This window comes from Rhodopseudomonas parapalustris, assembly GCF_053772255.1.
Genome location: NZ_JAMKBZ010000012.1, coordinates 110,963 through 156,847, shown reverse-complemented (window position 1 = coordinate 156,847; position 45,885 = coordinate 110,963). Strand labels below are relative to the sequence as shown.

General features: G+C 65.9%; 40 protein-coding genes. 21 read left to right on the top strand and 19 right to left on the bottom strand.

Annotation, left to right across the window (positions count from 1 at the left end; translation table 11 throughout):
* Positions 1-170 (top strand): aminotransferase class I/II-fold pyridoxal phosphate-dependent enzyme (locus M9H71_RS13065; protein WP_455405418.1); only part of this gene is annotated, 170 nt, incomplete at its 5' end.
* 343 nt (positions 171-513) lie between these two features.
* Here M9H71_RS13065 and M9H71_RS13060 read toward each other — a convergent pair.
* Positions 514-1,482, bottom strand: a complete 969-nt coding sequence (locus M9H71_RS13060; RefSeq protein WP_455405410.1) for a LysR family transcriptional regulator — start codon at positions 1,480-1,482, stop codon at positions 514-516.
* 422 nt (positions 1,483-1,904) lie between these two features.
* Here M9H71_RS13060 and M9H71_RS13055 point away from each other — a divergent pair, with 422 nt between their 5' ends.
* The 6 genes from M9H71_RS13055 to cbbX all read left to right on the top strand — a co-directional run bounded on the left by M9H71_RS13055 (position 1,905) and on the right by cbbX (position 10,078).
* Complete coding sequence (locus tag M9H71_RS13055) at positions 1,905-2,603, top strand: response regulator (RefSeq protein WP_455405409.1); 699 nt, start codon at positions 1,905-1,907, stop codon at positions 2,601-2,603.
* Between the two features lie 22 nt (positions 2,604-2,625).
* On the top strand, positions 2,626-3,483 hold the full coding sequence (locus M9H71_RS13050) for a response regulator (RefSeq protein ID WP_455405408.1): 858 nt from the start codon (positions 2,626-2,628) through the stop codon (positions 3,481-3,483).
* Positions 3,484-3,525: 42 nt separating this feature from the next.
* Positions 3,526-6,969, top strand: coding sequence for a PAS domain S-box protein (locus M9H71_RS13045; RefSeq protein WP_455405407.1), 3,444 nt, complete (start codon positions 3,526-3,528; stop codon positions 6,967-6,969).
* Between the two features lie 289 nt (positions 6,970-7,258).
* The gene (locus tag M9H71_RS13040) at positions 7,259-8,716 is read left to right on the top strand and encodes a form I ribulose bisphosphate carboxylase large subunit (RefSeq protein ID WP_455405406.1); all 1,458 of its coding nucleotides are present in this window, start codon (positions 7,259-7,261) and stop codon (positions 8,714-8,716) included.
* 13 nt (positions 8,717-8,729) lie between these two features.
* Positions 8,730-9,152, top strand: a complete 423-nt coding sequence (locus tag M9H71_RS13035) for a ribulose bisphosphate carboxylase small subunit (protein WP_455405405.1) — start codon at positions 8,730-8,732, stop codon at positions 9,150-9,152.
* Between the two features lie 2 nt (positions 9,153-9,154).
* Positions 9,155-10,078: a CbbX protein gene (gene cbbX, locus M9H71_RS13030; RefSeq protein WP_455405404.1), complete on the top strand. Its 924-nt coding sequence runs from the start codon at positions 9,155-9,157 to the stop codon at positions 10,076-10,078.
* Between the two features lie 387 nt (positions 10,079-10,465).
* Here the strand turns inward: cbbX and M9H71_RS13025 are convergent, their stop codons facing one another.
* From M9H71_RS13025 to M9H71_RS13015, 3 genes are all read right to left on the bottom strand, one after another.
* Entirely contained in the window at positions 10,466-11,248 is a 783-nt protein-coding gene (locus tag M9H71_RS13025) for an alpha/beta fold hydrolase (protein ID WP_455405403.1), read from the bottom strand.
* Between the two features lie 3 nt (positions 11,249-11,251).
* Positions 11,252-12,547, bottom strand: coding sequence for an O-acetylhomoserine aminocarboxypropyltransferase (locus M9H71_RS13020; protein WP_455405402.1), 1,296 nt, complete (start codon positions 12,545-12,547; stop codon positions 11,252-11,254).
* A 157-nt stretch (positions 12,548-12,704) separates the two neighbouring features.
* Positions 12,705-14,822: a S9 family peptidase gene (locus M9H71_RS13015; protein ID WP_455405401.1), complete on the bottom strand. Its 2,118-nt coding sequence runs from the start codon at positions 14,820-14,822 to the stop codon at positions 12,705-12,707.
* Positions 14,823-14,952: 130 nt separating this feature from the next.
* On the opposite strand from M9H71_RS13015, the gene M9H71_RS13010 reads away from it, so the two are divergent.
* The 7 genes from M9H71_RS13010 to M9H71_RS12980 all read left to right on the top strand — a co-directional run bounded on the left by M9H71_RS13010 (position 14,953) and on the right by M9H71_RS12980 (position 22,115).
* On the top strand, positions 14,953-15,828 hold the full coding sequence (locus tag M9H71_RS13010; RefSeq protein WP_455405400.1) for a dihydrodipicolinate synthase family protein: 876 nt from the start codon (positions 14,953-14,955) through the stop codon (positions 15,826-15,828).
* A 259-nt stretch (positions 15,829-16,087) separates the two neighbouring features.
* Positions 16,088-18,418, top strand: coding sequence for a xanthine dehydrogenase family protein molybdopterin-binding subunit (locus M9H71_RS13005; protein WP_455405399.1), 2,331 nt, complete (start codon positions 16,088-16,090; stop codon positions 18,416-18,418).
* Positions 18,419-18,625: 207 nt separating this feature from the next.
* On the top strand, positions 18,626-19,234 hold the full coding sequence (locus M9H71_RS13000; protein ID WP_455405398.1) for a LemA family protein: 609 nt from the start codon (positions 18,626-18,628) through the stop codon (positions 19,232-19,234).
* 4 nt (positions 19,235-19,238) lie between these two features.
* Positions 19,239-20,165, top strand: a complete 927-nt coding sequence (locus M9H71_RS12995; RefSeq protein ID WP_455405397.1) for a TPM domain-containing protein — start codon at positions 19,239-19,241, stop codon at positions 20,163-20,165.
* 13 nt (positions 20,166-20,178) lie between these two features.
* A complete protein-coding gene (locus M9H71_RS12990; protein ID WP_455405396.1) occupies positions 20,179-20,676 on the top strand; it encodes a TPM domain-containing protein in 498 nt (165 codons plus the stop codon).
* A gap of 97 nt (positions 20,677-20,773) precedes the next feature.
* The gene (locus M9H71_RS12985) at positions 20,774-21,214 is read left to right on the top strand and encodes an RrF2 family transcriptional regulator (RefSeq protein WP_455405395.1); all 441 of its coding nucleotides are present in this window, start codon (positions 20,774-20,776) and stop codon (positions 21,212-21,214) included.
* Positions 21,215-21,224: 10 nt separating this feature from the next.
* Positions 21,225-22,115, top strand: coding sequence for an NAD(P)/FAD-dependent oxidoreductase (locus M9H71_RS12980; protein ID WP_455405394.1), 891 nt, complete (start codon positions 21,225-21,227; stop codon positions 22,113-22,115).
* A gap of 33 nt (positions 22,116-22,148) precedes the next feature.
* Here the strand turns inward: M9H71_RS12980 and M9H71_RS12975 are convergent, their stop codons facing one another.
* Positions 22,149-22,760 (bottom strand): glutathione S-transferase family protein, encoded by a 612-nt coding sequence (locus M9H71_RS12975; protein ID WP_455405393.1) that lies wholly within the window; start codon positions 22,758-22,760, stop codon positions 22,149-22,151.
* Between the two features lie 209 nt (positions 22,761-22,969).
* Between M9H71_RS12975 and M9H71_RS12970 the strand changes: the two genes are divergently transcribed.
* Positions 22,970-23,935 (top strand): hypothetical protein, encoded by a 966-nt coding sequence (locus M9H71_RS12970; protein ID WP_455405392.1) that lies wholly within the window; start codon positions 22,970-22,972, stop codon positions 23,933-23,935.
* A gap of 154 nt (positions 23,936-24,089) precedes the next feature.
* Here M9H71_RS12970 and M9H71_RS12965 read toward each other — a convergent pair whose 3' ends face one another.
* From M9H71_RS12965 to putA, 3 genes are all read right to left on the bottom strand, one after another.
* On the bottom strand, positions 24,090-24,863 hold the full coding sequence (locus M9H71_RS12965; RefSeq protein ID WP_455405391.1) for a ferredoxin--NADP reductase: 774 nt from the start codon (positions 24,861-24,863) through the stop codon (positions 24,090-24,092).
* A gap of 315 nt (positions 24,864-25,178) precedes the next feature.
* The gene (locus M9H71_RS12960) at positions 25,179-26,387 is read right to left on the bottom strand and encodes a CaiB/BaiF CoA transferase family protein (RefSeq protein ID WP_455405390.1); all 1,209 of its coding nucleotides are present in this window, start codon (positions 26,385-26,387) and stop codon (positions 25,179-25,181) included.
* Between the two features lie 171 nt (positions 26,388-26,558).
* Positions 26,559-29,564 carry a bifunctional proline dehydrogenase/L-glutamate gamma-semialdehyde dehydrogenase PutA gene (gene putA, locus M9H71_RS12955; RefSeq protein WP_455405389.1) on the bottom strand — a complete coding sequence of 1,002 codons (3,006 nt, stop codon included), beginning with the start codon at positions 29,562-29,564 and terminating at the stop codon, positions 26,559-26,561.
* 145 nt (positions 29,565-29,709) lie between these two features.
* Here putA and M9H71_RS12950 point away from each other — a divergent pair, with 145 nt between their 5' ends.
* Positions 29,710-30,357 (top strand): hypothetical protein, encoded by a 648-nt coding sequence (locus tag M9H71_RS12950; protein ID WP_455405388.1) that lies wholly within the window; start codon positions 29,710-29,712, stop codon positions 30,355-30,357.
* 108 nt (positions 30,358-30,465) lie between these two features.
* Here the strand turns inward: M9H71_RS12950 and M9H71_RS12945 are convergent, their stop codons facing one another.
* The 4 genes from M9H71_RS12945 to M9H71_RS12930 all read right to left on the bottom strand — a co-directional run bounded on the left by M9H71_RS12945 (position 30,466) and on the right by M9H71_RS12930 (position 35,350).
* Positions 30,466-30,708, bottom strand: a complete 243-nt coding sequence (locus M9H71_RS12945) for a hypothetical protein (RefSeq protein ID WP_455405387.1) — start codon at positions 30,706-30,708, stop codon at positions 30,466-30,468.
* A 197-nt stretch (positions 30,709-30,905) separates the two neighbouring features.
* Positions 30,906-32,684 carry an adenylate/guanylate cyclase domain-containing protein gene (locus M9H71_RS12940; RefSeq protein ID WP_455405386.1) on the bottom strand — a complete coding sequence of 593 codons (1,779 nt, stop codon included), beginning with the start codon at positions 32,682-32,684 and terminating at the stop codon, positions 30,906-30,908.
* 93 nt (positions 32,685-32,777) lie between these two features.
* A complete protein-coding gene (locus M9H71_RS12935) occupies positions 32,778-33,884 on the bottom strand; it encodes a YcjF family protein (protein WP_455405385.1) in 1,107 nt (368 codons plus the stop codon).
* On the bottom strand, positions 33,881-35,350 hold the full coding sequence (locus M9H71_RS12930; RefSeq protein ID WP_455405417.1) for a YcjX family protein: 1,470 nt from the start codon (positions 35,348-35,350) through the stop codon (positions 33,881-33,883). The genes M9H71_RS12935 and M9H71_RS12930 overlap by 4 nt, the downstream gene beginning before the upstream one ends.
* A 244-nt stretch (positions 35,351-35,594) precedes the next feature.
* Here M9H71_RS12930 and trhA point away from each other — a divergent pair, with 244 nt between their 5' ends.
* The 3 genes from trhA (at position 35,595) to M9H71_RS12915 (ending at position 37,636) form a co-directional block, all read left to right on the top strand.
* Entirely contained in the window at positions 35,595-36,290 is a 696-nt protein-coding gene (gene trhA, locus M9H71_RS12925) for a PAQR family membrane homeostasis protein TrhA (RefSeq protein WP_107343587.1), read from the top strand.
* 59 nt (positions 36,291-36,349) lie between these two features.
* The gene (locus M9H71_RS12920; protein WP_455405384.1) at positions 36,350-37,150 is read left to right on the top strand and encodes an SDR family oxidoreductase; all 801 of its coding nucleotides are present in this window, start codon (positions 36,350-36,352) and stop codon (positions 37,148-37,150) included.
* 210 nt (positions 37,151-37,360) lie between these two features.
* Entirely contained in the window at positions 37,361-37,636 is a 276-nt protein-coding gene (locus tag M9H71_RS12915) for a hypothetical protein (RefSeq protein WP_455405383.1), read from the top strand.
* Positions 37,637-37,639: 3 nt separating this feature from the next.
* On the opposite strand, the gene M9H71_RS12910 is transcribed toward M9H71_RS12915, so the two are convergent.
* Together M9H71_RS12910 and M9H71_RS12905 are read right to left on the bottom strand one after the other, a co-directional pair.
* Complete coding sequence (locus tag M9H71_RS12910; RefSeq protein ID WP_455405416.1) at positions 37,640-38,707, bottom strand: threonine aldolase family protein; 1,068 nt, start codon at positions 38,705-38,707, stop codon at positions 37,640-37,642.
* Positions 38,708-38,813: 106 nt separating this feature from the next.
* On the bottom strand, positions 38,814-39,356 hold the full coding sequence (locus M9H71_RS12905) for a TetR/AcrR family transcriptional regulator (RefSeq protein ID WP_455405382.1): 543 nt from the start codon (positions 39,354-39,356) through the stop codon (positions 38,814-38,816).
* Between the two features lie 148 nt (positions 39,357-39,504).
* Between M9H71_RS12905 and M9H71_RS12900 the strand changes: the two genes are divergently transcribed.
* Complete coding sequence (locus M9H71_RS12900; protein WP_455405381.1) at positions 39,505-40,506, top strand: NAD(P)-dependent oxidoreductase; 1,002 nt, start codon at positions 39,505-39,507, stop codon at positions 40,504-40,506.
* Positions 40,507-40,587: 81 nt separating this feature from the next.
* Here the strand turns inward: M9H71_RS12900 and rpsD are convergent, their stop codons facing one another.
* From rpsD to M9H71_RS12875, 5 genes are all read right to left on the bottom strand, one after another.
* A complete protein-coding gene (gene rpsD / locus M9H71_RS12895) occupies positions 40,588-41,205 on the bottom strand; it encodes a 30S ribosomal protein S4 (protein ID WP_455405380.1) in 618 nt (205 codons plus the stop codon).
* A 190-nt stretch (positions 41,206-41,395) separates the two neighbouring features.
* Positions 41,396-42,178 carry an acyltransferase gene (locus M9H71_RS12890; protein ID WP_455405379.1) on the bottom strand — a complete coding sequence of 261 codons (783 nt, stop codon included), beginning with the start codon at positions 42,176-42,178 and terminating at the stop codon, positions 41,396-41,398.
* Entirely contained in the window at positions 42,179-42,568 is a 390-nt protein-coding gene (locus M9H71_RS12885) for a cupin domain-containing protein (protein ID WP_455405378.1), read from the bottom strand.
* Between the two features lie 58 nt (positions 42,569-42,626).
* Complete coding sequence (murI, locus tag M9H71_RS12880; RefSeq protein ID WP_455405377.1) at positions 42,627-43,421, bottom strand: glutamate racemase; 795 nt, start codon at positions 43,419-43,421, stop codon at positions 42,627-42,629.
* Positions 43,422-43,504: 83 nt separating this feature from the next.
* Positions 43,505-43,993, bottom strand: coding sequence for a PaaI family thioesterase (locus M9H71_RS12875; RefSeq protein ID WP_455405376.1), 489 nt, complete (start codon positions 43,991-43,993; stop codon positions 43,505-43,507).
* Between the two features lie 157 nt (positions 43,994-44,150).
* Between M9H71_RS12875 and M9H71_RS12870 the strand changes: the two genes are divergently transcribed.
* Positions 44,151-45,515, top strand: coding sequence for a TrpB-like pyridoxal phosphate-dependent enzyme (locus M9H71_RS12870; protein WP_455405375.1), 1,365 nt, complete (start codon positions 44,151-44,153; stop codon positions 45,513-45,515).
* Positions 45,516-45,885: the final 370 nt, after the last annotated feature.

Below are 45,885 nucleotides of genomic sequence, written 5' to 3'. Positions count from 1 at the left end.
CCAACCGCTCCGGCATCTATGTGCAGCCGATCAACTATCCGACCGGGCCGCGCGGCACCGAGCGGCTGCGGATCACGCCGTCGCCGCAGCACACTGATGCCGACATCGAACATCTGGTGCAGGCGCTCGCCGAAATCTGGGCGCGCGTCGGCCTCGCCAAGGCCGCCTGATCCAGAACCTGATCTACCCGAGCAAGACTGGCGCGCGCCTCCGGGCGCGCGCTTTTGTCTTTGAAGGGCTCGGTGCCTGTGTCTGCCCCTCGCCCCGACCCTCTCCCCGCGAAGGGCGGGGAGAGGGAGCGTGCTGTCCTTCGGCTGGCGGCAGGACCCACACTGGTGCGCGCAGTTGAAAGTCTCAGTCTCGCGCTCGGCCTTACCTCGCCCTGCGCGCGGGGAGAGGTCGGATTGCGCAGCAATCCGGGTGAGGGGGCGGTTTTTCGTATCGCCGAGCTTCAGAAATCTCTCGACGGCGGAAGGTCGAGCTCAGCGGATCAGAACCGCCTGTACTCTGCGTTCAGCCGCGCTTGCCGCGCGGCGAAGGGCGGGTCAGCCGCATCCGGCCATGCGTGCGCGGCAGGAAATGCGGTCCCTCCGCCTTGAGAAAGTCCAGCATCGCCTGGGCGGGCGGCAGCAGGACCTTGTCCTTGCGGCTGACCACGAACCACTGCCGCACCACAGGCAGGCCCTCGACATCCAGGATCACCAGCCGCCGCTCGTCGAGCTCGGTGGCGACGGTGTGGGCCGAAATGAATGCGACGCCAAGCCCGGCGATCACCGCCTGCTTGATGGTCTCGTTGCTGCCCATCTCCATGCCAATCGCCGGACTGATCCCGGCGCCGCCGAAGAACTGCTCCATCAGACTGCGGGTGCCGGAGCCCGGCTCGCGGGTGACGAAGGTCTCGCTCGCGAGCTCGCGCGGATCGATATTGTCCTTGCGCGCCAGCCGATGTGCGGTCGGCGCAATGATGACGTGCGGATGGTCGCCGATCAAATGCACATCGACCTCGAGGTCGACAGGCGGCCGTCCCATGATGGCGATGTCGAGTTCGTAATTGCGCAGCTCGGCGCCGATCTCCTGGCGATTGCCGATCGACAGGTGCACGTCGATCTTCGGATGGCGTTTGAGAAAGCCGGAGATCGCGAACGGCACGAAGTACTTCGCGGTCGACACCGCGCCGATCGAGATCCGTCCCGCGGTCTTGCCGGCGATCATCTCCAGCGAGGTTTCGCAGGCCGTGATCGCCGCCTCGATCCGCTCGCTGAGCGCCAGCACCTCGCGCCCGGCGTCGGTCAGCCGCATGCCGTCGGTGCTGCGCTGGATCAGCGGCAGATCGGCGAGCGCCTGCAGGTTGCGGAGCTGCAGAGTCACCGCCGGCTGGGTCAGGTTCAGCTTGCCGGCGGCGGCCGTCATGCTGCCGGTTTCGGCGAGCGCTGCAAGCGCGCGCAACTGACGGATCGATACCGCCCGGAACTGCCGACTCATATAACGGAAACTTTCGTCACAACGCTGTTCCGCCAAGTTTTATTGAATTCGAGCCGAGCGTCAACGGCGCAGCGCGGCGTGGTGATGGATGTCGCGGCGCGTGCGCTGCGGCGAGCGTGGCGCGGTTCCGAATCGCCGTTGCGTGTTTGTACGAGGTTCCGAAGCCGTCGCACGCGCCGGTGGATCGTTCGGATCCGCGCATTCCTCGTAACAACACGCACTAATCATCAGTACACGACATAGATCGCGCAAATAACAGGTAACTAATTATCTGTGAGAAATGTGATTGTCGGGCAATTCAGTTGCATCATAACGCTCTGTTAGCGTGATGATTGCAGGGTTGCTGGTGCTGCTGATCACTCCCGCGACGAAGCGGCGCGAGATCAAGCAAGCGTGTCGCCTGTAACGCACAGGAGGTTCGCGTGAAGAATCGGGTGCTGCATATCGACGATGAACCGGCGATGCTGAAGATCGTCGCGTCGGTGTTGTCGCGCGATCCTTCGTTGGAAACAAAGGGATGCCTCACCGGCCGCGAAGGCGTGGCAGCCGCCGCCGATTGGCTGCCCGATCTGATTCTCAGTGACGTCTCGATGCCGGACATGGATGGACTTGCCGTCCTGCAGCGACTTCAGGACGACCCGATCACTGCGTATATTCCGGTGGTATTCACCACTGCGCACGGCGGAACGGAGAATCTCGTCGACTATCTGAAGCGTGGAGCGGTCGGTGTCATCGTCAAGCCGTTCAATCTCGGTGAATTGGCGGGCCGGGTGCGGGGGTATCTCGCCGTGGCGGAGGCCGAGATGCTCGATCCGTCGCCGCCTCCTGATATCGGAATCGACGGGCGTCTGCGGGCCGACGCCGCCAGCCTGCAAGCGATGCGCGCCGCCGTGGTCGCCGACGGGGCATCGCCGGCGCTGAGCAATGTGGTGCACAAGCTCGCCGGCGTCGCCGGAATCTACGGCTTCGGCGCCGTCAGCGAAGTCGCTGCGAAGCTCGACAAGGAGATCGCCCGGGTCGCCCGTGAAGGCGAAGCAGGGTCTAGGGTCGTGACGCTGCTCGACGCATTGCTCGAATTGTTGCGCCGGGAGATCGATGCGGTCGCGCGAGCGGACCAGTGATGAAGCCGAGTGGGAGAGTGCCATGGACGTGTCCATCGAGAAACGCCCGAAGGTCCTGATAGCGGATGACGATCCCGCCATCGTCAAGGTGCTGTCGCATCGCTGCGAGAGAATTGGATTCGCGGTCGACACTGCAACTAACGGCATGCAGATGTTGCTCAAGGCGCGTCGTACATTGCCGGATCTGATGATCGTCGACGTCAACATGCCGAAGCTCGACGGTCTCAGCGCAACGTTCCATCTGCTGGATCAAGGCAACCCGTTGATCGACATTCTCGTCGTGACCGGCAGTTCGGATGAGACTACGATCGAGCGCTGCGAAGCGATGGGGCTGTTTTACGCCCGCAAAGGCCCCGAGTTCTGGAGTGATCTCAGGGCGGCCCTCACCGAGATCTTTCCGCAGATGGCTGAAGCGATCGCTGTTCACAGCGACGCCACAACGCACTCATTCGAAACAGTTCCGCGCCGGCCGCGCGTGCTGATCGTCGATGACGACGAACAGGTCGGCGTCTTCCTCGCCAGCCGGCTGAACAAGCTCGGAGTCGAAACGCTGTATGCGCCGGATGCGGCACAGGCGGTTCGGCTCGCCGTTCGGCGACAGCCGAGCGTGGTCGTGACGGACTACCACATGCCGCAGGGCGGTGCCGAATTCCTGATCACGCGGCTGCGGGCGTTGCCGGAGACGGCGACGACCCCAGTGCTGGTGCTCAGCGAGCGCGACTTCGACAAGGCTTCTGTTGAGGCTTTGACCCGCGAGGTGTTGGGACATCCCGGCGCGGTGAAGATCTTCAAGAAATCGTTCGACGTCGGCGAGCTGTTTCAGGCGATTCAGGACTTCTGCGCGTTCGAGTCGAGCGCTTCCCATCATCCCGTCATCTGAAAGGGGGGCGGCGTGTCTGTTGGGAAGTCCGATTCAATCGGCATGCGGCCGATCCTGGCGGCGGACGTTCGCGAGCGGGTCGCGCGGCAGCGATGGCTGACCGGGATGACGATTGGACTAATCGCAAGCGTCGTGCTGAGCACGCTCGTCGGGTACGTCGTCGCCCAGCAGAATGCCGTGACCACGGCGCGCAGATTCGATGCCCTCGCAAAGGACCTCACCGCACAGCTCCAGGAAAAACTCGACTCGTACCGCTACGGGCTTTTGGCGACGCGCGGGGCGATCATTGCCGGCGGTGGAGAGGCGATCAGCTTCGAAGCATTCAATCGATACGCCGCGACCCGCCATTTCGCCAGCGAGTTTCCCGGCGTGCGAGGCTTCGGCTTCATTCGCCCGGTCGAGGAACGGAACGTCGCGGCGTTCGTCGCGCATCTGCGCGCCAACGGCCGGCCGACCTACAAGGTGGTTCAATTCGCGCCGCACGACGGTCTGCGCTACCTGGTGACGTATTTCGAGCCGCACAATCGCAACGCCACCGCGATTGGTCTCGATCTGGCGTCTGAAACGAACCGCAAGACGGCGGCGGATGCGGCCGCTGTCAGCGGTGAGGCGACGATGACCGCGCCGATCGAACTGCTGCCGGTCAGCGGGATGGACAGCGGGGTTCTGATCCTGATGCCGATCTATCGCAGCGGTGATCCGATCGCGACGGAGGAGGAGAGGCAACGGGCGCTGATCGGCTGGACCTTCACCGCGGTCGACATCTACTCGATCCTCGGGGATCTCCACAGCGGCAGCGGTGAGTTCGGCTTTTCGCTGGCCGACAATGGCAGTCCGCCTTTCCACAGCGTAGGGCTGCCGAGGAATCCTCGACTGGCGTTGCCGACGCACGAAAACTCATTCGCCATTTACGGGCGCACCTGGCACGTCAAGTTCTGGGCTTTGCCGCCATTTGTCAGTTATCTGAGTTTGCCAAGTCCATGGCTCGGTTTCGGCGCTACGCTGGTGCTCGGGCTGATGCTGACCGCACTCGTCAACCAGCAGGTCGCCTATCAGGCCCGCCGCACCGAGCAGAACATCGAACGTTCGCGGCTGGCGGCGATCTTTGCAGGCTCGAACGATGTCATCATCGCCAAATCGACCGACGGCACCGTGATCGATTGGAATAAGGCGGCCGAGCGGTTGTTCGGCTACACCGCGGAGGAGGCGATCGGGCGAAAAGCCATTGATCTGATCGTTCCGGATCACCTCCGGGAGGAGGAAAGGCGGATTCTGACCGACACCCGCGACGGAAGGCTGGTCACTTATTTTCGCACCAAGCGTAAGAAGCGCGACGGTCGACTCGTCGACGTCGCCGTCAGCGTCTCTCCGATTCGTGGCAAAGACGGTTCGCTGATCGGTATCGCGACCGCCGCGCGCGACATCACCGATCTGGTGGCGGCCGAGAACAAGATCCGCAGCCTCAACGCCTCGTTGGAACGTCAGGTCGCCGAACGCACGGCGCAGCTCAAAAAGACGATGACGCTGCAGACCGCGATTCTGGAGCGCGCCGCTTATGCGGTGGTTGCAACCGATCCGGACGGCAAAATCTCGCTGTTCAATCCCGCCGCCGAGCGCATGCTCGGCTACAAATCGTCGGATCTGATCGGGCGCGAAACGCCAGCCTTGTTTCACGATCCGGAAGAGATCGAGCTGCACGCCGCGAAGCTCCGTGCCGAAGGCATCGAGCCTGAGCCCGGCCTCGGCGTCGTGCGGGCGCGGCTGAACACTCAGGATCCTTATACCAGCGTCTGGACCTATGTCGCCCGCGACGGAACGCGGATTCCAATACGCCTCACGCTCAGCCGGCTGCTGTCCGAAGATGGTGCCAATCTCGGGATCCTGGCGATCGCGGTCGATCTCACCGAGCAGCTCAAATACGAGGATGAGCTCAAAGCCGCGCGAGCCAGCGCCGAGCAGGCGAGCGCCGCCAAGGCCGACTTCCTGGCCAACATGAGCCATGAAATTCGTACCCCTCTCAACGGCATCATCGGTTACGCCGATCTGGTGCTGGAAGATCAGACGCTGGCTCCGCCGACGCGCCGGCAGGTCGAACGGATCTTCGAGGCGAGCGACTCACTGCGCGTGATCATTGACGATATTCTCGACTTCTCGAAGATCGAGGCGGTCGGCGTCACCCTGGAGAGCAAGCCGCTCTATGTGCACGAACTGATCGACAACTGCGTCTCGATCATCCGGCCGAAGGCCGAAGAAAAGGGGCTGGGACTGCGGGGCAATGCACCCGACGTGCCGGCGGTGCTGATGGGCGACGGCGCGCGGCTGCGGCAGGTGTTGCTGAACCTGCTGAACAATGCCGTCAAGTTCACCGCAGCCGGCTCCGTCGAGCTGAACGTCTCCTGCTTTGTCACGTCGGGCGATCGTGCACGGCTCCGCATCGCTGTCACCGACACCGGCATCGGCATCTCGGCGCAGGATCAGAAAGGACTGTTCAGGCGTTTCGGCCAAGCGGACGAGACGATCTCGCGCAAATACGGGGGCACCGGCCTCGGACTGGTGATCTCGCAACGCATCGTTCAGGCGATGGGTGGCGAGATGAGTATCGACAGCGAACCGGGCAGGGGGAGCACGTTCCAGTTCGAGATCGAGCTGCCGATCGCGGCGGAGATCGACATCGAACGAAGCGAGGCACCGGTCGAAACCGGCCGCAGCCTGAAGATCCTGGTCGTCGACGACGTCGAGATGAACCGGGACCTTTGCCGAAGCATGCTGAGCCGCGCCGGCCACGAGGTCGATCTTGCCGACAGCGGCGCAATGGCGATTGCCATGACGGCCGCGGGCCGCTGCTACGACCTGATCCTGATGGATGTGCAGATGGGCGAGATCGACGGCATGGAAGCGACCCGCCGCATCCGCGCCCTGCAGAGCGGTTGCAACGACGTGCCGATCATCGCGCTGACGGCGAACGTGCTGCCCGAGCAGGTCGAACGCTATCGCGCCGCCGGCATGGACGGCCACATCGGCAAGCCGATCAATCGCGCCGAACTGCTCGCCACCGTGGCGACCTGGGGCGATACCGCTGCGCACCGTCGCCGGGTCGATACCCAGCCGCCGCCCTCGGTCGAGCCGGTGGCCGTGGTGCGGGATCCGGCCGTGCTCGAGGAGCTGCGGACGTTTGTCAGCGACGAGGACATCGCCGGCTTCGTCGATCAGTTACGCGGCGCGATCGACAGCCTTCCGCCGCAATGGCCGCCCGGCCCGGACGGGGCGGCGCCCGGCGAAAATCCCCAGAAGGAGCTTGCGCGCGTCGCTCACAAGACCGTCGCGATCGCCGGCCAGCTCGGCTTCGTCAGATTGGCCGAAGCGTGCCGCAGGCTCGAGAAGGCCTGTCTGCAGGACGCGGATGTTCCGCAGGCATTCGTCGCGCTGCAGGATGCAATCAAAGAGGCGACGCCCGAAATCGATATCGAGGTGCCGCGGGTCGCCTGAGCATCGGGCGCGCGGCCGACGGCTTTCGCTCGTTGCCACCCAGGGGAACCTTCGGTCGTGTTCGGGGCCAATCGGCGCCGCGGTCGGTTGCCATCCAGCGTATAAGAAAAACTATTCCTATATCGAAGATAATGAAATTTCTCTTATTACAACCGGTGTGATCAAACTCGCTCCGCAACCACCGAGGTGACGCGGAACTCACGGGTTGAGCCCGCCTGCACCTCCATCTGCGCAACGACGTCGCAGCGCCCGGCCGTCTCGGCCGGCCAGGGCTTTCAAGGAGGACGACATGAACGAAGCAGTCACCATCCGCGGCAAGGAACGCTACAAGTCCGGCGTGATGGAATACAAGAAGATGGGCTATTGGGAGCCCGACTACGAGCCGAAGGACACCGATGTCATCGCGCTGTTCCGCGTCACCCCGCAGGACGGCGTCGATCCGATCGAAGCGTCCGCGGCGGTCGCCGGTGAATCGTCCACCGCGACCTGGACCGTGGTGTGGACCGATCGTCTGACAGCGGCGGAGAAGTATCGCGCCAAGTGCTACCGCGTCGATCCGGTTCCGAATTCGCCCGGTCAGTACTTCGCTTACATCGCCTACGACCTCGATCTGTTCGAGCCGGGCTCGATCTCCAATCTCACCGCGTCGATCATCGGCAACGTGTTCGGCTTCAAGCCGCTGAAGGCGCTGCGGCTCGAGGACATGCGGCTGCCGATCGCCTACGTGAAGACGTTCCAGGGCCCGGCGACCGGCATCGTGGTCGAGCGCGAGCGCATGGACAAGTTCGGCCGGCCGCTGCTCGGGGCCACCGTCAAGCCGAAGCTCGGTCTGTCGGGCCGCAACTACGGCCGCGTGGTGTACGAGGCGCTGAAGGGCGGTCTCGACTTCACCAAGGACGACGAGAACATCAACTCGCAGCCGTTCATGCACTGGCGCGAGCGCTTCCAATACTGCATGGAGGCGGTCAACAAGGCGCAGGCCCAGACCGGCGAAATCAAGGGCACCTACCTCAACGTCACCGCGGCGACGATGGAGGACATGTACGAGCGCGCCGAATACGCCAAGGAGCTCGGCTCGATCATCGTGATGATCGACCTCGTGATCGGCTACACCGCGATCCAGTCGATGGCCAAGTGGGCGCGCAAGAACGATATGATCCTGCATCTGCACCGCGCCGGTCACTCGACCTATACGCGGCAGCGCAATCACGGCGTGTCGTTCCGCGTCATCGCCAAGTGGATGCGTCTCGCCGGCGTCGACCACATCCATGCCGGCACCGTGGTCGGCAAGCTCGAAGGCGATCCGGCGACCACCAAGGGCTACTACGACATCTGCCGCGAGGACTTCAACCCGATGACGCTGGAGAACGGCCTGTTCTTCGACCAGAACTGGGCCAGCCTCAACAAGCTGATGCCGGTGGCGTCCGGCGGCATCCATGCCGGCCAGATGCACCAGCTCCTGCATCTGCTCGGCGAAGACGTCGTGCTGCAGTTCGGCGGCGGCACGATCGGCCACCCGATGGGCATCGCGGCCGGCGCCACCGCCAACCGCGTCGCGCTGGAAGCGATGATCCTCGCCCGCAACGAGGGCCGCGACTACCTGCACGAAGGTCCGGAGATCCTCGCCAAGGCGGCGCAGACCTGCACCCCGCTGAAGGCCGCGCTCGACACCTGGAAGAACGTGACCTTCAACTACGAATCCACCGACACACCCGACTACGCGCCGACCCCGTCGGTCTCGGTCTAAAGGAGCGACACCAATGCGACTGACCCAAGGCTGTTTCTCGTTCCTGCCCGATCTCACCGACGAACAGATCGCCGCCCAGGTGCAATATGCGCTGTCCAAAGGCTGGGCGGTGAACCTCGAATTCACCGACGATCCGCATCCCCGCAACACCTATTGGGACATGTGGGGGCTGCCGATGTTCGATCTGCAGGACGCCGCCGGCGTGATGATGGAACTGAACGAATGCCGCAAGATCTACGGCGACCGCTACATCCGGCTGTCGGCGTTCGATTCTTCGCACGGTTGGGAATCGGTGCGGCTGTCGTTCATCGTCAACCGCCCGAAGGACGAGCCCGGCTTCCGGCTCGACCGTCAGGAATCTGACGGCCGCAACATGCGCTACACCACACGCGCGTATTCGGCCGACAAGCCCGAAGGCAGCCGTTACGGAGGGTGACCGTGGACACGACCCCTGCCACGACCGACGGAACCGGCGCGCTCCCAGAGCGCGTCGACCTCCGCGCCGAGTTCAACGAGGTCGGCATCGGCGAGGTGCTCGATCAGCTCGATCGCGAGCTGATCGGGCTGAAGCCGGTGAAGACCCGGATCCGCGAGATCGCAGCGCTGCTGCTGGTCGAACGGTTGCGCAAGCGGATGGGGCTCGCCACCGGCAATCCCACGCTGCACATGTCGTTCACCGGCAATCCCGGCACCGGCAAGACCACGGTGGCGCTGCGCATCGCCGCGATCCTGCACAAGCTCGGCTTCGTCCGCCGCGGTCACGTCGTCTCGGTGACGCGCGACGAATTGGTCGGGCAGTACATCGGCCACACCGCGCCCAAGACCAAAGAGGTGCTGAAGAAGGCGATGGGCGGCGTGCTGTTCATCGACGAGGCCTACTATCTGTATCGCCCAGAGAACGAGCGCGACTACGGCCAGGAAGCGATCGAGATCCTGCTTCAGGTGATGGAGAACCAGCGCGACGATCTGGTGGTAATCCTGGCCGGTTATGCCGACCGGATGGAGAAGTTCTTCGCGTCCAATCCAGGCTTCCGCTCGCGGATTGCCCACCACATCGACTTTCCGGACTACACCGATGGTGAATTGCTCGGGATCGCCGAAGGGATGCTGAGCGAGCAGAACTATCACTTCGATGCCGAAGCGAAGGCCGCGTTCGAGCGCTACATCGCGATCCGTAAGACCCAGCCACTGTTCGCCAACGCCCGCTCGATCCGCAACGCGCTCGACCGCATCCGCCTGCGCCAAGCCAACCGCCTGATCGCCGACCTCGACCGTTCGCTGTCCGCGGAGGACATCATGACGATCGAAGCCGGAGATGTGCTGGCAAGCCGGGTGTTTTCGAAGGGTGAGGGGACAAACTAACCAGCGGTGATTCCGGGGCGCGCGCAGCGGGATCCCGGAATCCGGTCGCCGCGCCCGACTTTACCTCTCCCCGCGCGCGGGGAGAGGTCGGATTGCGCAGCAATCCGAGTGAGGGGGCGTCTCATCGCGGCCGAGACTCCGTGCTCGCGTCGCCCCTCACCCCAACCCTCCCCCCGCGAAGAGCGGGGCGAGGGAGCGTGATGTGCTTGGGGTAGAGACCTTACCGCCCCAATACCATTAATACAGCCCAACACAGTCATTCCGGGGCGCGTCGCAAAGCGACGCGAACCCGGAATCCAGAGGTTGTTGCAAACGCCAGTTGCTCCACAGCTCGAGATTCCGGGTTCGCGCGCTCGCGCGAGCGCCCCGGAATGACGGGCGTGGGGCTTACCCCTGCAGCGCCTTCAGCACGTCGTCCGGCCGTTCCACCATCATCGTATGGCCCGCGCCTTTCAGGATCACGGTGCGTGAACCTGCGATCGCGGCGGCGAGGGTCTTGCCGTTCTTGGTCGGGGTCATCATGTCGCGCTCGCCGAGGATGAACAGCGTCGGCACCGTCACCTTCGCAGCCGCTGCGAGCGCGTCCTTGTAGTCGTTGCACGCCGACAGATCGTTGAAGATCACGCCGGGCTTGTTGGCTTCGAGCACCCGCACCGAGCCACCGTGCATCCACAGGCCGGGAGCGAGGTTGCCGCCGATCTCGGCGTCGGGACCGAGGCCCCAGATCGTCATCATGGCGATCGCGGCGGGATCATTGGCTTCGGCGGCCTTCAAGAGATCGGGGCCGACCGCCATCGTCGAGGTGGTGCCGATCAGCGCCAGCGACGCGACCTTGGCCGTATGCCGTGCAGCGGTCTCCAGCGCAATCAGCGAGCCCATCGAGTGACCGATCAGCTTGGCCGGCTGCGCGCCTGTGGCGTCGAGCAGCGCGGCGATCCAGTCCGCCATTTCGGCGATCGTCTTCAGCGGCTCGCCGCCGGAGCGGCCGTGTCCGGGCAGGTCGGGCGCCAGCACGGCAAAGCCGTGATGCGCGAACCAGCGCGTCTGCAGTGCCCACACCGAGCGATCGAAGCCGGCGCCGTGGATGAACACCGCGGCCGGCAGCGACGCATCGAACGGCTTGCCGCCGGTGGCAACGAAGGTGTCGATCCCATTGACCTTGATCTGCATGGCTCAGCCCTTCTGCGAAACGCGCAGAGCCTGCGCCAGGTCAGCGATAATGTCGTCGGCGGTTTCGATGCCGACCGACAGCCGGATCAGCTCTTCACCGATGCCGGCGGCCATGAGCTGCTCGGCGCTCATCTGCTGATGCGTGGTCGATGCAGGGTGGATCACCAACGTCTTGGCGTCGCCGACATTGGCGAGATGGCTGGTCAGCCGCAGCGCTTCGATGAATTTGCGCCCGGCGGCACGGCCGCCCTTGATGCCGAACGAGATGATCGAGCCGGCGCCGTTCGGCAGCAGCGTCTTGGCCAGTTCGTAGTCGGGGTGGTTCTCCAGCGTCGGATGCAGCACCCAATCGACCGCCTTGTTGGCCTGGAGGAAGTCGAGCACCGCCTTGGTGTTGGCGACATGCCGATCCATCCGCACCGGCAGCGTCTCGATGCCCTGCAGAAGCTGGAAAGCGTTGGTAGGCGACAGGCAGGCGCCGAAATCGCGCAGACCTTCCATTCGCGCGCGGATGACGAAGGCCGGCGGGCCGAACTGCTCGTCGAAGACGACGTCGTGATAGCCGGCGTAGGGCTCGGTCAGCGTCGGAAACTTGCCGGAGCCGCGCCAGTCGAACCGGCCGCCATCGACCAGCACGCCGCCGATGGCGATGCCGTGGCCGCCGAGCCATTTGGTGACCGAATGCATCACGATGTCGGCGCCGAGCTCGATCGGCTTGCTCAGGTACGGCGTCGCGAAGGTGTTGTCGATCAAGAGCGGGATTTTCGCCTCATGGGCGATGGCCGCGACCTTCGGGATGTCGAGCACTTCGAGGCCCGGATTGCCGATGGTCTCGCCGATCACCAGCCTGGTGTTCGGCTGGATCGCCGCGGCCAGACCAGCGTGGTCGCGCGGCGCGACGAAACTCGTGGTGATGCCAAACCGCGGCAGCGTGTGCGCCAAGAGGTTGATCGTGCCGCCGTACAGCGACGACGACGCGACGATGTGATCGCCGGCATTCAGCAGCGTGGCGATCGCCAGATGCAGCGCCGCCATGCCGCTCGCGGTCGCTACCGCGCCAACGCCGTTCTCCAGCGCAGCGATCCGCTCTTCCAGCACCGCGATCGTCGGGTTGGAAATCCGCGTGTACAGGTGGCCGGGGCGCTCCATGTTGAACAGCGCAGCGGCGTGGTCGGTGTCCTGAAACACGTAGGACGTGGTCTGATAGATCGGCACCGCGCGCGAGCCGGTCAGCGGATCGGGATGCTGTCCGGCGTGCAGGCTGAGGGTTTCAAATCCGGGCGGTTTGGGTGCGGCCATGATGTGCTCGGGATGTTTCCTGATGAGTTATTAGTTGGTCTCCGTCATTGCGAGGAGCGAAGCGACGAAGCAATCCAGGCTCAGTGCTCGGCGCTTCTGGATTGCTTCGCTGCGCTCGCAATGACGGGGAGGGGGGCTGAATGGCCTTATGCCACGCTCACGCCTTCGCGTCAGCCAGACCGACCGCCCACAGCGCGAAGGCATAGACGATCGCGATCTCGTCGAGGCGGCTGAAGCGGCCGGAGGCGCCGCCGTGGCCAGCGCCCATGTTGATACGCAGCAGCACCGGGCCGCCGCCCGTCATCGTGGCGCGCAGCCGCGCGACCCATTTGGCGGGCTCCCAATAGGTGACGCGCGGATCGGTGAGGCCGCCCATCGCCAGGATCGCCGGATACTCCTTGGCCGCGACGTTGTCGTAAGGCGAATACGACAGGATGGTCTTGAAGTCGGCTTCGCTCGCAATCGGATTGCCCCACTCCGGCCACTCGGGAGGGGTCAGCGGCAGGGTGTCGTCCAGCATGGTGTTGAGTACGTCGACGAACGGCACCTCGGCGACGATGCCGGCGAACAGCTCACCGGCGCGATTGGCGACTGCGCCCATCAGCATGCCGCCGGCGCTGCCGCCGTGGGCGACGATGCGCTTGGGCGAGGTGTAGTTCGCAGCACACAGCGCGCGGGCGCTGGCGGCGAAGTCGTCGAACGAGTTGGTCTTCTTCTCGCGCTTGCCGTCGAGATACCAGCCCCAGCCCTTGTCGGCGCCGCCGCGGATATGGGCGATCGCATAGACGAAGCCGCGGTCGACCAGCGACAGCGCGTTGGCCGAAAAGCCGGCGCCCATGGCGTGACCGTAGGAGCCGTAGCCATACAGCAGCAGCGGTGCCTTTCCATCGAGCGTGAGGCCGGCCCGATGCAGGATCGACACCGGCACCTCGGCGCCGTCGTCCGCCTTCGCCATGATCCGGGTGGTGACGTAATCGGCGGGATTATGGCCGGAGGGAATCTCCTGGCGCTTGCGCAAGACGCGCTGCCGCGTCGCCATGTCGTAGTCATAGACCTCCGACGGCGTCGTCATCGACGAATACGAGAACCGCAGGTTCGTGGTGTCGAACTCGTAGCCGCCGATGGTGCCGAGCGAATACGCGGTCTCGGCGAATGCGATGGCGTGTTCCTCGCCGCTCTTCAGGTCGCGGATGGTGATCGAGGGCAGCGCATTGGCACGCTCAAGCCGGATCAGATGGCCGGTGGTGAGGTCGAAGTCGATCACATAGATCCCGGCGCGGTGCGGGATCAGATCGCGCCAACTGTCCCGGGTGGGCTGGGCCAGCGGCGCGGTGACGATCTTGAAGTCGATCGCGCCGTCGGCGTTGGTGAGGATGAACAATTCATCGCCGCGGTCGCCGAGCGAATATTGCACACCAAGTTCGCGCTTGGCGACCAGACGCGGAGGTGCGGTCGGATCGGAGACGTCGATCAGCCGCGCTTCCGAAGTCTCGTGATCGCCGCCGGCGATGACGCAGAACCGGCCGCTGGTGCTCTCGTGAATGTGGGTGAACCAGCCGGAATCTGCTTCTTCATAGATCAGAAGATCGTCGGCCTGCTTCGTCCCGAGCTTGTGCAGCCACACCTGCATCGGGCGGTGATTGTCGTCGAGCTTGACGTAGAAGAACGCAGTCGAATCCGCGGTCCACACCAAGCCGCCGTCGGTCTCTTCGACCACGTCGGGCAGGTCCTGCTTGGTCGTCCAGTCGCGGACGCGGATGGTGTAGTATTCGGAACCCTTGGTGTCGGCGCTCCAGCCTTCCAGCTTGTGGTCGAGCGAGTGCCGGCGGTCGCCGAACTGGAAGTAGTCGTGACCCTTGGCGAGTTCGTCGCCGTCGAGGATGACGTCGATCTCGCCGCTGCCGTCGCGGGCGACGCGGCCGTACAGCGGATGCTGACCGCCCTCGCGATATTTGCGCAAGTAAGCGTAAGGCCCGTCCGGTGAGGGGACGCTGGAATCGTCCTCCTTGATCCGGCCGCGCATCTCGGCGACCAGCTTCTTCTGCAAATTCGTGGTGTGGCCGAGCACGCTGTCGGTGTAGCCGTTCTCGGCTTCGAGATAGGTGCGGATATCGGGATCGAGCAGCGACGGATCGCGCAGCACCTCCTGCCAGTTCGGATCCTTCAGCCAGGCATAGTCGTCGGTCAGCGTGATGCCGTGGGTGGTGAATTGATGCGGACGGCGCGGCGCGACCGGCGGTTGCTGGTTGGCGGCACGGGGCGGGGCAGAGGTCATCGGCAGGTCTCGTTCAGGGCAGGGTGGGCAGACTTAGCACGTTTCCGCCTTGCGGCGCCGGGCGGATTGCGCTGGATAGGCGGGGCCGCCGGTTCCGGTGGCCGGATGTGGACAAGTGACGGATTGGATGATGGCGGATTTTCACGGCGTATTCCCTTATCTGGTGTCTCCGGTCGATGCGGAGGGCCGCGTTCGCGCCGATGTGATGGGCCGGCTGTGCGACGATCTGATCCAGGCCGGCGTGCATGGGCTGACGCCGCTCGGCTCGACCGGGGAATTCGCCTATCTCGGCACCGCACAGCGCGAGGCGGTGGTGCGGGCGACGATCGAAGCCGCACAGCGCCGGGTGCCGGTGGTCGCCGGTGTCGCCTCGACCTCGGTGGCGGATGCGGTGGCGCAAGCCAGACTGTACGAGAAGCTCGGCGCCGACGGCATTCTGGCGATTCTCGAAGCGTATTTCCCGCTCAAGGATGCGCAGATCGAAAGCTATTTCCGCGCTATTGCCGATGCGGTCGAGATTCCGGTGGTGATCTACACCAACCCGCAATTCCAGCGCTCGGATCTGACGCTCGACGTGATCGCGCGGCTCGCGGAGCATCCGCGGATTCGCTACATCAAGGATGCCTCGACCAATACCGGGCGGCTGTTGTCGATCATCAACCGCTGCGGCGACGCGCTGCAGGTGTTCTCGGCCTCGGCGCACATCCCCGCGGCGGTGATGCTGATCGGCGGCGTCGGTTGGATGGCCGGCCCCGCCTGCATCGCGCCGCGCCAGAGCGTTGAGCTGTACGAACTGTGCAAGGCGCAGCGCTGGGACGAAGCATTGATGCTGCAGCGCAAGCTGTGGCGCGTCAACGAAGCCTTCGCCAAATTCAACCTCGCCGCCTGCATCAAGGCCGGCCTGTCGCTGCAAGGCTACGACGTCGGCGATCCCATCCCGCCGCAAGCCGCGCTGACGGCCGAGGAGCGCAAGGCGGTGGAGAAGGTGCTGGCGGAGATCGCGTAATCTTCAGTTTCGCCACCTGGCCGTCATTCCGGGGCGCGCCGCAGGCGCGAACCCGGAATCTCGAGCTGTTGAGCACCCCATCGTCGTAAAAACTTCTGGATTCCGGGTTCGCTCGCGTTCGCGAGCGCCCCGGAATGACCACGTAAACATGGTGCTTGCGCCCATCGCAACGACACCCGTCCGCCCCCGGCGCCCCTCTTGGCGTGCCGCTTGGTTCTCCGCTAAAACTGCGGCCAAGCAAGCAACAAAAGGAAACGGCATGAACATTCTCCCCGGCTCCATGCGGTTCGGCGCGGGCCAGCCCGTCAAGCGTCTCGAGGATCAGCGGCTGCTCACCGGGCACGGCGGCTATCTCGACGACAAGCCGGCCGATGGCGCATTGTGGCTGGTGGTGATGCGCTCGCCGCATGCACATGCCGACATCGTCTCGATCGACACCGAGGCGGCGAAGGCGATGCCGGGGGTGGAAGCGGTGCTGACCGGCGCCGATCTCCTCGCTGACGATGTCGGCACCATCCCGACGCTGCCGATCTTCAAGCGGCCGGACGGTTCGCCGATGGCGCTGCCGCCGCGCCGGCTGCTGGCGCACGAGAAGGTGCGGTTCGTCGGCGAGCCGGTCGCCGCGGTGATCGCGACCTCTCAACTCGCCGCGCAGGCGGCGATCGAGGCGATTGCGATCGAATACAACGAACTGCCCGCCGTGACCGATCCGACCGCGGCGATCCAGCCCGGCGCGCCGGCGGTGTGGGCGGAGACGCCCGACAACGTCGTGGCCGCGATGAGCTACGGCGATGCCGCCAAGGTCGACGACGCCTTCGCACAAGCCGCCCATACCGTGTCGCTGGATCTCGTCAGCCAGCGGCTGATCCCGTCGGCGATGGAGCCGCGTTCGACCATTGCGGAGGTCGAGAAGAAGACCGGTCGGCTGATCCTGCACACCCAGTCGCAGACACCGGGCCAGACCCGCGACGCGCTCGCCGAGGCCATTCTGAAGCGGCCGAAGGACAGCATCCAGGTGCTGGTCGGCGACATCGGCGGCGGCTTCGGTCAGAAGACCGGCGTCTATCCGGAAGACGCGCTGGTCGCCTATGCGGCAGTGAAGCTGAACCGCAAGATCCGCTGGCGCGGCGACCGGACCGACGAATTCGTCGGCGGCACCCATGGCCGTGACCTGACTTCGACCGCCTCGCTCGCGCTCGACGCCAAGGGCAAGGTGCTGGCCTATCGCGTCACCTCGATCGGCGGCACCGGGGCCTATCTGACCGGTGCCGGCGTGATCATCCCGCTGGTGCTCGGCCCGTTCGTGCAGACCGGCGTGTATCACCTGCCGGTGGTGCATTTCGACATCAAGGCGGTGATGACCCACACCGCGCCGGTCGGCGCCTATCGCGGCGCCGGGCGCCCGGAGGCGGTCTACATCGTCGAGCGGTTGATGGACGCTGCGGCGCGCAAGCTGAACATGGATCCGCGCGCGATCCGCAAGATCAACTACATCAAGCCGTCGCAACTGCCCTACACCAACGCGGTCGGGCAGGTGTACGACAGCGGTGCGTTCGCCCACATGATGGACCGGGCCGCCGAACTGTCCGACTGGGACGGCTTCAAGGCGCGCAAGAAGGCGGCGCAGAAGAAGGGCCTGCTGTACGGCCGCGGCGTCACCAGCTACATCGAATGGACCGGCGGCCGCGCCCACACCGAGAACGTCAAGCTGCACGCCACCAGCGAAGGCCGCGTCGTGCTGCATTCCGGCACCCAGGCGATGGGGCAGGGGCTGGAGACCACCTACACCCAGATGATCGCCGCCGCGCTGGAGATTCCGATCGACAAGATCGACGTCGTCCAGGGCAATACCGATCTGGCGGTCGGCTTCGGCAGCGTCGGCTCGCGCTCGCTGTTCGTCGGCGGCACCGCGGTTGCGGTGGGAAGCACCGACATGATCACGAAAGCGCGCGAGAAGGCGGCCAACATTCTCGAAGCCTCGATCGAGGACATCGAGTATTCGGGCGGCATGCTGACCATCGCCGGCACCGACCGCAAGATCAGCCTGTTCGAGATCGCCGCCAAGGAGAAGGGCGCGCGCCTCAGCGTCGACTCCACCGGCGAAGTCGATGGCCCGAGCTGGCCGAACGGCGCGCATATCTGCGAGGTCGAGGTCGACCCAGAGACCGGCGTCAGCCGGGTGGTGCGCTACACCACGGTGGACGACGTCGGCAATGCGGTGAATCCGATGCTGGTCGCTGGCCAGATCCACGGCGGCGTCGCCCAGGGCGTCGGCCAGGCGCTGTACGAGAACGCCGCCTACAACGACGACGGCCAGCTGCTGACCGCGAGCTATCTCGACTACTGCATCCCGCGCGCCGACAATCTGCCGCCGATCAACGTCACGCTCGATCCGTCGGCGCCGTGCAAGACCAATCCGCTCGGTGCCAAGGGCTGCGGCGAATCCGGCGCGATCGGCGGCCCGCCCTGCGTGGTCAGCGGCGTGCTCGACGCGCTGGCGCCGCTCGGCGTCACGGCGCTGAACACGCCGCTGACCCCGGAAAAGGTCTGGCGCGCGATCCAGGACGCCAAGGCCGCGGTCGCAGCGTAAAAGCCGACAAGCATCCATCGGCCCGTGTGATGCCCGCGCTCGTCGCGGGCATTCGCGTCTTCAGGGTCGAGACAGCAAGGACGGGGCGAGCCGCCAAAGCCGAAATCGTCGTTGGCGGCGCGCGAACCACCGAACTGGTGCGGCGTTATACCGACCAATCGGAAACGGCGTCTGCTATGCTGCGCCGACTTCGTGGGGGAGAGATCAATGCGTAAATTTCTGTCGGTGCTGGCGGCGCTCGCCGCGCTGAGCCTGAGCAATTGCGGCTACAACACCATCCAGAGCGAAGACCAGGAGGTCAAGTCGACCTGGTCGGAAGTGGTCAACCAATATCAGCGGCGCGCCGATCTGGTGCCCAACCTGGTCAACTCGGTGAAGGGCTTCGCCCAGCAGGAAAAGGACGTGCTGCTCGGCGTCACCAATGCCCGCGCCAAGGTCGGCAGCATCCAGGCGACGCCGGAAGTGCTGAACGACCCGGCCGCGTTCCAGAAGTTCCAGCAGGCGCAGGGCGAACTGTCGAGCGCGCTGTCGCGGCTCTTGGTTGTGACCGAGAATTATCCGCAGCTCAAATCGGACGAATTGTTCAAGAACCTGATGGCGCAGCTCGAAGGCACCGAGAACCGCATCACCGTGGCGCGCAATCGCTACATCAAGGCTGTCGCGGCCTATAACGTCACGGTCCGCTCGGTGCCGACCAACTTCACCGCGATGATGTTCGGCTACAAGGAAAAGCCGAACTTCACGGTGGAGAACGAGAAGGAGATTTCGACCGCGCCGAAGGTCGATTTCACCCCGGCACCCGCTCCGGCCAAGTAAGCCGATGACCACGGCGACGATGCGCGCCGTCCGCGCCGGATGGCTTGCGCTGCTGCTGATCGTGATCGCGGCGGCGCTGGGGCCGTTCGCGCGCGCCGACGTGGCGGTTCCGGCGCTGACCGGCCGTGTCGTCGATCAGACCGGCACGCTGTCGGAAGGTGCGATCGCGCGGCTCGATCAGAAGCTGAAGGCGTTCGAGGCCCGCAAGGGCAGCCAGATAGCGGTACTGATCGTGCCGACGACCCAGCCCGAGGCGATCGAGCAGTTCTCGATCCGGGTCGCCGAAGCCTGGAAGATCGGCCGCAAGAAGGTCGATGACGGCGCGATCCTGCTTGTGGCCAAGGGGGACCGCAAGCTGCGGATCGAGGTCGGCTACGGCCTCGAAGGCGCGCTGCCGGACGTCACCGCCAAGCGGATCATCGACGAGGTCATCACGCCGAAGTTCAAGGCGGGCGATTTCGAGGGGGGCATCGAGGCCGGCGTCGATCGGATGATGAGCGTGATCGACGGCGAGCCGCTGCCGGCGCCGGAGCCGCAACACGAATGGTCGGCACCGGAATCGATGGATGAGCTGACCGGCTGGGCGATCCCGTTGTTTTTCGGCACGCTGGTGCTCAATGGCTTTCTGAAGGCGCTGCTCGGTCGCGCCGCTGCCTCTGCGGTCGGCGGAGTCTTGGTTGGCGTTGTGGCGCTGCTGTTCGGGCTGACTTGGTACATCGCGCTGGTCGCCGGTTTCGCGGCGTTCCTGCTGACATTGTTCATCGACACTTTCGGCGGGCCGACGATCTCCTCGGGCGGCCGCCGAGGCTCGTCCGGCGGCACCTGGTCGGGCGGCAGCAGCGGTTCTTCGTGGTCGAGCGGGTCGAGCAGCGGTGGCTTCAGCGGCGGGGGCGGCAGCTTCGGTGGCGGCGGCGCCTCGGGAAGCTGGTGAGGAGATACAGACGATGGGCATCCGGCGGATCGGCAAGCATCTGTTCACCAGCCGCGGCAAGGTTCACCGCGCGTTTTCGCCGGCTGCGTTCGACGCGATCGAGCGCGCCATCAAGGACAGCGAGGCCCGCCACGCCGGACAAATCCGCTTCGTGGTCGAAGGCGCGCTCGACGGCGCGCCGCTGTTCCGCGATCAGCCCGCGCGGGAGCGCGCGCTCGACATCTTCTCGCAGCTTCGGATTTGGGACACCGAGCACAACAACGGTGTACTGATTTATCTGCTGCTCGCGGACCGCGACGTCGAGATCATCGCCGATCGCGGCATCGACGGTCGCGTCGACGCCGCGGCTTGGGAAGCGATCTGCCGCGAGATGGAGGCCGAGTTTCGCGGGGGCCGCTTCGAGCAGGGCGTGCTGCGCGGCATCGACCGCATCACCGCGCACTTGGCCGAGCACTTCCCGCGGAGCGGCCCGGGCCCCAACGAACTCTCTGACGCACCGGTGGTCGTGTAGTCGGCGCAGCAGCTCGGCTCGCCGCAGAAAAGCTGTCTTTGGCAAAGCCGAGACGTGGCCCTTGCATCTGCGACTAATTCGTAATATTTGAAGTTACATGAAGCGAGACAGCCGCCTGTCGTCGGTCGTGCACGCACTGCTGCATATGGCGGAGCGCGGCGAGCCGATGACCTCCGAAACCCTCGCCGCCTGCATGTGTACCAACCCGGTGGTGGTGCGGCGGACGATGGGTCTGCTGCGCGATGCGGGACTGGTCGCCTCCGCGCGCGGTCCTTCCGGCGGTTGGCAGATCGTCGCCGATCTGAACGCGGTCACCTTGCGCGATCTCTACGACGCGCTCGGCGAGCCGACAGTGTTCGCGATCGGTAACCGCCACGAAGCGCCGCAATGTCTGGTCGAGCAGGCGGTGAACGCCGCGCTGGACGATGCGTTCGCGGATGCCGAAGCGCTGCTGCTGGATCGGCTCGGCAAGATCACGCTGGCCAGATTGTCTGCCGACTTCAACCGCCGCCACGCCGCGCATCGGTCGCGCGCCTAAGGGAGTTCACATGCACCACGACGTCATCGTCATCGGCGGCTCCTATGCCGGAATGGCGGCCGCGCTCCAGCTCGTTCGTGCGCGCCGCAGCGTGCGGGTGATCGATGCGGGCCAGCGCCGCAACCGCTTCGCCGCGCATTCGCATGGCTTCCTGTCGCAGGACGGCGCCGATCCGGCGGCGATCGCCACGACCGCACGTCGTCAGCTCCAGGCCTATCCGACGCTGAGCTGGGTCGACGACACCGCGCGCGCGGCGAGCGGCCACAAAGACGCGTTCGTGGTCGAGACCGGCGACGGCGCGCGACACCACGCGCGGCGGCTACTGTTCGCCACCGGCGTCTCCGACACGCTGCCGGCGATCGAAGGGCTGCAGGAGCGCTGGGGCGACAGCGTATTCCTCTGTCCGTATTGCCACGGGTACGAGCTCGACAACGGCCGCATCGCGGTGATCGCCACCGGGCCGATGTCGCTGCATCAGGCGCAATTGCTGCCGGAATGGGGTGAGGTGACGCTGTTCACCAACGCCGCGCTCGTGCTCGACGATACCGCCCGGGACGATCTTGCCGCGCGTGGCGTTGCGATCGACGAGACACCGATCGCGCGGATCGAAGGCCGTGCCGACGTCGTGCTGAGCGACGGACGGAAGCTGCCGTTCGCCGGCATCTTCACCGCAAGCCGCAATGCCCCGGCGACGCCGATTGCGCAAGCGTTGGGCTGCGCGCTCGCCGAAACCCCGTTCGGCACCCAGATTCAAACCGACGACGGCAAACAGACCAGCGTGCCCGGCGCGTTCGCCTGTGGCGATGCGGCGCGGCTGCCGCACTCGCTGTCTCTGGCGATTGCCGATGGTGCCTGGGCCGGCGCCGGGCTGCACCGGTCGCTGGTGTGGCCCGACGCGTGAGCGCGCTACCGAGCGCTCACGCCAGGCGAAGCGCTACGCCTTCGCCGACGGTCGCGCGTCGATCCGTTTGAACCACTCGATGATGTTGGTGTTGGCCGGGTCGAGCGGCTGGCCGACCTTGGCGCCGAAGTCGAGCCAGCCGTAAAGCAGCAGATCGGCCAGCGTCAGCCGTGCGCCGCAGACGTACTGCTTGCCCTCCATCTGTTTGTCCATCCATTGCAGCCGGTCGGCCGCCATCTTCTTCAGCCCGGGCGCGGCTTCCGGCACGCATACCATCCGATCCTGAAACATCTTCAGACCTTCGGCGAAGCGGAAGCCGTTGAGCAGCGGCTCGCAGATGTGGAGATCGATCCGCCGCGCCCACATCCGGCATTCGGCACGCTCTTCCGGCGTGGTGCCGATCAGCGGCGGCTGCGGATGCTTCTCCTCGAGATATTCGCAGATCGCGGTGACCTCTGCCAAGAAGCTGCCATTGTCGAGTTCGAGAGTGGGCGTCTGGCCGTGGGGATTGCGCACGAGATGTTCGGGCTTTCGATTCTCGCCGGCGCGGATGTCGAGCGTTTGGGTCGGAATCGTCAGGCCCTTCTCGGCGATGAACATCCGTACCAGGCGTGGATTGGGGCCGATCGAATCGTACAGCTTCATGGTCGTCTCCCTGATCGGCGCTTGACTGCGCCTTGTGATGATCGATCTGTCCTAGCGCGGGACACCGTGCGGTGCAAAGCCGTGCGGTGCGAATTTTTGTGCGCGCTCTTCACGATTCGTGAAATTTCCGTAACCGTCGGGGGAAGTAACGATTTCGCAAGTAATCAAAGTTAGCGATTAGTAGCAGATTGATCCGGAGGATGAGAGACGTGGACGAGCATCGCAACGAGCCCATCGGCGAACAGCAGACCGGCCCGGCCGCCGCGGCCGAAGGAGCGCAGTCCGAAGGCGTCTCCAACGAAAGCTCGGCTACGACGCCCGCGCCCGCCGCAGGAACACAGGCTGCCAAACGCGAAGCGCCCAAGTCGGATGCGGTGCAGTCGCAAGTCGGGGCATCCGGCGGCAGCCGCGCCCGCCCCGGTACTGTGACCATCATGGCGCCGCCGCGCCACGAAGATTGGTATCGGCATTGGGACGACGAGATCGAAGTCGAAGCGCCGGACGAGGCGAGCCAGTCCGCGGCCCAACGCTTCGGCCTGCGTAAGCTGGCGGCCGTTGCCGCGGCAGTCATTCTCGCGGCGATCGCCGGTGCCGTCGGCGGCGCGCTCGCCACCGCCGGCCTGTCGCATCGCGGCGATACCGAGACCACCGCAGCGTCGGTCCAGGTCAAGACGCTCGACACGCAGGTCGCGCAGCTCAAGAGCGAGCTGACGGCGCTGAAAGCTGATCTCGATCATGCCACCAAGCAGAGCTCGGCGCAGCTCGGCAAGACCGCAGACCGGGTCGAGAAGCTGGAGAAGGCGCAGGCCGAGCCTGCCGCCAAACTGGCGAAGCTGACCGAGATGGTCGACAAGATGCGCACCGCGCAGGCTCAGTCCGCAGCGCCGGTGAATGTCACCTCCGTCGCCGCCAAGGACGCGAATGCCAAGGACGTCACCGGCTCGATCGCGCCCAAGCCGGAGCCGGCGAAGTCGCAGCCGGGCCGGCTGCCGACGATCGAAGGCTGGGTGCTGCGCGATGTCTACGATGGCGGTGCGGTGATCGAAGGCCGCAGCGGCACCTACGAAGTCTATGCCGGCGATCCGGTGCCTGGCCTCGGCCGCGTCGACGCGATCCGTCGCCAGGATGGCCGCTGGGTGGTGGTCACCAACCGCGGGCTGATCGTTTCGCGCTGACCTGTCGCCTGTTCTGTAACGTCAACGGCGCCGCCTGTGAGACAGGCGGCGCCGTTTTGATTTTGGCTTTGCCACGGAGCCTTGCAGAGTTGTTCAGGCGTCTGCCGGACGATAGCAATGAGTTGTCGTCGGCGCGCGATTTCCGAACGGCGCGTCAGCGCTCGACGAACGCCTTCTCGACCACGAAATGGCCTGGCTCGCTGTGGTTGCCCTCGCGGAAGCCGCGTTCGCTCAGCATCGCCGGCAGTTCGGCGAGCATCGCCGGGTTGCCACACAGCATCACCCGGTCAGACTCGCGATCGAGACCGGACTGGCCGAGATCACCGAACAACTGGCCCGACGCGATCAGATCGGTGACGCGGCCGCGGTTGCGGAACGGCTCGCGGGTCACGGTCGGGTAGTAGTGCAGCTTGTCGCGGATCAGATCACCGAGGAACTCGTGATCCCGCAGGCGCTCGACCAGCTGCTCGCCATAGGCCAGTTCGGGAATCTGCCGGCAGCCGTGGACCAGCACGATGGATTCGTAGTTGTCGTAGATTTCCGGGTCCTTGATCAGGCTCGCGAACGGGGCCAGCCCGGTGCCGGTCGACAGCAGCAGCAGCCGCTTGCCGGGGATCAGATTGCCCGCGATCAGCGTTCCGGTCGCCTTGCGCCCGACCAGGATCTGATCGCCTTCCTTGATCTGCTGCAGCCGCGAGGTCAGCGGACCGCTCGGCACCTTGATGCTGAAAAACTCCAGCTCTTCCTCGTGATTGGCGCTCGCCATGCTGTAGGCGCGCATCAACGGCCGGCCATCGACTTCCAGGCCGATCATCGCGAACTGGCCGCTCTGGAACCGGAATCCAGGGTCGCGCGTCGCGGTGAAACTGAACAGCGAGTCGGTCCAGTGCCGGACCGACAACACCGTTTCGGTTTGGAATGCACTCATCGTCTTCTCCTCACCCGCAGGTCATCTCCTGCGTCCGATGAGACGATGTCGCGGATATCGACCCCTTTTCGCAATTGCGAAATCGCACTCGCCGTCAATTAGTTGTAAAATTTCATGCAGGGCGCCGACGAGAGGTGTGATGCGCTGTTTTCTCGCGAATCCGAGCAATTTGTTTTCGGGCCCGGGGCGGCCTCGCACCTAGCCTCAGGCCCCTTGCAACAAGAGCAAACCTCGTGGGGGCAGTACACGCATCCGGCGAGATCGAGGCCGATCTCGCGTGCTTGACGTTGCAGCTCGCGGAGGGGCGCGCCGCTCCTAACCGACGGCACCCGATGCACGTAGCGCCGTGATGGCGGCATCATCGTAGCCTGCGCCGCGCAACACCTCGTCGCTGTGCTCGCCGAGGCCCGGCGGCTTGCGCGGCCGGGTTTTGGTGCTGCCTTCGATCCAGATCGGGCTGTTGATGGTCAGCGTGGTGTCGTTCTCGAACGGCACCAGCACTTCGTTCTCGATCAACTGCTGGTCGGTGGTGATATCGTCGAGGATGCCGACGACGCCGAACACGATGCCAGTGCCGTCCAGCGCCTTGCGCCAGTCGGCGAGGTCGCGGGTGGCGAAGGTCTCGTCGAAGATTCCGATCAGTTCGACCGAGCGGGCGTGGCGGTCCGCCTTGGTAGCGAAGCGCGGATCGTCGGTAAGATCCTCGCGGCCGAGGCATTTCGTCAGAATCGGCCACTGCTTCTCTTCGTTGAGCAGCGACAGGATCAGCCAGCGGCCGTCACGGCAGCGATAGTGATTGGCCACTGCGTTGAGCGCACGTTCGCGCGGTTGCCGCGGCTGGAACTTGGCGCCGACCAGCTTGGCCTGGGCCAGCACGCTGGTCGACCACAGCCCGTTGGCCATCAGGTTCGACTTCACCTCGCTGCCTTTGCCGGTGCGCTCGCGCTTGTACAATGCGGTGACGATCGCGCCGAACAGCGACATCGCGCAGGGATGGTCGCCCATGCCGGCGACGGAGCGTGCGGGCGTGGTGTCTTCGTCGGCGCGCACCAGATCCATCATGCCCGAACGCGCCCACCAGGCGTTGCTGTCGAAGCCGGGCTTGTTGGCTTCCTCGCCGCGCTCGCCGTAGCCGGTGAAGCTCGCATAGATCAGCCGATCGTTCAGCGGAGCGAGGTCGGCGTAAGTCACGCCGAGTCGCGCCCGCACCGGCGGCGGGAAGTTGGTGATGAACACGTCGGCCTCGGCGACCAGCTTACGCAGCACGTCCTTGCCTTCGGCCTTGGCGAGATCCAGCGCGAGGCTGCGCTTGTTGCGGGCCTCCAGCATCCACGCGTAGTTGTGGTCGCTGATCGGATAGCCCGGCAGGTTCGGCAGGTTGCGATAGGGATCGCCGGCGCCCGGCGGTTCGATCTTGATGACGTCGGCGCCGAAGTCGGAGAGCACGGTGGCCGCTGCCGGCGCGGCGATGAAACTCGCGCAATCGAGCACCTTGAGGCCGCCGAAGATGCCGTTCTCGTCCATGCGCGTGAGCTCCCTTGTGCTTTTGTTATTTCGTTGTCCGGAAATTCGCGCGAAAGCGCGTCACTCCGTTTACGTGCCGCATATGAACCGGGTTGCCGCGACGACGCAATATTGGAACCTGCATGGAGGTCTTCCGACAGCGCGCGCAGACGGCGGGGCGGGGGACGACAGTTATCCGCCGGTCAACAGAGCCGCGTCGCCGCCGGCCGCCGCGGTGTTGATCGACACCGTCTGTTCCAGCGCGAAGCGCGTCAAATAATGCGGGCCGCCCGCTTTCGGGCCGGTGCCGGACAGGCCGGAGCCGCCGAACGGTTGCACGCCGACCACGGCGCCGACGATGTTGCGGTTCACGTAGATATTGCCGGTCGGCAGCCGTGCGATCACGCGCGCGATCGTGTCGTCGATCCGCGATTGCACGCCGAGCGTGAGCGCGTAGCCGGTCGCAGCGATGTCGCCGAGCAGATCGTCGAACTGCGCCGCCTTGTAGCGCACCACATGCAGGATCGGGCCGAACACCTCTTCGGTGAGCTGAGAGGCGCGGCCCAGTTCGAAAATATGCGGTGCCACGAAGTTGCCGTTCGCAGGCGCCGTGCCAGCGAAATGCGACCGCGCCTCCCGCGTCATCTTGGCGATATGCGCGTCGAGCTTGGCCTTCGCCGCGGCATCGATCACCGGGCCGACATGCGTTGCCGGATCGCGCGGATTGCCGATTCTCAATTCATGCGCCGCGCCTGCGATCATCGCGATCATCCGGTCGGCAACGTCGTCCTGCACGCACAAGAGCCGCAGCGCCGAGCAGCGCTGGCCCGCGGAGCGGAACGCGGAGGCGACCACGTCGTCGGCGACCTGCTCGGGTAGTGCGGTGGCGTCGACGATCATGGCATTGATGCCGCCAGTCTCGGCAATCAGCGGCACGATCGGGCCGTCCTTGGCGGCGAGGCTGCGATTGATCGCACGCGCCACCTCGGTCGAGCCGGTGAACACCACGCCGGCAACGTCGCGCTGGGCGACCAGCGCCGCGCCGATGCTGCCGTCGCCCAGCACCAGATGAAGCGCAGCCCGCGGCACGCCCGCTTCGTGCAGCAGGCGGATCGCAAGATCGGCGATCACCGGTGTCTGCTCGGCGGGCTTGGCGACCACCGCATTGCCCGCCATCAGCGCCGCGGTGATCTGGCCGAGCAGGATCGCAAGCGGAAAATTCCACGGGCTGATCGCCACGAACACGCCGCGGCCCCGCAAGGCCAGCGTGTTGCGTTCGCCGGTCGGGCCGGGCAGGGCGGCGGGTTCGCCGAACAGCCGGCGGCCTTCGCTGGCGTGGTAGCGGCAATAATCGATTGCCTCGCGCACCTCTGCTACGCAGTCATCGAGGGTCTTGCCGCCTTCGTCCTGCAGCAGCGCGATCAGAGTGGCGCGGCGCTCCTCCAGCAGATCGGCGGCGCGTTCGAGGATCGCCGCGCGATGATCGGCGGAGGTGCGGCTCCACGGCTCGAAGCCTGCGCGTGCTGTGACGATCGTGGCTGCGGTGTGTTCCTTCGTGCCGGATGCGACCGTTGGCAGCGGCCTGCGCGCGCTGTCGATTTCGCTGAGCTGGGCGTCGAGTGCGGCACGATCGCCGAATTCGATTCCGCGGGAGTTGATCCGCCGCGGCCGGTACAGATCGCGCGGCAGCGGAATCGCCGGATTGCGTGCACCCTCGGGGCCGCCGATCAGCGCGGCGGGACGCGTCAGCAACTCGGCGACCGGCACACTGTCGTCGCCCGCCTGTGCCACGAACGATGAGTTGGCGCCGTTTTCCAGCAGGCGCCGCACCAGATAGGCGAGCAGATCGCGATGGCCGCCGACCGGCGCGTAGATCCGGCACACCACCTGTGGATGTTCGGCGAGCAGCCGCGCATACAGCGCCTCGCCCATGCCGTGCAGGCGCTGAAATTCGTAGCCGCCGCTGCCATCGGCCAGCTCTAGGATAGTCGCCACGGTCAGCGCGTTGTGGCTGGCGAATTGCGGGAACAGGCGCGGCCGCAGCGACAGCAGCTTGCCGGCGCAGTGCAGGTAGTTGAGATCGGTCATCGGCTTCCTGGTGAACACCGGGTAATCGGCGAGACCGCGTTCCTGCACGCGTTTGATCTCAGTGTCCCAATAGGCGCCCTTCACCAGCCGCAGCATCACGCGGCGGTCGAGTGCCCCCGCCAACTCGGCGACGTGATCGATCACCGCGCCAGCGCGCTTCTGATAGGCCTGCACCGCGAGGCCGTAACCGTCCCAGCCTGCGAGCGAGGCATCGGCAAAGCAGGCTGCGAACACCTCGAGCGTCAGCTCGAGCCGGTCGGCCTCTTCGGCGTCGACCGTGAATGCGAGGTCGTGACTCTTGGCGAGCCGCGCCAGTTCCAACAGCCGCGGCGTCAATTCCCGCAGCACCCGGTCGCGGCCGATCGCTTCGAACCGGGGATGCAGCGCCGACAATTTCACTGAGATGCCTGGGCGGGCCGGCAGCGCGGCGTTGCCGGCGGAGCGACCGATCGCCGTGATGGCATCGGCGTAGGATTGGAAGTAACGCGCGGCGTCCTCGGCGGTGCGCGCGCCTTCGCCGAGCATGTCGTAGGAATAGCGTAGGCCGTCATGCGGCTGCGCGTGCGCGCGGGCGAGAGCGGCCGCGATCGTCTCGCCGAGCACGAAGTGGTTGCCGATCAGCCGCATGGCCTGCTTCGTTGCGGCCCGCACCGCGGGGGCGCCGATCCGCTTCGTCAATGCTGCGAGCGTGCCTTGCGGCGTCTCGCCGGCGTGGACCAGGCGCGCCGACAGGCCGAGCGCCCAGGCGGATGCACTCACCAGCACCGCATCGGACTTGATATGATGATGCGCGAAATCACCCTGGCCGAGCTTGTCCTCGATAAAGGCGTCGGCGGTCGCCGCATCCGGAATCCGCAGCAGCGCCTCGGCCAGCACCATCAAGGCCAGCCCTTCCTTGGTCGACAGCGCGAACTCGCGCAGCATCGCCTCGACACCGCCGAAGCCGTGCTCGGCGCTCCGGATTGCGGTGATCAGTCCGGTCGCGACGTCGTCGATCCGCGCCTCACGGTCGGGCGTCAGCGCGGCGGTGGCGAGCAGATCGGACGCCAGCGCGGCGTCGTCCGGCGCGTAAGCTGCGACGAATGCGGGAAGCTGCGGTTCAGGCGGCATGGCGTTCGGTTCCCGAAGCCGGAGATAACTGTGGACGGCATGCATCAGCGCTGCCGGCAAATGCGATGCCTCCCGGACTGACATATTGGCACGGTCAGGCCGTGACGCTAGCTTCGCCCCAGCAACAGACAGGTTGGGGAACGGAATGAGGGCGAGACGCGGCAACTTCAACGCATGGCGTCTCGGCGCGCTCGCGGCGGCGGGGATAGTCACCGCCTGGGCCGGTGCGCCGGCTGGTGCCGCCGAGCTCAGCTCGCAGGTGTCTTATCTTTATAGTTCGGTCTCGATCTTTCCGCCCACCGCGAAGGGCATGACGGTGTGCTACGGCTTCGTCTGCCGCCGCCGCTACGAGCTGGCGTTTTCGGCGGGTGATCGGGCGGCGCTGTCGCGGATCATGGCCGCCGGTAAATCCTCGGCCGCGGCGGAACGGGCGGCGGTGCAGAAGGCGGTGGTGTGGCTCGATCGCAAGCTCGGGCCGGTGCTCGGGACCGACAAGCGGATTGCGCGCGCCGACTTCCGTTACTTCGACGACAAGCACAATTTCGATTGCTGGGACACCACCCGCAACACCACCAGCCTGCTGCTGGTGATGCAGCAATGGGGGCTGTTCAAGTATCACAGCGTCGGCGATCCGAAATATCGCGGCAACGTGCTGGTGCTGCAGACACCGCACAACACCGCCGTGCTGACCGAGCGCGCCACCGGTGCCCAATGGGTGGTGGATATGTGGACTCGCGGCTATGCCCAGAGCCCGGAAGTGATGCCGGTGGATCAGTGGGTCAAGCTCGACTGAGCCACCGACGAGTCCGGCACCGGTCCTGATCCGATCAGAACCAGAGCCTCGATCGTTGACGTCGGCGCATGGTGCTTGCGCGCTCCATGCGCCCACGCCGGCAGCGCGTCAGTCGCAGACGTTGAAGGTGCGCCAGCGCCAGCCGTATGGCGTGGCGACGCGGCGGGTGACGTAGCAGTTGCCGTAGCCGTAACCCACATAGCCGATGCCGATCGCCGGGCCGTGCCAGTGATGGTGGCCCCAGCCGTGGTGATGATGCTTCCATCCGCCGGCGGAGGCAGCGGTCGGAGCCAGCGCGACGGCACTCAGCGAAGCGGCGGCGAACAGTCCAAGAGCAATCTTGCGAAGCATGGTCGTTCTCCTCGAAATACGCGCGATGCGCGGTTCGTTGTTCGGTTCAAGTCTGCTTGGCCCGTCGGTGTCCGATCGGACCCGCCCATCGCCCGTTCGTCGTAAGCCGTCGCGCACGGGTTCATGCCGTGCGCGCGGGTTTTTGTTTCTGCAGATGGGCTGATGGATCGTTGCCGCAGCGCGATCCTGGCGGCTGATCAGGCCAGCGTCAGTTCGCTGTCGTTCAGTGCCGAAGCCAGATCGCCGGAGTGCTCGACCACACAGACCAGCATCGGTTCGGTGCGGCCACGGATCTCCAGCTCCAGCGTCGTGAGCGCCTGTTCGGACAGACCGGCGGTGGCGCGGAGTTCGTCCGACAGCAGCGTCTCGCAGCCGAGTGTCTTGGTCATGTCCTGTAGCCGCGATGCGACGTTGACGGAGTCGCCGAGCGCGGTGAACACCATGTTGTCGCGATAGCCGATCTCGCCGAGCACCACTTCGCCGCCGTGGAGACCGATCCCGAACCGGATCGGCTCCGGCAGATCGTGGGCGATAAAACTGTTGAGTTCGTCGATCGCGGCGGCAATCGCGCTGACCGCGCGGATCGCATTGCGGCAAGCGTCGCGCGGCGTTTCGGTGAGGCCGAACAGCGCCAGCATGCCGTCGCCGACGAACTGATTGGGCTGGCCGCCGCAGGCGATCACGCTGCGCGACACGGCACCGAGGAAACGATTGACGATGAAGACTGTGTCGAACGGCAGCCGGCTCTCGGCCAGCTTGGTCGAGCCGCGCATGTCGACGAACATGCTGACCAGATAGCGCTCCTCGCCGACCCGCGCCGCGCGCACCGCCTTCCGCGCAGCGGAGACGTTGCGTGGCTGAAACACCGGCACGAAGCTGAGGTCGTGGTCCGGCCTTAGCTGGCAGGCGAGACGGATCGACGGATCGCCACCGGTGCCGATCGAGGCGAGCACGAAAGCTTCCCGTGGCGACGGCGGCGGCAGCGTCGCCGGATCGCCGAGTACGCGGATCCGGCAGGTCGAGCAGCGAGCCCGGCCGCCGCAGGCCGAGGCGTGCGGAATGTTATGGCGCTGGGTCGCCTCCAGCACGGTGAGGCCCTTCGGCACCCGGATGCTGCGATCGCCGTCATAGGTGAGGCGGATCATGCCGACGCGCCGCTCCAGCAGCGCGCGCACCGCGCGGGCGATCAGCGCCAGAGCGATCAGGCCGAGATAGAATGTCAGGAAGCCGTTGCCGATCGCATCGAGGGTCCCCTGCTGCTCCGGCGTGCCGAGATTGGCCGGCGCGAGATTGTCGGCCTGCCATTGCGGCGAGGCGGCCTCGCGCGCGACGTCGCGGCCGCCCTGATAGAAGCCGAGCAGCGCCAGCGTCGGGATCAGAACCGCGGTGGCGAGCAGCCACGGCATCGCGCGGCGGAATGCCGGCTTGATCCGCAGCCAGACGTGGAGTCCGATGCAGCCGTGGGTCCAGGCGATCAGCATCACCGCCACCATCAGCCATGCCCGATAGGACGGCGCGAGGACGAAGTAGTTGTACAACACCTGCGGATACAGCCGGTCCTGATCGTACAGTGCGTTACCGAGCCGCATCACGATGACGTGGCTGTAGATCAGCAGCGGGACCGACAGGCCGAGCAAAAGCTGCAGCGGCTCGAGTGTCTTCCAGCGGAACTGACGGCGCTGATACAGCGCCCACAGTCCGAGCCAGGCATGCACCGTCACCGAGCCGTAGAACAGGATCGCGACCGGCAGGAATTGCCAGATCTCCAGGTGCCAGAGAACGCCGGCATGCAGCGCTTCCGGCGAGATGTTGCCGAGCGCATGGTTGAGGAAGTGGCTGAGCAGGTAGGTGAACATCACCAGCCCGCAGAACATCCGCACCTGCCGAACGCCGATGCGGCGAAGCCAGGCTTTCAGACCTTTGGGTTTGGCTTTCCGATCCTTGGAGGAGCCGGCTGGGGCAGGGGGCTGCTTCATCGATCAGTTGTCGAAGGAATGGCGACCAGCGTCAACACGCTGTGTCCCTGGCAAATGCACGGCCTAACCTCTGCCCCGGGTGCCAGAGCGCCACTACTCTTCCTTCTCCCGCTTTTTCATCAGGTCCTTCACCAGGTCGCCGAGCTGCGGGCGGGGGAGGGCGTCGAACGGGAGCGGGCGGGTGAGATCGATGGCGGCGAGGCCGAGCCGCGCGGTCAGCATGCCGTTGACCACGCCTTCGCCGAGCTTGGCCGACAGCCGCGAGGCGAGGCCGTGGCCGAGCACCGATTGCATCACGCTGTCGCTGAGCGCGATGCCGCCGGTGATGGCGAGGTGCGACACCGTCTGCCGAATCAGCTTGAACATGCCGAGCGCGCCGGGGCGGCCGCCATACAGCCGCGCAAGCTGGCCGATCAACCGGGTCGCGGCGATCGCCACGAACAGCACGTCGATCAGCGCCTTCGGGCTGATCGCGGTCACCAGCGACACTCGCTGCGCGGCCTTCGAGATCAGCACCTTCGCTTCGAGGTCGAGCGGCGTCATCAGTTCGCGCTCGGCGAGCCGGATCAGGTCGGCGCCGTCGATGATGTCATCGACGTGCTTCTGCAGTGTGGCGCGGCCGCGCGCGAGCTGCGGATTGGGGTGTTCGAATTTCAACAGCTCGCGGATGATGGCGCGAGCCTCGGCGCTGTTGTCGGTCTCCAGCACCCGAGCGGCGCGGGCGTGGAGCTGCTCGATCCGCGCCAGCCGGATCAACCCGAACGCCTCGCGGCCGATGATGATCGCCAGCGAGCCGCCGGCCAGGATCGCCAGCACCATGCCGATGGTGCCGAGCGTCTGGCTCTGCGCGAACAGGTCCTCGACCAGCTTGCTGATCCACAGCCAGAACGCCAGCGACAGAAGGCCGGTCGCGGCGCTCCAGAACACCGTGCCCCAGCGGAAACCCTTCTTCGGGTTGATCACGCTTTTTGGTGCCTTCGGCGCCGAGATCGGCGGTTCGGCCTCGCGGGCGAGTTCGACCCGGGCGCGCGGCGGCGGAGGCGGCGCAGCGCCGCCCGCGGCGGACGCAGCAGCTTTCGTATCCGCCTTGGTGGATCTGGCCGAAGAGCTGCTGCCGCTGTCGTCCGAATCGATCAGCACCACGCTCGGGTCGGTGAGCTTGAAGGTCGCCGGCCGGCGAGGAGGAACCCGCTCGGTCATTGCAGTCGGTCTCCGATCAGGAACTGAAGCGCCCGGTCGAGGCGGATGTGAGGCAGCGCCGGACCGTCGGGATCGTGGCTGTCGAGTCGCGGCGGCCGGAACCGCAGGAAGCGGAAGTCTGCCTCCTGGTGCGAGCCGGCGGCGAGCCCGCGGAAGGTGTCCTCGCCGCGGAACAGGCCCTGCAGATTGGTCGGCAGATCGCCCGGGAAGGTGGCGACTTCGGTTTCGCCGTCGAACACCTCGCCCTCGGCCCTTTCGCCGGCGATCGGGGTGCCGACGATCGACGGCAACCGGTCGCGTCCGCGCTGCACCTGGGCCTCGCGGGTGGCGCGCACCGCGGCCATGGCCACCACATCCACCTTGGCCCCGGCATATTCGGCCCGCAACATCGCCTGCTCGACCAGCTTGCGCAGGATCGCCTCGAGCCGGTCGTGGCTGGAATGGTGCAGATGATCGGCCTTGGTGGCGGCGAACAGGATGCGGTCGATCCGTGGCCGGAACACCGAGCTGAGCAGCGTCGAGCGGCCGACCCGGAAGCATTCCAAGATGCCGGCCAGCGCAGCTTCGAGATCCTGCAGCGCCTCGGGACCGGCGTTGAACGCCGACAGCGCGTCTGCCAGCACGATCTGGCGGTCGAGACGGGCGAAGTGATCGCGGAAGAACGGCCGCACCACGGCGTCCTTGTAGGCTTCGAACCGCCGCCGCATCATCGCCCACAGCGAGCCGTCCGGCGCGGTGCCGTCCTCCGGCACGTCCAGCGGCGCAAAGGTCAATGCCGGCGAGCCAGCGAGGTTGCCGGGCATCAGGAAGCGGCCGGGCGGCAGCAGACTCATAGCAAACTGCTCGTTCCGGCAGGCGCGCAAATACGCGGTGAACAGCCTTGCCGCCTGTAGCGTCGCCTGCTCGTTTTCGCGGCCCTTCGGATCGAGCGTGGCGAGATGGGCGTGCCATTCCCGCGCCACGCGCGCGCGGGGGTCATGCCGCGACAGCGCCAGGCTCTCGGCCGCCCAGCGCTCGTAGCTCTTGGTCAGCAGCGGCAGGTCGAGCAGCCATTCGCCCGGATAGTCGACGATGTCGAGCGTCAGCGTCTGCTCGGAGCCGTTCTTGCGCTGATAATCGATCACCAGCCGCAACTCGCTGATGTCGACCGTCGAGCTCGGCCATTGCCGCTGCTCGATCAACGTGGCGAGAAAGTTTTCATAGGCGAAACGTGGCACCGCGTCGTCCGGCTGCGGCGCGAGCCGCGCCGTGGCGATCCGGCCGGTCGACATTGATTCAAATATCGGAAACCGGCCGCCGCGGCACAACCCGTGGACGAGCGCGGTGATGAACACCGTTTTGCCAGCGCGCGACAGGCCGGTGACGCCGAGCCGGATCGTGGGATTGAACAGGTTCTCGCCGTAGTCCTTGAGCGCCCGCGCCGACAGCCACGCATCTTCGAGCAAATTGGAGAAGTTGAAGGCCATGCGAGCCAAGGTTCAATCGTCAGAGGTTGCCGGCGAAACTAACCGGAAACCACCGATTCGTGCGACAATGCGACCTGCCGGGCCGGTCTTGGCTTTGCCGCCTTTCGGGCGGAAAATTCGCGCTCGATCGGACGGCGACGGTGGCCGAGCGTATCACCCTGCGTGTATCGCATCGCCATCGGTCGTCATGAATGCGCCAGATCAATTCGGATAAGGTGTTCTCGAACAGGGTGTTCGCTCCGCAATGACGATCTTCCGCCTCAAGCAAATCGTGTCGCATGCCAGGATCGACGCCAAGGGCGCGGTTCACTGGAACTACGATCGCGCCGAGCTGATCGCCGATGGCGTGGTGCATGTGCTGGGCCTCGTTGCCGGTCTGATCGCTGCGACCGCGCTCGTCACGCTGACCGGCGTGTTCGCGTCCACGCCGACGATCGTCTCAGTGTCGGTATATGTTGCCGGGCTGCTGGCGATGCTCGGCCTGTCGGCCGCGTACAATCTTTGGCCGGTGTCGCCGCGCAAATGGCTGCTGCGGCGGTTCGACCATTCGGCGATCTACATTCTGATCGCCGCAACCTACACACCGATCATCAGCCAGATCAAGGATCAGATGTTCGGTCTGGCGCTGCTCGCCGGCGTCTGGGGCGTTGCGGTGGTCGGCATCCTGCTCAAGCTGTTCAAGCCCGGTAAGTTCGACAAGCTGTCGGTCGGGCTGTATCTCGCGCTCGGCTGGAGCGGCATCATCGCCTACGATCAGGTGGTCGAGACGCTGCCCACCACCGCGATGTGGTTCCTGGCGATCGGCGGCCTGCTGTACACGCTGGGGGTGATCTTCCACGCCTGGCGGCGGTTGCGGTTCCAGAACGCGATCTGGCACGCCTTCGTATTGGTCGCCGCCGGCTGCCACTACGTGGCGGTGATGGATCTGGTGCTGGCATAGCGGTCACCGGATCTTTCCGATATGAACGCCCCCGCCAACAACAAGCGGGGGAAACAACCATGCAGATCGCGGGCAAAGTCGTCGTCGTCACCGGCGGCGGCAATGGAATCGGGCAGGCGCTGTGCGAAGCCTTTCACAAGGCCGGCGCCGCAAAAGTCGTGGTCGCCGACCTCGATCAGGCGCGCGCCGAAGCGGTTGCCGCCTCGATCGGCGGTGCGGCGTTCAAGTGCGACGTGGCCAGCGAGGCCGACATTAAGCACGTCATCGAGGAGACCGAGCGTCAGTACGGGCCGATCGATCTGTTCTGCTCCAATGCCGGGATCGGCGGCGGCTTCGATCCGATGGCTGAGAACGCCGGCGGAGCTTCCGACGAGCCGTTCATGAAGAGCTGGATGGTCCATGTGATGGCGCACGTCTACGCGGCGCGTCATCTGGTGCCGCGCTACAAGGCCCGAGGCGGCGGTTACTTCCTCAACACCATCTCGGCGGCGGGTCTGCTGTCGCAGGTCGGCAGCCCGGCCTATTCGGCCACCAAGCACGGTGCGGTCGGCTTCGCCGAAAGCCTGGCGATCGCTCACAAGGCGCACAACATCCGCGTTTCGATCCTGTGCCCGCAGGGCGTCGATACCAACATGCTGCGCTCGATTCCGAAGGGGCCGCAATCCGCCGACGGAGACCTCACCGCCGAGCAGGTGGCGAAGGATGCGCTGCAGGGGATCGAACAGGAGACCTTCCTGATCCTGCCGCACCCGCAGGTGATCGACTACATGCGCAAGAAGACCGAGAATTACGATCGCTGGATCGGCGGCATGGCCAAGATCCAGGCCAAGCTGCGCGAGACCTTCGGCGCAAAGGCATAGCTTCGGGTCTCGGCCGCATCAGCCGCGGGGTCGCAGCGAAGGGTGCGGGCTTGCTTCAATATGTCGCGCCTGTCGACTTGGGCCGGATCGGCTGCCGCGCGTTCCGATCATGTGCAGATCCTGTTCTGCGGCCATGTCCGTCATTTTTTGCACGCCAGCGCACCGTCGATTGTGCGGTGCTGTTTCGTCCCGGTATCCAACGGAGATCTCATGACCGATCATCCCCATCGTCGACCAAGTCTCGTCTCACGCAGCCTCGCGGCGATCGTCCTCACCGGAATCTATTGCTTCAGTTTCGCCGGCGCTGCGGCGGTGGTTTCCGGCGTGACGAGCACGGAAGCGCAAGCGCAACGCGGCCGCGGGCGGGGCAGAGGCTATCGCGGCCGGGGCCGCGGTCGCGGCTGGCAACGCGGGCGAGGCCGCGGACGCGGGCATTACGGCCGCCGCTGTGTGGTGAACGCTGCCGGCATCCGGATCTGCCTGTAACCGTCAGGCTGCACGCACGATCTCGCGGACGTGGTCGAGCGTTTGCTCGATCATGTCCGCGGTGACGTCGAGATGGGTGCAGGCCCGAATGCGCCCCTCCATCATTGCCAGCAACACGCCGCGCTGGCGGAGCTGCCCGACCATGTCGGCGCCGGAGACGCCGGCGCCGTTAGGCTTGAAGAACACCAGGTTGGTCTGCGGCATCTGCACGTCGATGCCGTCGATCTGCGCCAGCCCTGAGGCGAGGCGGCGCGCGTTGGCGTGATCGTCGGCAAGGCGATCGACCTGATGATCGAGCGCGTAGAGGCAACCCGCGGCGATCACGCCGGACTGCCGCATCGCGCCGCCGAGCCGCTGCTTCCAGCGCCACACCTCGTCGATGAAGTCGCGCGGGCCGGCCAGCACGGCGCCGACCGGAGCGCCGAGGCCTTTACTGAAATCGATCCAGGCCGAGTCCCAGCCCTTCGTCATCCGCTCGGCGCTGATGCCGGTGGCGACCACCGCGTTCATCAGCCGCGCGCCGTCGATATGTGTCCACAAGCCCGCGTCTTTGCCGGCAGCGGCGACCGCGTCGAGCGTCGCCCGCGGCCAGATCGTGCCGCCACCGATATTGGCGGTCTGCTCCGCGCTGACCATGACCTGCGGAGGTTCGTAGCGAGTCTTCGGATGCAGCGCGGCGCGGAACGCCTCCAGCGAGAACTGGCCGTCGTCGCCGTCCAGGCCCGTGATCTGGAAGCCGCCGAGCGCGGCGTGCGCGCCGCCTTCGCGCGACAGGATGTGCGCGGTGCGATGAGCGATGATCTCGTCGCCGGGCCGGCAGGTCGCGAGAGTCGTCGTCACGTTGCACATCGTCCCCGAAGGGAGAAACACCGCGGCCTGTTTGCCGAGCAGCGCCGCAACGCGCTCCTGCAGCAGGTTGGTGGTCGGATCGTCGCCGGTCTGCTCGTCGCCGACCTCGGCGCGCGCCATCGCCTCGCGCATCCCCGGCGTCGGCCGCGTCTGGGTGTCGGACAACAGGTTGATCCGCACCGGCGGCGCATGGGGATCGGGCGGGGAGGGGATGTAGGACATGAACAAAGCTAACATGGTGGACTTGGAACGAACGGTAATCGCCAGAACACGATTAGGTCAGCGGAAGGTGATCGTGAGATCGGCGCCGAGATGAGACCGCGTCGCGTCACACCGACTCGGCGCGCAGTCCGCCCTGAATCAAAGCGGCGAATGCCGCGGCCGCCTCGGTCTCGCAGCACTGGCCGCGCACCATGGCCGCGGAGAGCGCCTCGCCGGCGCCGATGAGGCCGACGCAGCGACGCTTCACCTCCGCCGGCGGCAGGTCGCTGTGCGGCGCCAGCGCGCCCGCAAATAGCTGGACGTAGCCGTCGAGGAGATGCTGGTACACCGCGTCCTTCTCGCTGCTGCCCGCCAGCGCCGCGCCCACCGCCTGCCATTCGCCGTTCGTCTCCGCCGAACAGTGAACATAGGCGGCCGCCAGCAGCTCGGCGGTCTGCTCCAGGCTGCGCTCGCCGGTAGCCAGGGCAGCGCGCAACGCATCGACGTGCGCAGCGTCGATCGATTTGTAGAGCTCGATCAGCAGTCCCGATCGCGTCCCGAAATGATCGTAAGCGATCGGCTTGGAGACGCCGGCGCGCGCCGCCAGATGCCCGAGCGTGAGGCGATCGGCGCCCTCGTCGCGGACGATGCGGAGCGCCGTGTCGAGCAACTGTCGCCGCCGCGCGCCCTTGGCGAGTCGTCGGCCCGGCGCGCCCGCACGATGTCCGGCGGGATTTTTTCCGTCATGCATGAAACCTACCAATGGTAGCTTTATTGAGCTACCATTGGTAGGTTAACGCGAGCAAGGAGGCCGTGCAATGGCCCTGGATCCCATTCTGCTCATCGGCGGCTCTGGCATCGTCGGCCGCTGGACGGCCCGATTGCTGCGGGCGGCGCATCCCTCGGCACCGTTGCTGATCGGCGGCCGCGACGCTGCGGCGGCCCAGGCGGTGGCTAAGGACATCGGGGGCGCCGAAGGCGTGGGCGTCGATACGGGGGCTGACGATCTCGGTCTCGGCGGACGCCCGGTCGGCGCCGTCGCGGCGCTGTTCTCCGACCAGCGCCTGGCCGCCCTGCGCTTCGCCCAGGCGCGCGGCGTGCCGCATATCAGCATCTCCCCGGGACTTGCCGAACTCGGTCCGGAAGTCGCCGCTTACATCCACCGGCCGCGCGCCGCGCCGATCGTGCTCGGCACCGAATGGTTGGTCGGGGCGGCGAGCGTGCCGACGCTCGCCTTCGCCAGGACGTTCAGCCGGCTCGACACCATCGTCGTCGACGCTCTGCTCGACGAGGAGGATGCGTTCGGTCCTGCGGCGCTGGCCGACCTGGAGCGGCAGACGCGCACCATGCCGATGGCGTTGATGCGGCGCGACGGCGCTTATGTCTGGTGTGTGGGCGACGATATCAGGACGCATTTTCGCGCGATCGACGGCACCGAGGTCGAGGCGTCGGTGTTCGCACTTAACGACGTCGTCGGTCTCGCGGCCGCGACCGGCGCGCCGAACGTGCAGTTCAATCTCGCGCTCGGGGTTAGTTCGACGCGTCGTCGAGGCGAGCCGATGTCGACCGAGATCATCATCGAACTGCGCGGTGGCGACCACGCCGGCCGGCCGCTGCGCACCCGCCACGCCATCGTCCATGGCGAAGGACAGATGCCGCTCACTGGGCTCGGCGTCGCGATGGTGCTCGAACGCCTGGTCGGACTGGACGGCGCCCCGGCGGTCCCGGCCGGGCTGTACTTCCCACACCAGTTGCTCGATGCTGCCGTCTATCTGCCGCGCCTCGAACAGGCCGGGGGCAGGGTCCTCGAACTGGAATAGGCGACAACACGCAGCAACAAAAAGGCCCCGGCGAACCGGGGCCTCGATGCATCGAACTGAGCAGCAATCAGTGCGGAGAAATCAGCGCGAATAGAATTCGACGATCAGGTGCGGCTCCATCTGCACCGCGAACGGCACGTCGGAGAGCGCGGGGATGCGCGCGAACTTCGCGGTCATCTTGTTGTGGTCGACTTCGATGTAGTCCGGCACGTCGCGCTCGGCGAGCTGGCTGGCTTCGAGCACGAAGGCGAGCTGCTTGGAAGCTTCCTTCACCTCGATCACGTCACCGACCCGCACCTTGTAGCTCGGGATGTTGACGCGCTTGCCGTTGACCTTGATGTGGCCGTGGTTGATGAACTGCCGCGCCGCGAACATCGTGGCGACGAACTTGGCGCGGTACACCACCGCGTCGAGGCGGCGCTCGAGCAGGCCGATCAGGTTCTCGCCCGAGTCGCCCTTCAGACGGGTCGCCTCGACGTAGATGGCGTGGAACTGGCGCTCGGAAATGTTGGCGTAGTAGCCCTTCAGCTTCTGCTTGGCGCGGAGCTGGACGCCGAAGTCGGACAGCTTGCCCTTGCGGCGCTGGCCGTGCTGGCCGGGGCCGTATTCGCGGCGGTTGACCGGGCTCTTCGGACGGCCCCAGATGTTCTGGCCCATCCGGCGGTCGATTTTATACTTGGCTTCAGCGCGCTTTGTCATCGCGTCCTCTAGGGTTTGAGTTGTGAGGAAACGCGCCCTCCTGTGCATGGGGAAAAATCCCCTGCCGACAGGTCCGTCCTTAAAGCATAAGGGGAGGACCACGGGTCGCGAAACGCAACGCGGGCCGAAACCGGCCCGCGAGCGGGGGCTTTCTAGGGGCAAAGCCCTGGGATGTCAATTCGGGGCACCTTCAAGGCACCGCCGCAGCGCGGATCGGTCGGGTGGCTGCGGCGCGTTCCAACCGCTCGATCTCGGCCGCGATCGTGGTGTTCAGTACGTGCTCGAGGGAGGTCGTGATCCGTGCGATCGGGGCTGCGTCGATCACCCGGTGGTCGAACCGGACGATGACCTCCAGGCTGCCGTCGTCGGCGAGTCGGCCGTAGCTCAGGATGTAGGGACCGGGGCTGACCGGGTAGAGGTCGCCAGGGCCGAACGCCGACACTGAAGAGATGCCGAAACTACCGAAGAAATTCGCCCGCGGCCGGCCGAGCGACATCCCGACCCACCAGGCGACCCGCCGCAGCGGCCACGGCATCCGGCTGATCCGCAGCAGCTTGCGAAACATCGGGACGGTTTCGATCGGCGCCGTGCGAGCCTCGCGGATGATCGAATCGACCTCTGTCAGCGGCCGTGTATCGGCCGCGGTGACTTTCTGCATCAGCACGCAGTCTTCGCCATCGATGCGGCGCGCGACCGCGATCATGCCGACGCTCTTCGGCAGCTCGAAGAAGTGCGGCCAGGGAAAGTCGATATACAGCGTGCGCAGCAGCGGCTCGTCGCGCGCCACCAGGCTGAACGCCTTGGCGAGGATCGCGGCAAAGCCAGGTGGCGATGCGGCGGCGGCCCGAGCCCGCGCCAGCGGGCCGAGTTGCAGCGTGCGGCGATAGCTGATGAGAGGTACGCCCTGCGAGGCGTGCATCAGATCGGCGATCAGTCGCCGCGGCGCCGAGATTCGACGAGTTTTGCCCCGCATTTATTTGGCGGGCGAAGCGAATGGCTTGGTCTTGTCGACCACCCAGACCGCCATCACCTTGGCGCCGTTGTCGCCGTGCACTTTGGCGTCGTGCACCACCCCGGCCGGGATCACATAAGAGTCGCCGGCCTTGAGGTGCTTGTCGGGTTCGCCGTCAATGCTCATCACTGCCTCGCGCTCCAGCAGATAACCGGTCTCGATGCCGGGATGGGTGTGCCGGCCGATGTTGCCGCCCGGCGGCAGCTCGGCGAGACCGCTGACGGTGACGTATCCATCGGGAAATTCGATCTTCTGCAGCGGGGTGCGCTTGATCCCGCTCTGCTGCGCGACCGCGGTGCTTGCCGCAATCATCACGGCACACACCACAACAATGTGACGAGAGATTTTCATTGTGATTGTCTCCTCCCGGAGACGAAACTAGCAGCGTCCCGTCAGGCGGAAAAGCGCCTCAGGCCGGAACCCGGCCGCCGAAGTAGGGCGCCAAGGCGGTGTTGGTACGAGGATGCCGGCCGGAGGTGAAGATCATCTCGGCACCGGGGCCTGCGGCATGGCCGGTGGCCTCGCCGAGCAGGGTGACGACGCGGCGGGCGATCGCCGGGGCCGGATCTATCCAGTCGACCGGCCACGGCGCCAGCCGGATCAGCCTGTCGAGCAGCAGCGGATAATGCGTGCAGGCCAGCACCACCGAATCGGTACGTCCGCGCGCAGCGTCGGCTTCGACGAAGCACGGTGCGATCTCGGCGCGGATCGCGGCGTCAGTCACCTCGCCGCCGCCGAGCGCAGTCTCGGCGAGGGTGGCGAGACGCACCGAGCCGACCAGCGACACCTCGCAGCCTTGCGCAAAGTCGCGGATCAGGGCGCGGGTATATTCCAGCCGAACGGTAGCGCTGGTGCCGAGCACCGAGACGCGCTTGGTGCGGGAGCTGGCGCAGGCCGGCTTGATCGCCGGCACGGTGCCGACGAACGGCACCCGGTAGCGGGCCCGCAGCGGCGCCAGCGTCATGGTCGAGGCGGTGTTGCAGGCAATCACCACCAGGTCGGGCGTGTGCGCGGCGATCAGCTCGCCCATCAGCGGCACCACCCGGCCGATCACGGCCTCTTCGCTGCGCTGGCCGTAAGGGAAGAACGCGTCGTCGCCGACATAGACGTAGTGCGCGTCCGGGCGGGCGCGGACCACTTCGCGCAGCACCGTGAGGCCGCCGAGGCCGGAATCGAACACCAGGATTTTGGGGAGCGAGGTCACGACGGCGACCTTACCCGATCTTGGTTAGCTTTCGGTTGCCGATCTCGCGACGCAGCTCTGCGGCGGCGGCAAGGCCGCTCTGGTCAGTGGCTGTCGGCGACCTCGGTCGGCGGCACCTTGCGCTTGACCCGCTTGATGGTGCCGGAGAATGTGAATAGTGGTCGCTCGCCGCTCTTGAGGATGCCGCGAACGAAGATCAGCGACTTGCCGGCGCGGGTGACTTCGCCGGTCGCCTCGATCAATTCGCCCTCGAAAGCCGCGTCGAGGAATTCGGCGCCGAACGCCACCGTCACGCCCGACCCCTGCAATTCGCGGACAGCGATCGCAAACAGGCAATAGTCCGCGAAGGTCATGAAGCAGCCGCCGTGCACCGCCTTCATGCCGTTGAGGTGTTTCTTCTCGACCCGAAAGGCGCAGCGCACGCGGCCGTCGTCGTCGATGCGGTGCCAGAACGGGCCGTTGTGGGATTCGAACGTGTCCCGCGTCCAGGTCCGCCAGCCGGCGAATTCGCCTTCGGTGGCAGTGAAGAGGTCCGGTCGGCCGGGACGAGTCGATTCGGCAGTGGGCTGCAAGGGGCGTTATCCTTTGGTCTATCGTTTGGTCCATAAAACCGATGCGGCGCTGCAATGCAAATCGGTCAATCTGAATTGACACTGCGCAATTGGCAGGCAGGTCGGCGCTGTATACCCTCTCGCCCCGCAAGAAACGGGCCGCGTGAGGGAGACCAGAATGAGCGACCAGATCAAATATGTACTGGACGAGGAGAACATCCCGAAGTCCTGGTACAATCTCAATGCCGACTTTCCGACGCCGATGCCGCCGGTTCTGCATCCCGGCACACATCAGCCGGTCGGCCCGAGCGATCTGGAGCCGCTGTTCCCGATGGAGCTGATCCTCCAGGAGGTCGCGACCGAGCGCTACATCGAGATTCCGGAGCCGGTGCGTGACGTGTTCCGGATGTGGCGCCCCGCGCCGCTGATCCGCGCCCGCCGCCTCGAGCAGGCGCTCGGCACGCCGGCCAAGATCTACTTCAAGTACGAAGGCGTTTCGCCCGCCGGTTCGCACAAGCCGAACACTGCCGTTCCGCAGGCCTGGTACAACAAGCAGGCCGGCATCAAGAAGCTGTCGACCGAGACCGGCGCCGGGCAGTGGGGCTCGTCGCTGGCGTTCGCCGGCTCGCTGTTCGGGCTCGACGTCCTGGTCTTCCAGGTCCGCGTGTCGTTCGATCAGAAGCCGTATCGTCGCGCGCTGATGGAGACCTACGGCGCGCGCTGCATTGCGTCGCCGTCGACCGAAACCGACTCCGGCCGCGCCATTCTGGAAGCCAATCCGAACAGCCCCGGCTCACTCGGCATCGCGATCTCCGAAGCGGTCGAGATCGCAGCCAAGAATCCGGACGTCAAATATGCGCTCGGCTCGGTGCTCAATCATGTGATGCTGCACCAGACCATCATCGGCCAGGAAGCCATCAAGCAGTGCGAGATGGCTGGCGATGATCCGGACGTGATCATCGGCTGCGCCGGCGGCGGCTCGAACTTCGCCGGCCTTGCCTTCCCGTTCCTCGGCCTGCAGCTCCGCGGCGGACGCAAGCGTCGCATCATTGCGGTCGAGCCGGCGGCGTGTCCGACGCTGACGCGCGGCACCTACGCCTACGACTTCGGCGACACCGCGCATCTCACCCCGCTGGTGAAGATGCACACGCTCGGCTCGACCTTCATGCCGCCGGGTTTCCACGCCGGTGGCCTGCGCTATCACGGCATGAGCGGGATGGTGTCGCATGCGTACGAGCTCGGCCTGATCGAAGCCCGCGCCTACAAGCAGGTCGGCTGCTTCGAAGCGGGCGTGCAGTTCGCCCGCACCGAAGGCATCGTGCCGGCGCCGGAGTCCACCCACGCGGTGCGTTGCGCGATCGACGAGGCGCTGCGCTGCAAGGAGGAGGGCAAGTCGGAAACGATCCTGTTCAACCTCTCCGGCCACGGCCATTTCGACATGCAGGCCTACATCAACTACTTCGAAGGCAAGCTGGTCGATCAGGACTACGACGAAGCCGACCTCGCGACCGCGCTGGCCGGCCTTCCGGCGGTGGCGGCATAATTCTGAAGCCGACCGCAAGGCACTGATCCGACCTCTCCCCGCCCAGGGCGGGGAGAGGTCGGATTGCGCACCAATCCGGGTGAGGGGCCGGGCACAGCTTCAATCCGCGGCCGGCCTTTCAAGCCGGCACAGCGCCGCGACGACCCCGCAGAGTTTTCCTGTTTCGATTCACTGCCCGGCCCCTCATCCCACCCTTCTCCCCGCGCAGAGCCGGGAGAAGGAGCCGGCCGCGGCCGGGGCGGAGGCTGCAACTTATTGAAAAGGCATGCCTTCAATCGCGGCCGAGGGTGGTTCGCCATCCCCAGCCGCGCAGAAAACCCTTTCCCCTTTGGGCCGATCTTTCTACATAACAGCCATCGCGCCGGCCCCT

Coding starts and splice junctions, on each gene's coding strand:
- M9H71_RS13060 (WP_455405410.1), bottom strand. CDS start 1,482: ATGAGTCGGCAGTTCCGGGCGGTATCGATCCGTCAGTTGCGCGCGCTT.
- M9H71_RS13050 (WP_455405408.1), top strand. CDS start 2,626: ATGGACGTGTCCATCGAGAAACGCCCGAAGGTCCTGATAGCGGATGAC.
- M9H71_RS13045 (WP_455405407.1), top strand. CDS start 3,526: ATGCGGCCGATCCTGGCGGCGGACGTTCGCGAGCGGGTCGCGCGGCAG.
- M9H71_RS13040 (WP_455405406.1), top strand. CDS start 7,259: ATGAACGAAGCAGTCACCATCCGCGGCAAGGAACGCTACAAGTCCGGC.
- M9H71_RS13035 (WP_455405405.1), top strand. CDS start 8,730: ATGCGACTGACCCAAGGCTGTTTCTCGTTCCTGCCCGATCTCACCGAC.
- M9H71_RS13025 (WP_455405403.1), bottom strand. CDS start 11,248: ATGCAGATCAAGGTCAATGGGATCGACACCTTCGTTGCCACCGGCGGC.
- M9H71_RS13020 (WP_455405402.1), bottom strand. CDS start 12,547: ATGGCCGCACCCAAACCGCCCGGATTTGAAACCCTCAGCCTGCACGCC.
- M9H71_RS13015 (WP_455405401.1), bottom strand. CDS start 14,822: ATGACCTCTGCCCCGCCCCGTGCCGCCAACCAGCAACCGCCGGTCGCG.
- M9H71_RS13010 (WP_455405400.1), top strand. CDS start 14,953: ATGGCGGATTTTCACGGCGTATTCCCTTATCTGGTGTCTCCGGTCGAT.
- M9H71_RS13005 (WP_455405399.1), top strand. CDS start 16,088: ATGAACATTCTCCCCGGCTCCATGCGGTTCGGCGCGGGCCAGCCCGTC.
- M9H71_RS13000 (WP_455405398.1), top strand. CDS start 18,626: ATGCGTAAATTTCTGTCGGTGCTGGCGGCGCTCGCCGCGCTGAGCCTG.
- M9H71_RS12995 (WP_455405397.1), top strand. CDS start 19,239: ATGACCACGGCGACGATGCGCGCCGTCCGCGCCGGATGGCTTGCGCTG.
- M9H71_RS12990 (WP_455405396.1), top strand. CDS start 20,179: ATGGGCATCCGGCGGATCGGCAAGCATCTGTTCACCAGCCGCGGCAAG.
- M9H71_RS12985 (WP_455405395.1), top strand. CDS start 20,774: ATGAAGCGAGACAGCCGCCTGTCGTCGGTCGTGCACGCACTGCTGCAT.
- M9H71_RS12980 (WP_455405394.1), top strand. CDS start 21,225: ATGCACCACGACGTCATCGTCATCGGCGGCTCCTATGCCGGAATGGCG.
- M9H71_RS12975 (WP_455405393.1), bottom strand. CDS start 22,760: ATGAAGCTGTACGATTCGATCGGCCCCAATCCACGCCTGGTACGGATG.
- M9H71_RS12965 (WP_455405391.1), bottom strand. CDS start 24,863: ATGAGTGCATTCCAAACCGAAACGGTGTTGTCGGTCCGGCACTGGACC.
- M9H71_RS12960 (WP_455405390.1), bottom strand. CDS start 26,387: ATGGACGAGAACGGCATCTTCGGCGGCCTCAAGGTGCTCGATTGCGCG.
- putA (WP_455405389.1), bottom strand. CDS start 29,564: ATGCCGCCTGAACCGCAGCTTCCCGCATTCGTCGCAGCTTACGCGCCG.
- M9H71_RS12950 (WP_455405388.1), top strand. CDS start 29,710: ATGAGGGCGAGACGCGGCAACTTCAACGCATGGCGTCTCGGCGCGCTC.
- M9H71_RS12945 (WP_455405387.1), bottom strand. CDS start 30,708: ATGCTTCGCAAGATTGCTCTTGGACTGTTCGCCGCCGCTTCGCTGAGT.
- M9H71_RS12940 (WP_455405386.1), bottom strand. CDS start 32,684: ATGAAGCAGCCCCCTGCCCCAGCCGGCTCCTCCAAGGATCGGAAAGCC.
- M9H71_RS12935 (WP_455405385.1), bottom strand. CDS start 33,884: ATGACCGAGCGGGTTCCTCCTCGCCGGCCGGCGACCTTCAAGCTCACC.
- M9H71_RS12930 (WP_455405417.1), bottom strand. CDS start 35,350: ATGGCCTTCAACTTCTCCAATTTGCTCGAAGATGCGTGGCTGTCGGCG.
- trhA (WP_107343587.1), top strand. CDS start 35,595: ATGACGATCTTCCGCCTCAAGCAAATCGTGTCGCATGCCAGGATCGAC.
- M9H71_RS12920 (WP_455405384.1), top strand. CDS start 36,350: ATGCAGATCGCGGGCAAAGTCGTCGTCGTCACCGGCGGCGGCAATGGA.
- M9H71_RS12915 (WP_455405383.1), top strand. CDS start 37,361: ATGACCGATCATCCCCATCGTCGACCAAGTCTCGTCTCACGCAGCCTC.
- M9H71_RS12910 (WP_455405416.1), bottom strand. CDS start 38,707: ATGTCCTACATCCCCTCCCCGCCCGATCCCCATGCGCCGCCGGTGCGG.
- M9H71_RS12900 (WP_455405381.1), top strand. CDS start 39,505: ATGGCCCTGGATCCCATTCTGCTCATCGGCGGCTCTGGCATCGTCGGC.
- rpsD (WP_455405380.1), bottom strand. CDS start 41,205: ATGACAAAGCGCGCTGAAGCCAAGTATAAAATCGACCGCCGGATGGGC.
- M9H71_RS12890 (WP_455405379.1), bottom strand. CDS start 42,178: ATGCGGGGCAAAACTCGTCGAATCTCGGCGCCGCGGCGACTGATCGCC.
- M9H71_RS12885 (WP_455405378.1), bottom strand. CDS start 42,568: ATGAAAATCTCTCGTCACATTGTTGTGGTGTGTGCCGTGATGATTGCG.
- M9H71_RS12870 (WP_455405375.1), top strand. CDS start 44,151: ATGAGCGACCAGATCAAATATGTACTGGACGAGGAGAACATCCCGAAG.